Source organism: Streptomyces tyrfis (assembly GCF_037034285.1).
Lineage (GTDB): Bacteria > Actinomycetota > Actinomycetes > Streptomycetales > Streptomycetaceae > Streptomyces.
This window is the reverse complement of sequence record NZ_JBAGJZ010000061.1, coordinates 1-42,989: the sequence shown is the minus strand read 5'-3', so window position 1 is coordinate 42,989 and position 42,989 is coordinate 1. Positions and strand designations below refer to the sequence as shown.

At 68.9% G+C, this 42,989-nt stretch carries 37 protein-coding genes and 8 pseudogenes; 22 read left to right on the top strand and 23 right to left on the bottom strand.

All coding sequences use genetic code 11. The features are described 5' to 3' along the window. Nucleotides 1-251 precede the first annotated feature (251 nt). Entirely contained in the window at nucleotides 252-758 is a 507-nt protein-coding gene (locus tag WA762_RS31955) for a hypothetical protein (protein WP_335940677.1), read from the bottom strand. A gap of 337 nt (nucleotides 759-1,095) precedes the next feature. After that, a pseudogene (locus WA762_RS31950) lies at nucleotides 1,096-1,503 on the bottom strand (IS5 family transposase); the annotation flags it as partial. A 40-nt stretch (nucleotides 1,504-1,543) separates the two neighbouring features. Between WA762_RS31950 and WA762_RS35835 the strand changes: the two are divergent. After that, on the top strand, nucleotides 1,544-1,759 hold the full coding sequence (locus WA762_RS35835) for an LmrA/YxaF family transcription factor (protein ID WP_443080729.1): 216 nt from the start codon (nucleotides 1,544-1,546) through the stop codon (nucleotides 1,757-1,759). A 37-nt stretch (nucleotides 1,760-1,796) separates the two neighbouring features. Here the strand turns inward: WA762_RS35835 and WA762_RS31945 are convergent, their stop codons facing one another. The 3 genes and pseudogenes from WA762_RS31945 to WA762_RS31940 all read right to left on the bottom strand — a co-directional run bounded on the left by WA762_RS31945 (nucleotide 1,797) and on the right by WA762_RS31940 (nucleotide 2,981). Beyond that, nucleotides 1,797-2,345, bottom strand: a complete 549-nt coding sequence (locus WA762_RS31945; protein WP_335940682.1) for an IS3 family transposase — start codon at nucleotides 2,343-2,345, stop codon at nucleotides 1,797-1,799. A gap of 70 nt (nucleotides 2,346-2,415) precedes the next feature. Then, a pseudogene (locus WA762_RS35830) lies at nucleotides 2,416-2,631 on the bottom strand (IS3 family transposase); the annotation flags it as partial. A gap of 47 nt (nucleotides 2,632-2,678) precedes the next feature. Further along, on the bottom strand, nucleotides 2,679-2,981 hold the full coding sequence (locus tag WA762_RS31940) for a transposase (protein WP_335940675.1): 303 nt from the start codon (nucleotides 2,979-2,981) through the stop codon (nucleotides 2,679-2,681). A gap of 460 nt (nucleotides 2,982-3,441) precedes the next feature. Between WA762_RS31940 and WA762_RS31935 the strand changes: the two genes are divergently transcribed. From WA762_RS31935 to WA762_RS31925, 3 genes and pseudogenes are all read left to right on the top strand, one after another. Next, nucleotides 3,442-3,843 (top strand): DUF8189 domain-containing protein, encoded by a 402-nt coding sequence (locus tag WA762_RS31935; protein ID WP_335940673.1) that lies wholly within the window; start codon nucleotides 3,442-3,444, stop codon nucleotides 3,841-3,843. A gap of 399 nt (nucleotides 3,844-4,242) precedes the next feature. Next, nucleotides 4,243-5,016, top strand: coding sequence for a hypothetical protein (locus tag WA762_RS31930; RefSeq protein ID WP_335940671.1), 774 nt, complete (start codon nucleotides 4,243-4,245; stop codon nucleotides 5,014-5,016). Then, nucleotides 5,013-6,524 (top strand): annotated as a pseudogene (locus tag WA762_RS31925) (UDP-N-acetylmuramate--L-alanine ligase); the annotation flags it as partial. The gene WA762_RS31930 and the pseudogene WA762_RS31925, both read left to right, overlap by 4 nt. Before the next feature lie 40 nt (nucleotides 6,525-6,564). Here the strand turns inward: WA762_RS31925 and WA762_RS31920 are convergent. The 3 genes from WA762_RS31920 to WA762_RS31910 are packed head-to-tail and all read right to left on the bottom strand — an operon-like array spanning nucleotide 6,565 to nucleotide 10,029. Further along, complete coding sequence (locus tag WA762_RS31920) at nucleotides 6,565-7,497, bottom strand: NUDIX hydrolase (RefSeq protein ID WP_335940669.1); 933 nt, start codon at nucleotides 7,495-7,497, stop codon at nucleotides 6,565-6,567. Further along, on the bottom strand, nucleotides 7,494-8,891 hold the full coding sequence (locus WA762_RS31915; RefSeq protein ID WP_335940667.1) for a Mur ligase domain-containing protein: 1,398 nt from the start codon (nucleotides 8,889-8,891) through the stop codon (nucleotides 7,494-7,496). Before WA762_RS31915 ends, WA762_RS31920 begins: the two co-directional genes overlap by 4 nt. Continuing rightward, nucleotides 8,884-10,029, bottom strand: a complete 1,146-nt coding sequence (locus WA762_RS31910; RefSeq protein WP_335940665.1) for a phosphocholine cytidylyltransferase family protein — start codon at nucleotides 10,027-10,029, stop codon at nucleotides 8,884-8,886. The genes WA762_RS31915 and WA762_RS31910 overlap by 8 nt, the downstream gene beginning before the upstream one ends. Nucleotides 10,030-10,756: 727 nt before the next feature. Between WA762_RS31910 and WA762_RS31905 the strand changes: the two genes are divergently transcribed. The 3 genes from WA762_RS31905 to WA762_RS31900 all read left to right on the top strand — a co-directional run bounded on the left by WA762_RS31905 (nucleotide 10,757) and on the right by WA762_RS31900 (nucleotide 11,763). Then, nucleotides 10,757-11,149 carry a hypothetical protein gene (locus WA762_RS31905; RefSeq protein ID WP_335940663.1) on the top strand — a complete coding sequence of 131 codons (393 nt, stop codon included), beginning with the start codon at nucleotides 10,757-10,759 and terminating at the stop codon, nucleotides 11,147-11,149. A 180-nt stretch (nucleotides 11,150-11,329) separates the two neighbouring features. Further along, nucleotides 11,330-11,497: a toxin glutamine deamidase domain-containing protein gene (locus tag WA762_RS35825; protein WP_443080728.1), complete on the top strand. Its 168-nt coding sequence runs from the start codon at nucleotides 11,330-11,332 to the stop codon at nucleotides 11,495-11,497. Next, nucleotides 11,497-11,763 (top strand): hypothetical protein, encoded by a 267-nt coding sequence (locus WA762_RS31900; protein WP_335940661.1) that lies wholly within the window; start codon nucleotides 11,497-11,499, stop codon nucleotides 11,761-11,763. Before WA762_RS35825 ends, WA762_RS31900 begins: the two co-directional genes overlap by 1 nt. A 343-nt stretch (nucleotides 11,764-12,106) precedes the next feature. Here WA762_RS31900 and WA762_RS35820 read toward each other — a convergent pair. Further along, nucleotides 12,107-12,384, bottom strand: a pseudogene (locus WA762_RS35820) (transposase); the annotation flags it as partial. Between the two features lie 392 nt (nucleotides 12,385-12,776). Here WA762_RS35820 and WA762_RS31885 point away from each other — a divergent pair. From WA762_RS31885 to WA762_RS35815, 3 genes are all read left to right on the top strand, one after another. Beyond that, the gene (locus WA762_RS31885) at nucleotides 12,777-14,552 is read left to right on the top strand and encodes a DJ-1/PfpI family protein (RefSeq protein WP_335940659.1); all 1,776 of its coding nucleotides are present in this window, start codon (nucleotides 12,777-12,779) and stop codon (nucleotides 14,550-14,552) included. A 157-nt stretch (nucleotides 14,553-14,709) separates the two neighbouring features. After that, entirely contained in the window at nucleotides 14,710-16,104 is a 1,395-nt protein-coding gene (locus WA762_RS31880; protein WP_335940657.1) for a DJ-1/PfpI family protein, read from the top strand. Between the two features lie 329 nt (nucleotides 16,105-16,433). Next, entirely contained in the window at nucleotides 16,434-16,541 is a 108-nt protein-coding gene (locus WA762_RS35815) for a DUF6207 family protein (protein ID WP_443080727.1), read from the top strand. Nucleotides 16,542-16,720: 179 nt separating this feature from the next. Here the strand turns inward: WA762_RS35815 and WA762_RS31875 are convergent. Next, nucleotides 16,721-16,908: pseudogene (locus WA762_RS31875) on the bottom strand (serine/threonine protein phosphatase); the annotation flags it as partial. A 1,021-nt stretch (nucleotides 16,909-17,929) separates the two neighbouring features. Between WA762_RS31875 and WA762_RS31870 the strand changes: the two are divergent. The 3 genes from WA762_RS31870 to WA762_RS31860 all read left to right on the top strand — a co-directional run bounded on the left by WA762_RS31870 (nucleotide 17,930) and on the right by WA762_RS31860 (nucleotide 19,426). Continuing rightward, the gene (locus tag WA762_RS31870) at nucleotides 17,930-18,250 is read left to right on the top strand and encodes a hypothetical protein (protein ID WP_335940656.1); all 321 of its coding nucleotides are present in this window, start codon (nucleotides 17,930-17,932) and stop codon (nucleotides 18,248-18,250) included. Further along, on the top strand, nucleotides 18,205-18,366 hold the full coding sequence (locus WA762_RS31865; protein ID WP_335940655.1) for a NucA/NucB deoxyribonuclease domain-containing protein: 162 nt from the start codon (nucleotides 18,205-18,207) through the stop codon (nucleotides 18,364-18,366). Before WA762_RS31870 ends, WA762_RS31865 begins: the two co-directional genes overlap by 46 nt. A gap of 100 nt (nucleotides 18,367-18,466) precedes the next feature. After that, nucleotides 18,467-19,426: a hypothetical protein gene (locus WA762_RS31860; RefSeq protein WP_335940653.1), complete on the top strand. Its 960-nt coding sequence runs from the start codon at nucleotides 18,467-18,469 to the stop codon at nucleotides 19,424-19,426. A gap of 137 nt (nucleotides 19,427-19,563) precedes the next feature. Here WA762_RS31860 and WA762_RS31855 read toward each other — a convergent pair. Both WA762_RS31855 and WA762_RS31850 read right to left on the bottom strand, forming a co-directional pair. Then, a pseudogene (locus tag WA762_RS31855) lies at nucleotides 19,564-20,224 on the bottom strand (ABC transporter substrate-binding protein); the annotation flags it as partial. 263 nt (nucleotides 20,225-20,487) lie between these two features. Next, on the bottom strand, nucleotides 20,488-21,318 hold the full coding sequence (locus WA762_RS31850) for an alpha/beta fold hydrolase (protein WP_335940680.1): 831 nt from the start codon (nucleotides 21,316-21,318) through the stop codon (nucleotides 20,488-20,490). A 57-nt stretch (nucleotides 21,319-21,375) separates the two neighbouring features. On the opposite strand from WA762_RS31850, the gene WA762_RS31845 reads away from it, so the two are divergent. Both WA762_RS31845 and WA762_RS31840 read left to right on the top strand, forming a co-directional pair. Beyond that, entirely contained in the window at nucleotides 21,376-21,849 is a 474-nt protein-coding gene (locus WA762_RS31845) for a MarR family winged helix-turn-helix transcriptional regulator (protein ID WP_335940651.1), read from the top strand. A 530-nt stretch (nucleotides 21,850-22,379) separates the two neighbouring features. After that, nucleotides 22,380-23,210: an ISAs1 family transposase gene (locus tag WA762_RS31840; protein WP_335940649.1), complete on the top strand. Its 831-nt coding sequence runs from the start codon at nucleotides 22,380-22,382 to the stop codon at nucleotides 23,208-23,210. A gap of 386 nt (nucleotides 23,211-23,596) precedes the next feature. Here the strand turns inward: WA762_RS31840 and WA762_RS31835 are convergent, their stop codons facing one another. Continuing rightward, entirely contained in the window at nucleotides 23,597-24,127 is a 531-nt protein-coding gene (locus WA762_RS31835) for a hypothetical protein (protein ID WP_335940647.1), read from the bottom strand. After that, nucleotides 24,114-24,350 (bottom strand): annotated as a pseudogene (locus WA762_RS35810) (aldo/keto reductase); the annotation flags it as partial. The gene WA762_RS31835 and the pseudogene WA762_RS35810, both read right to left, overlap by 14 nt. A 391-nt stretch (nucleotides 24,351-24,741) precedes the next feature. On the opposite strand from WA762_RS35810, the gene WA762_RS31825 reads away from it, so the two are divergent. From WA762_RS31825 to WA762_RS31810, 4 genes are all read left to right on the top strand, one after another. Further along, on the top strand, nucleotides 24,742-25,617 hold the full coding sequence (locus WA762_RS31825; RefSeq protein WP_335940645.1) for an SDR family oxidoreductase: 876 nt from the start codon (nucleotides 24,742-24,744) through the stop codon (nucleotides 25,615-25,617). Between the two features lie 130 nt (nucleotides 25,618-25,747). Continuing rightward, entirely contained in the window at nucleotides 25,748-27,385 is a 1,638-nt protein-coding gene (locus WA762_RS31820; RefSeq protein ID WP_335940644.1) for an NAD-dependent malic enzyme, read from the top strand. After that, a complete protein-coding gene (gene fumC / locus WA762_RS31815) occupies nucleotides 27,382-28,839 on the top strand; it encodes a class II fumarate hydratase (RefSeq protein ID WP_335940642.1) in 1,458 nt (485 codons plus the stop codon). Before WA762_RS31820 ends, fumC begins: the two co-directional genes overlap by 4 nt. Nucleotides 28,840-28,912: 73 nt before the next feature. Further along, nucleotides 28,913-29,098, top strand: a complete 186-nt coding sequence (locus tag WA762_RS31810) for an alpha/beta fold hydrolase (protein ID WP_335940641.1) — start codon at nucleotides 28,913-28,915, stop codon at nucleotides 29,096-29,098. 290 nt (nucleotides 29,099-29,388) lie between these two features. Here the strand turns inward: WA762_RS31810 and WA762_RS31805 are convergent, their stop codons facing one another. Then, entirely contained in the window at nucleotides 29,389-29,811 is a 423-nt protein-coding gene (locus tag WA762_RS31805) for a zinc-binding dehydrogenase (protein WP_335940639.1), read from the bottom strand. A gap of 305 nt (nucleotides 29,812-30,116) precedes the next feature. Then, entirely contained in the window at nucleotides 30,117-30,380 is a 264-nt protein-coding gene (locus WA762_RS31800) for an alcohol dehydrogenase catalytic domain-containing protein (protein ID WP_335940637.1), read from the bottom strand. On the opposite strand from WA762_RS31800, the gene ku reads away from it, so the two are divergent. Next, nucleotides 30,364-31,302 carry a non-homologous end joining protein Ku gene (ku, locus tag WA762_RS31795; protein ID WP_335940635.1) on the top strand — a complete coding sequence of 313 codons (939 nt, stop codon included), beginning with the start codon at nucleotides 30,364-30,366 and terminating at the stop codon, nucleotides 31,300-31,302. The genes WA762_RS31800 and ku overlap by 17 nt on opposite strands. Before the next feature lie 130 nt (nucleotides 31,303-31,432). Here the strand turns inward: ku and ltrA are convergent, their stop codons facing one another. Beyond that, nucleotides 31,433-32,863, bottom strand: a complete 1,431-nt coding sequence (gene ltrA, locus WA762_RS31790; protein ID WP_335940634.1) for a group II intron reverse transcriptase/maturase — start codon at nucleotides 32,861-32,863, stop codon at nucleotides 31,433-31,435. A gap of 705 nt (nucleotides 32,864-33,568) precedes the next feature. On the opposite strand from ltrA, the gene WA762_RS31785 reads away from it, so the two are divergent. Next, nucleotides 33,569-34,015: a hypothetical protein gene (locus tag WA762_RS31785; protein WP_335940632.1), complete on the top strand. Its 447-nt coding sequence runs from the start codon at nucleotides 33,569-33,571 to the stop codon at nucleotides 34,013-34,015. 20 nt (nucleotides 34,016-34,035) lie between these two features. Here WA762_RS31785 and WA762_RS31780 read toward each other — a convergent pair whose 3' ends face one another. The 6 genes and pseudogenes from WA762_RS31780 to WA762_RS31755 all read right to left on the bottom strand — a co-directional run bounded on the left by WA762_RS31780 (nucleotide 34,036) and on the right by WA762_RS31755 (nucleotide 37,963). Next, on the bottom strand, nucleotides 34,036-34,380 hold the full coding sequence (locus WA762_RS31780; protein ID WP_335940630.1) for a hypothetical protein: 345 nt from the start codon (nucleotides 34,378-34,380) through the stop codon (nucleotides 34,036-34,038). Continuing rightward, nucleotides 34,377-34,991, bottom strand: a complete 615-nt coding sequence (locus WA762_RS31775) for an RNA polymerase sigma factor (protein WP_335940628.1) — start codon at nucleotides 34,989-34,991, stop codon at nucleotides 34,377-34,379. Before WA762_RS31775 ends, WA762_RS31780 begins: the two co-directional genes overlap by 4 nt. Nucleotides 34,992-35,066: 75 nt before the next feature. After that, on the bottom strand, nucleotides 35,067-35,441 hold the full coding sequence (locus WA762_RS31770; RefSeq protein WP_335940627.1) for a hypothetical protein: 375 nt from the start codon (nucleotides 35,439-35,441) through the stop codon (nucleotides 35,067-35,069). An 820-nt stretch (nucleotides 35,442-36,261) separates the two neighbouring features. Beyond that, nucleotides 36,262-36,570: pseudogene (locus WA762_RS31765) on the bottom strand (hemerythrin domain-containing protein); the annotation flags it as partial. Between the two features lie 292 nt (nucleotides 36,571-36,862). Further along, on the bottom strand, nucleotides 36,863-37,300 hold the full coding sequence (locus WA762_RS31760; protein WP_335940679.1) for a DDE-type integrase/transposase/recombinase: 438 nt from the start codon (nucleotides 37,298-37,300) through the stop codon (nucleotides 36,863-36,865). Nucleotides 37,301-37,318: 18 nt separating this feature from the next. Next, nucleotides 37,319-37,963, bottom strand: a complete 645-nt coding sequence (locus WA762_RS31755; RefSeq protein ID WP_335940626.1) for an IS3 family transposase — start codon at nucleotides 37,961-37,963, stop codon at nucleotides 37,319-37,321. Nucleotides 37,964-38,499: 536 nt separating this feature from the next. On the opposite strand from WA762_RS31755, the gene WA762_RS31750 reads away from it, so the two are divergent. Continuing rightward, nucleotides 38,500-42,989 (top strand): DUF7927 domain-containing protein (locus WA762_RS31750; RefSeq protein ID WP_443080726.1); only part of this gene is annotated, 4,490 nt, incomplete at its 3' end.

Here is a 42,989-nt window from a genome sequence, read left to right as displayed (position 1 = left end):
ATTAGCCTCGATCCACCGAGTGCCCCGCATCCTGCGGATGGGCAATCAAGAAGAGGGGCCTGCTGACCTGCGATGATGGGAGTTCTGACGCTTCCAGCACGCACGATCAGCAAGGCACCTCGTAGAGGCAAGTTTCCCACACTCCGGCAGCGGTTTCCGCTGCGTTCGATGACCCGAATCTGATCGCGTATGCCGGGCTGCTGCCGGTGATGCGGCTGAGGGGCGGGGCTCGGCGCGGGCAGGGCCCGGGATCAGCCGGTCGGGGCGAGGGCGTAGCCCCACCACACACCGTGCTCCCTGACCAGTTGGATGTGTACGTGCTTGCCGCCCGTCAGGGTGAGTTCTGCCTCGGACGTGCCGCCCTGAGGTGACCTGAGACGCTGCAGGATCGGCCGGTTGTCGCGTACGGGTTCGGTACGGGCCGTGACCGGACCATCCGCTGCCGCCGCGGCGAGGGGACTCAGGAAGTCCGAGGACTCCCGGGTCACCGCCGTCCCGTCGGGGTAGCCGTCGTGCAGTTCGTCGATGCCCTTCACATCCCCGTTCGCCAGGCGCTGGACGAACACCGTCAGGAATGTACGCACCTCTTCGGGCGGACGCTCGCCCTCGTAGACGACGCTCACCTTCGGCGAGGCGGCGAGTGCGTACGGAGTGTCGTCGGTGCGGTTGAACCACCAGACGGCAGCCACGCACAGCACGACGAGGGCCGCCGCGGCCCCGGCGAGGGCGGTGGTGCGCTTACCAGCGCGGAGTGACATGGGCGATCCAGACTGAGTAGGGGTGGTTACGGCTACGGGCAGCTGCCATGGTCGACGTGCGGTAATTGCTGTTGTGCTGCGCGATGGTGACGCTGCTGCCAGACATGGCGATGACCACGGCCGCGTCCTGGATGGGCTTGTTGCTCTTGAACTTCCAGAAGACCACATCACCCGGGGTGACCTGACTGTCGCACTTGCGCCAGGTCACCTTCGCTTCCTTGTTGCGGGCCGCAGCCTCGGCGATCAACACGTCTATCAGCGGCCAGAAGGTCCCGGCTGCCGCCCAACGCTGGAACACGCCGTAGACAGTCGACCAGGAACCATACTCCGCCAGCTTGATGAGGCAGGTGGCGAGGCCGAGGAAGGCTTCGTGGATGTCGTCGCGTCGTTCCCAGCGGACGCGTAGACGTCGGAATCCGTGCAGCCAGGCGATCGTCCGCTCGACGACCCAGCGGTGAACGCCGAGGCCGGAGCCGTGCGGGACGCCGCGGCGGGCGATTACCGGCTTGATGCCCTGAGCCCGGACGAGGCGGCGGTACTTGTCGTGGTCGTAGCCCCGATCCGCCAGCAGCGTGTCCGGCCGCCGTCTCGGCCTGCCGACCAGGCCGGCCACGGACGGGACCTTCGCCGGCAGCGGCAGCAGCTGGGTGACGTCGTTGCGGTTTCCGCCGGTCAGCGACACCGCGAGCGGGATGCCCCGCCCGTCGACGAGGACGTGATGCTTGCTGCCCGGCCGGGCTCGGTCGATTGTTCGACTTCATGGCTGCGAAGCTGGCCGACTCCGAATGGACCGACGGCTGCCCGGTCGGGACGCCCGCCTTGGACGGCGGCAGCGATGTGGACAGGACGCGACCGCGTTGGCGACGATGGTGGTGGCCGCATATGAAGGCGCGACACTGCTCGCTCGTGTGCGCCGCTCCGTGGCACCACTGCAAACAGTGTCCGCGCAGTTGGAGATCCTGATCCGCGCTGCGCTCAACGAGGCCGCTGCAGCCTACTGAGCTGCCCCGAGTTTCGTAGAGTCCGATCTTGATTGGTTCAGGCGGACTGCGGGGTTTGTTCCTGGCTGCGCCAGAAGGCTTCCTCGTACTCGGTCGGCGGTACGTAGTCGAACGCGGAGTGAAGGCGTTCTTCGTTGTACCAGGTGATCCACTGGAAGATCGCCCGCTCGACCTGGTCGACGCCCTTCCAGGGACCCTGCATCTCGATCAGCTCGGCCTTGAAGGTCCCGTTCAGCGCCTCGGCCATCGCGTTGTCATACGAGTCCGCGACGGAGCCGACGGAGGCGGAGGCGCCGATGTCGGCGAGCCGGTCGGTATACCGAATTGATACGTATTGCGGACCGCGATCGCTGTGCTGTATCAGTCCGGAGTCCTTCTTGATCCGGCGCCGCCAGAGCGCCATCTCCAGGGCGCCCAGAGGGAGTTCGGTCCGCATGTGGTTCGCGAACCGCCAGCCGACGATCATCCGCGAGTACACGTCCAGGACGAACGCCACATACGCCCATCCCGACCAGGTGCGGACATACGTCATGTCCGCGACCCACAGCCGATCGGACCGGGAGGCGGTGAAGTCGCGGTCGACCAGGTCCGGCGGACGCGGCGCCGACGGTTCCGGAATCGTGGTCCGACGCCGCCGTCCACGGATGACGCCCTTTCAGGTCCAGCTCGGCCATCAGCCTCTCGACGGTGCAGCGGGCCACCCCGTGGCCCTTGCGCCGAAGCGCGCGGGTGATCCGGCGGGCGTCATAGGTGCCGCCCGACTCCCCGTGGACCTCCTCGATCAGCGGCATGAGCTGCTCGTCCCGGAGCCGGCGGGCCGACTTCGGCCGCTTCTTGCGGGCGAAGTACGTCGACGGTGACAGCTCCAGCACCCGGCAGACGGGATCGACCCCAAGGCCCCTCTCGCGCAGGTGGTCGATCACCTGCTCGGCCTCGTCCGGGGACGGTCGATCTCCTGGGCGAAAAACACCGAGGCGGCTTTCAGGATCTCGTTCGGCCGCCGCAACTCCGCTACTTCTTCACGGAGTTGCTTGAGCTCGTCCAGCTCGGCGGTGATCAGCTGCTCGCCGCGGTCGGCCTCGGCCTGACGGACCCAGCCGCGCAGGGCCTCCTTGTGGATGCCCAGGTCCTTCGCGACGTGTGCGATCGGGCGGCCGGTGGCGCGGACCTCGCGAATCGCGCGCTCGCGCAGTTCGTCCGGATATTTACGGGGTGCTGCCATGGTGCTGGTGGATCCCCTTCGCCAGGACCGTAACCCTGGCATCAGGGACTCCACAAATCTCAGTACAGCTCAGTTCTCACGGCTTCCCCCAAGGGTGGTTCAGAAAGACAGGACCGTATCCAGCCTCGCGATCCGGCGGGACATGCCCTCCGGAAGTGATGGAATTGTGCTGGAACGAGGAGGAAGTGGAAACACTCAGGGCGTTCATGTCAAGTTTGATCAGGACGCCGAGCCGCCGGACACCACCAGTGAGGCAGCGGACAGTGCGGACGCCGAGGTTCGTGGGCGTCAGTGAAACGTCAGCGGGACATCAGCGGAGAGCTGAAGAGTGGGGGCGCGCCGACAGGCCGGGCCTTCGTGTCACGGCCGCGCCGGGCCCGGTCCGGACCACACCGGGCCCGGCTGCCGGGGCGTGGCACGGCGTGGCGTGGCGTGGCGTTCGAACGAAAAGGGATTCGGGATGAAGAAGTTCAAGGCTGCTCTCCTCGCAGCCGCCGTCGTAGCGGGCGTGGCCGTCTCGGCCGCCCCGGCGCAGGCGCTCAGCCACTGCAACGTGGGCGGCGGGGTCGTCATCTGCGAGTACGGCGTGAGTGTCTACACGTTCTCCAACGGAACGAAGCAGGAATTCGCGATCGGCACCGACCTCGCGGTGTGGACGCGCTGGACGAACACCTCCGGCAACTGGACCTCGTGGACGTCCATGGGCGGCGAGTGGCGCAGCGGCGTCGGTATCCGTACGGAACATGTGAACCCGTACCAGTTCGCCATCGTCCTCAAGGGGACCGACGGCTGGCTGTGGGCCAACTGGCGTGACCACAACGGCAACTGGACCGGCTGGAGCCACCTCCCGGACCCGGCCTGACACCCCTGCCCCGCCCCTGGGCGGGGCCTCCGCGGGGCGGAAGCTTCCCCGGGGTGCAAGTACCTTCTGCGGTAAGGGCATACGAGCCCGGCGCATAGGCCACACGGACGTGCGGGCGCCGACGCGCCACGACCGTTGCCGCCATGAACAGCAACGGATTCTGGACCTCCCCGCGGACCGGACGGTCCGTGGCTCCATGGGGCACTGCAACCTCACCGTCCTCCAGCCCCCGTTCGACGTGGACCCTCGCACCCGCGGCCGGGCCCTGTCTTGCCAACGGCCCGTCGCGGGCCGCCGGGTTCGCGGCCTCCTTCGGTACGGTCGAGGCGGTCCTCGAAGGCGCCGGAGCGGCTGGCCTGGGCGTCGAACTCGTCCAGGGCCAGCGCCCCGGCGCGGGGCGTGGACGGCGAGGGTCAGGGCAGGCCGCAGCGGGAGAGGGTGCCCCTGCCGCCGGAGGATCTGCGGGCCGTCCTGGCACCGGTCGACCTGGCGTGGGCGCGGCTGGAACAGTCGGGCGCCCGGCAGCTGGTGGCCTCCAGCACCCGCACCGAGCCGAAGACCGTGGAGGGCTACGCGGGCCGTGCGGATGCACCGCAGGTCCTCGCCGACCGGCTCGCCCGGCGTCTGGCCGAGCAGCTGCGAGCCGGCGGCCAGATCACCGAGCCGGTGGGCTGGCTGCTGGCCCGTGGCCTGCCGCAGCGCCGGGAGTGCGGCGATGCCCGTTGCGACGACCGGGCGCCGCTCGACTCCGGCCGGGACTGCCCGCGCTGCGCGGAGCGCCAGGAAGACCGCCGGGACCAGCGCCGCGCAGTCGCGGCCGCCGTCGGCGCCGCGATGCCCAGGGCCTCGGAGGCGGAGCGGCGGGCGGCCACCGTCACGCAGCTGCACCAGGACGTGACGGCCAGGACGTGGGCGAAGGCGTACGAGTGGGAGAAGGTCCGTGCCCGGCAGGCCGCCGCAGCTCTGGCCCGTGCCGAAGCCGCGGCCGCGCATGCCGAGGACCAGGTTCCGGTCGCGCCGGCGGCTCCGGCCGTGCTTCCCGCGCCCCTGTCCGGCCGTCGCCGTCCCAGCCCCGGGGTCGCAAACGTCGACGACGACCAGGAGCTGGTCCTTGAGGACCTGACCTGCGAGCAGGTGCTGGACCGGCGCAACCGCGCCGCCGCCGACCGATGAAGGCGGCCGTCGCGCGGGCCATCGACAGCAGGTCGAAGCCGCGCAGCGCGAGTACCGCGTCCAGGCGGGCAGTGGCCTGTTCGAACTCGCCGAGGGAGGCCTGGGCGCCCGCCCTTGGGCAGTTCCAGGGCCGCGGAGAAGTCCATGCGGTTCAGCGTAGGCGCGCCCTGCGGGCCTTCTTGACATCCGCCGGAACAGGGTGGTGCGCCAGTAGACTCCGGGACACGCCAGATGCCCGTAAACCCCTCGCCGGCCGTCGTCTTCACTTCATCGGGATCGGGGGGTGCGGCATGTCCGGTCTGGCCCTCGTGGCCCGGGAGCTGGGTGCCCACGTCACCGGCAGCGACGCCAAGCAGACCATCTACACCGCCTCTCTGGAGCGCAACGGCGTGAGCGGGGTGAGGATCGGCCACGACGTCGCGCACGTGCCGGACGCTCCGGCCGAGGTGGTGTTCTCCAGCGCGATCCGGCCGGAGGACCTCGAGCGGGCCGAGGCCCGCCGCAAGGGCCTGGGAGAGATGCACCGCTCGGGGCTGCTGACCAAGTTCACTGCCCTGCACGAGACGGTCGCGGTCGGCGGCGCGCACGGCAAGTCGTCCACCGCCGCACTCCTCGCGCACGTCCTGACCGTCTGCGGGAAGGACCCGAGTTACGTGGTCGGCGCGCTGCTGCGCCCGCCGGGCGTGCACGCGGCGGCCGGTGCCGGCGGGACGCTGGTGATCGAGGCGGACGAATCCGACAAGAGCCTGCTGAACTACCAGGTTCACACCGCCGTCGTGACGAACGTCGACCTCGACCACGTCGGTGACGGCGGGGCCTACCACGACATCACCGACGTGGCGAAGGTGCTCGGCGAGTTCGCCACCAACGCCAAGAACGCCATCGTCTCCGCGCAGGCCGCCGGACACCTGGCGCAGTTCGTGGCCGAGATGACCATCGTCGAGCCGGAGCTCGTCGACGGTGAGCCGATGCGGTTCCGCCTCCACGGCGAGGACTACGAGGTCAACCAGCCAGGCGTCCACCAGCTCCACAACGCCGCCCTCGTCGTCGAGGTCGCCCTCGCCCGCGGCTGCGCGCCCGAGGGAATCCGAGCGGCGCTGCTGTCGTTCCCGGGCCTGGCGCACCGGTTCGAGCTGCGCGGCCGCGCGCCGGCCGGGGCGCGGGTGTACGACGACTACGCCCACCATCCCGTCGAGGTGGCCGCCGCGCTGGCCGCGGCCCGGCAGGTCGCGAAGGGGAGCAAGGTGCTGGCGGTGTTCCAGCCGCACCTGTTCTCCCGAACCCAGCAGTTCCAGACCGAGTTCCTCGACGCGCTCGCCACGGCGGACCTCGCGTGGGTCGAGCCGGTCTACCCGGCCCGGGAGAATCCCGAGAAGTGGACGCACGTCGCCGAGCAGCTCGCCGCCGACGTCGCCGCCCGGGGCCCGCAGACGCGGGTGTCGCCCGGCCGGACGGACCTCGCCCGGCTGTTGCTGGACGAGGCCGCCGACGGCGACGTGGTCATGCTGATCGGCGCCGGCGATGTCAACGCCCTCGCCGAGCCCCTGGTCAGCCGACCTCATACACCCCGTCCGCGCCCTGCGGCACCCATCCCGTCTCGGGGACGTGCCGCAGGGCGCAGCCATGTCCGCCGGGGAGAGCGGCCCGGACGGCGGCGGCCTGGGCGTCGCCTTCCGGGCCCCAGCCGAGCAGCAGATTGGCGTGCGCTGCGGGGACGAGGACGCGCCGGTAGGTCTCCCCGGTGTCCGGATCAGGCGCGGCCGGCCCGATTTCCAGGAGCGGCGCGGTCATCCGCAGCTGTAGATACGGCGGTCGTCCGGCCTCGGTGACCTGCTGGAATCCGAGCACGGTGGGCCGGCCGTGGCGGGCGGCTGCTTCCTCCATGGACTCGCGGGCGAGCGTCGCTTCGCGGGTCTCGCCGCGCTCCGGCCGTCCGCCGGGAAGACCCGGAGAGCCGTGGTGGTCGACAACGACCAGAACCCGGCCGCGCGGGTCGGTCAGCCATCCCCATACCTGACGCACGGTCTGTTCCTCTGCGGGAGTGGGGGTCCGGGCGTGCCAGGAGAAGCGGGCAGCAGTGCGTTCGGACTTCGAAGGCCGTCCGCCGGGTCGCAGACCGTCGTTCAGGTACGCGGCCGCCTCGCCGAGAAGACCGGTACGGGCCGCCGTACGCACCCTGGCCCGGGCCGCCGGGGGCAGGGCGGTCAGGAGCTGGCCGAAGGGAACCGTGCGCCACCCGTCGGGCAGCGGGCCGGGGTCGGGCAGTGGCCCGCACCAGGCGACGTGGTGCACGGCGCTGCTGCTGGTGGTGTCGGTCACGGTCAGCCGTATGCCGTCGGGGTCGAGGCCGAGGGCTTCGGCCAGGTCGTGCAGCGCCGCCTGGATACCCCCGGCCCGGGACAGGGCGGCGGGCGGGGAGCCGTCGGGGCCGGTGATGAGCCGGCCGTCGGCCCGGGCGGCGAGCAGCGTGACGGTGCTCATGCGACGGCGGTGGCGTCGGCGCCGTATGCGGCGATGGCCTGGTCGTGCAGGGCGGAGAACGCCGCCGGGCTGGCGTCGTACCCGGCGGTGGCGACCAGCAGGCCCTTGCCGTCGCGGTCGGGCGGGAGCGGCAGGTCGCCACCAGCGCTGATCGCGTAGGCGGGGGTGCCCTCCAGACGGATGAGTTCGGTGAGGCGGACGTTCGCGTCGGGGGCTTCGCCGCCGGGGACGGCGGCGTCGCCGACGGGCAGCACCCAGACGGTGTCGGCCTCGGACAGGCCGAGCGCCCAGGCGGGGACGTCGCGCTGGTTCTTGCGGCCCCAGGGGGCGACGGCGATCACGAGGTGGCGGTCGGGGTGGGCTTGGCGCAGGGCTTGGAGGAGGGCGGCGGCCTGGCCGGGCTGGCGGGCGTTGTCGTCGACGAGGACGAGGTGGTCGTCGTGGTGCATCGTGCTCATCCTGCGGCGCGGCAGGCGGAAGCCGGCGAGCGCGTCGGCGCTGTCGGCGGGAGCGATGCCGAGGTGCAGGGAGGTGACCAGGGCGCAGGCGGCGGCGGTGACCAGGTGACGGCCCGCGGCGGGCACGGTCCACGTGCCGGCGTGGGTGCCGTGCTGGGCGAGGCGGAAGGTGGTGCCGGTGGGGTCGGCGGCGGTGACGTCGATGCTCCAGTCGGCGTCCTCGCCGACGGTCTGAAGGGTCAGGGCCCGGTGGCCGGCCAGGCGGGGTGCGAGGAGGGCGGCGACCTCCTCGGGCAGGACGGCCAGGCGCGGTGGGACGGGCGCTTCGGTGAGGAAGCCGGCGAGGCTGCGCTCGAAACCGCTGGTGCCGGGCCCGAAGACGTCCTCGTGGTTCTGGATGAGGTTCAGGGCGATGACGATCTCCGGGGCGAGCGCCCGGTAGGCGCCCTGGTACTCGCACGCCTCGACGACCGCCCACTCGCCGTCCGCGAGCTGCCCGCCGCACAGCAGGCCGGGGACGTCGGCGCCGATATAGGCGGAGGGGTTCAGCGGGGCGAGGACGCGGTGGAGCAGGGCGGCGGCGGTGGATTTGCCGAGCGATCCGGCGACGGCGATCTGCCGCTTGCCGTGGGCGGCCAGGAGGTGCCGGACGAACGCGAGCCGGGCCATCCGCCGCGGACCTGCGCTGTGGTTGTCGCGGGGAAGGGCGCCGGTGGCGACGAGGTACTCGGCGCCGGTGGGGGCGGTGTTGGTGCCGAGGGTGACATCGACGCCTTCGCCGCTGAGGGCATGCGTGCGGTGGTTGGAGTCGAGGTCGTCACCACTCACGCGCATGCCCGCCTGGTGGGCGAGGGCGGCGGCCGGGGCGATGCCCTTGCCGCCCAGGCCGTTGAAGTGGACGTGCCGTCCGGCGAGCGGGCGCGGGGTGTCAGACATCGGTGGCGTCTCCTTCGAGGGCGGGCACGGTGGTGCTCAGGTCGCACAGGCCGGCAAGGCGGCCGTCGGCGTGGAGCTGTTCGTAGACGTCGCGGTCGTGAGGGGTGTCGATCTCCAGCCAGCCGCCGCAGGCCGGCACGGTGGTGGCGCGCCCGCCCGCCGTGAGCCAGGCGGCGAGCAGGGTGGTGGTGTCCCAGCCGGCCGCGGCCGGATCCTTGGCGACGGCGGCCCGGTAGAAGGCGGTCAAGTCGCGGGCGCCGGCGGGGCTCAGCCGCAGGATGCCCATGAACTGGGCGTGCACCTCGCCGAGTCCGGACGGCCTGCCGCCGATGGCGAGCAGGCGTCCGTCTGGGGCGGTCAGGAGCCGCTCGGCGTCGTCGAGTACCTCGCTCATCCGGGCCTGCCACAACGGCAGCCACCGGGTGTTCACCGGCGGGCACACGTCCGCGGGCGGCGCGGCCATCAGCGCGGTGAACACGCGCGGCTCGACGACGATGTCCCCGTAGGTGACGATCGCGCCGTGGTCGAGGGCGCCGGCGTCGGCGGCGGCCAGGAGGCTGGCGGCGATGCTCGCGTGTTCCCAGTCCGGGTTGTGCACGGTACAGGCGTGGGACACGTGCGCGGCGAGTTCGCCGGCCCGATAGCCGGTGACGAGGGTGGCGAGATGGCACCCGGCCATGTTCAGGCTGTGCAGGAGGCGGGTCAGCAGCGGGATGCCCGCGAGTGACAGCAGCGGTTTGGGGCGGGAGTCGCTCAGGGGGCCGAGGCGTGAGCCCCGGCCGGCGGCGAGGATGACGGCACGCATGGAACGTCCCCGGCCCTGCCCGCGGGCGAAGCAGTCGAGTACATCCGGCCCCGTGATCACGTCCGGCAGCTCGACGAGCGCGCGCACTCGGGCATGCGCCCGACGCCGCGCCACCAACCCCGGCCACCGGCCCGGACGTCCGGCCAAGACCTCGTCCACGCGCAGATAGCGGACTTCATCGCCCGAGATGCCTCCGGCCAGCCCCTGGGCGCGTACGGCTTCGAGCGCGGCGCTGACCCATGACGCGTACAGGGCCTTGCCGTGCTCCCGGCCGGTGATCGCGGTGCGGCAGAACGCCTCCAGCCCGGCCGCGTCCAGCCCCAGCGGCGCCACCTCTCCAGGGCATCGAGGACGAAGCCGGGTCCTTCCGGCGGGGAGCTGCCGGGGCAGGCCCATTTCGCTGAGGACCGTGGCAGTTCAGCGCCGCCGGCCGAACGGCCACCAGCCCCGCCGCGCGCGTCGGCGGCGGCGCCGGGCGGGCGGCTGGGGCGGCGTCGAGGGGCGCGGCGGGACCGGTGGACGTGCCGGGGGCGCGGGCTCAACGGGCACCTCGGCCGACTCGACCGGGCCGGGAGGCGCTGACGTTGGCGGTCCGAGGACGGCCGCAGGCGGCGGGCCTCCGCGGAACAGGCGGCATCAGTGGTGCGGGGGGTGAAGCGGGCGGCGGCGCGGCGGGCTGCGGGCTGGCGGTCCGTCGAGGTGCGGCCCGCCGCCGCACGGGCCTGACGAAGGGTGCGCTGGGCGAGGGAGAGCAGCGGCGGGCAGTCGGGCGGGCCGCACCGGCCGGTGGCGGCGGCGTAGGCCCAGTGAGCGAGCTGCCAGTGCTCCTCGGCGAACATCCGCAGCTCGGGCTTGCCCGCGCGACGCTGCGCGAGCGGTGGGCGGCCATCGCCCCCGAGCTCGTCGGGCACGTCGCCGCCGTGGCCTACGACGCCGACTCCGGCCAGCTCACAGCATGCCCGAAGTCGGCGGCCCGGGCGACGAAGACCCGGCTGGAGCAGACCCGCATCATCGCGGCCGCCAACCAGTCGGCGGGCCGGGCCGGACGGTCGCCCGCGCCTTGCGGATCCTGGCGCCCGGCACGGCGCCGGTGCCCGAGCCGGCCGACGTCGCTCCGGAGCCCACGGCCGCGCCCCCCGGGCCGGTGCGCACCCGGGAGACCGCCTCGGACGGCTACCGCCGCGCGCTCGCCGCACACCGCCAGGCCGCACCACCGCACCGGACGGACCCCGATATCCCCGCCGCCGTCGAACGGCAGACCGCCGCGCTGCGTGCACGCAGCGCCCACGCTTTCCCCGACATCTGGACTCCGGACATGGGCACCGCACACATCACCACCGAGACCGCCCGCATCCTGTGCCGCCGCCAGGCGGCGACGACCGGGGCCGCCGCGCTGCGCCGCGCCCGCGCGGAACGTGCCGGCCCGCCGCGGACGGCCGGGCAAGCGGCGTGATCTGGTGGGCGGCGGCCGGTGTCGCCGCCCACCGACGTCACTCGCCGGTCATTCCTCTTTCCGCTGCGGGCCCGTCCGGATCGCCCCCGACGGGGGCGCCGTCGTCGAGCGTGATGCGGACCGTGTGCTGGGTTCCTGGCTGACGGTGTCGAGTTTGTCGGCGAAAATTGAGCAAAGGAGATGAGGGAGATCGGGGGCGGCGCGAGAGGGATTATCTATGGAGTTCGAGGACGCAACGCGCATGTTTTCAACGTCGTAAACATCAAGGGAGATGTGATTTTCTTGGACGGCCAGCAGGGGCAGGCTGAGCTCAACTGGAGAAACTATTCACTCCTAAGGACGAATTAATGCTGAGCATAGAGGAGGCTTCCAGGCTGGCGGCGGATTTCTTGAAAAAGACCGTGCACAGCGAGTCCATGCCGATGGCTCTCATGGAAGGTGAACACGCTCACGTAGGAAGTGAAATTATGTTCGATTGCCAGTCGGTTGCCTTTATCCGTAGCGGCGACCCTCGCGATATGGCAATTGGAATCGGCTACGTGGCTGTAAATGCAGAGACTGGGGAGTGTCGTTTGCTCGGCGCTGTGGAAGCGGCCGACCTCGATCTGTTCTGACGGAACAGAACCCTGCTCCCCATCACCACGCTGGGGAGCAGGGTAACTGTGCGAGCCCCAGAAGCGGACAGTTCAGCTTCACGAGGACTGCCCGGGAGCGCATTGCCGAGTGCCTGTTCACGGCGAGGCTGAAACAGCTGGCGAGCAGCAGGGCTGCATGCACCGAGCAGGCCGCAGCCGTGCCCTGGGGCGAACCGGCTCCCCGAGCAAGCTCGCCGCCCTGCACTCGACGGCGACACAGCTGGGGCGGTGATGCTCGGCGCTGCGGCCCTGCTGGGCGGTCAGCCGCACCTGCGGTTCGTCCACGAGTCGTCAGCGCCGCCGTCGTACAGGGGACACCGGTACCCGGTCGAGGTGATCTCGCGGCGGCGATCATCTGCCCGGCCAGGCGGGGCTTGGTCTGGAACTGCACTTCGTCGGGTATCCCGGCCGCGTGGCGGCGTTCGGGATCAGCGCACCAGGAGTGCTCGGGCAGGTAGAGCCGGCGGTCGATCAGGGCCCGTCCCCGACGGGTGGCCAGGGCGAGGAGGAGGCGTGGCCCTTCTTCACAAAGCCCGTCTCGTCGACGACGAGAACGGCGCCGTCGGTCCCCAGGTGTTCGGCGGCGTAGGCGCGGATGTCGAAGCAGAGTCGATCGCCGCGGCGTCCGCGCTCGCCTACACCGCCCTCCAGGCCGTGGAGCAGGCACTGCCGGAGTACCGCAGCAGCGCCCTGGGACGGCTCGGACGGACCGAGGAAGCCGAGGCGGAGGCCCGGCGCGCGTACAAGACCGAGCGGGGGCGCCGCTGGTTCCAGCACAACCCGAACGGCGCCGACGCCATCGCCGCCGCGACGAAGGCCGCCACCGCGGCCCGGGAGCGCACCGCCGAGCACCTGCTGGCCACACGGCTGGAGCAGCCGCGCGAGCAGGCCGCCGCCCGGACCGCGAAGGCCGCGGCCGCGCCGTGGACGGACCGGCTGCCCGGGCTCGCCGCCCCCCCGCTGGACGACGACTCCACCGGGACGGTGATCGCATGACCACCGAGCTGAGCGGCGTCGACCTCGCCCGCCAGGCCCTGGTCGCGGCCCGGGAGACGGCGAAGAAGAACGGTGCCACCGCCAAGAAGCCGAAGCGACGTACCGGCACCGCCGTGGTGCAGCGAGGCGGACGCGAGCCGCTCGGGCTCGGCGCGGCGATCAGCATGATGATGACCGAGCGCGGCATGGTCGCCCCGGCCGCCGGCGGAAGCGTTCTCGCCGACTTCGACGCCATCCTCGCCGCGGTCGTGCCCGAACTCACCGGCCGCATGAAGGCCGTGGCGTTCGACGCGGACACCGGCCGCCTGGACGTCGTCCCCGACGCCCCGGCAGTCGGCACGAAGCTGCGCTGGAGCGCGCCGAAGCTGATCGCGGCGGCCAACCAGCAGGTGCCGGAGGCGAACGTCCGCGCCCTGCACGTCCTGGCGCCCGCGCCCATGAAGACCGGCCCCGCCGCAGCGGCCGCCGACCCGGTCCCACAGCCGACCACGCCTGCCGCACCGGTGGAACGCCGCATCCCGCCGGACGCCTACCGCCGTGCGATGGAAGCGCACCGCCAGGCTGTCCGGCCCTCCCAGGTGGACCCGGCCGTCGCGGAAGCGGTGGAGCGGCAGATCGCCGCGATGCGTGAGCTGAGCCGCCGGGCCTCCCCCGAATCCGATGTCGTTGCGGACCCCTCGACTATCGGCACCTCAGGGACCAGCCCCGTAGGAGTACCAGTACCAGATCTGTCCACTGTCCGTCCCTGGGAGACCTCGTGCGGGCGGTTCGTGGCGGCCTACTGTGGCGGGGTGAGCGAGGAGATGAACGGGTGTACCGGGCGGGTGCTGGTACTGGTGCTGCCCGAGGTGAATCTGCTGGACCTCGGTGGTCCCGTGCAGGTGTTCGACGCTGCGGCGCATCTCGGCGGCGGCTACCAGCTGGAGTACGTCGCCGAGGCGGACGATCTGCGGTCCGCCCAAGGCCTGCGACTGGCGGGGCTGGCATCGCTGCCGGCGAGCCGGGCAGCAGCCGGTGATCTGGTGCTCGTGCCGGGTCCCCGGCTGACCGGATCCGACCGGCTGGTGGCACCCGCCGTGGTGCGCTGGGTGCGCGAGGCCCACGACGCGGGTGCCCGGGTGGCGTCCGTGTGCAGCGGTGCAGTGGTTCTGGGGGAGGCGGGGCTGCTGGACGGCAGGGCGTGCACGACCCACTGGTCGCTCACCTCAGCGATGCGCGACCGGTACCCGCGGGCCCGGGTGCGTGAAGCCGCGCTCTACGTGCACGACGGGCGGATCAGCACCAGTGCGGGCATCTCGTCGGGGATCGATCTCGCGTTGTCCCTGGTCGAGCGGGAGCGCGGCCCGGAACTGGCCGCGGGAGTCGCACGTGAACTGGTGCTGTATCTGCGGCGGGACGGGGACGCGGCACAGATCAGTCCGTTCCTGCGGCACCGCGACCATGTCCAGCCCGCGGTGCACCGGGTGCAGGACCATCTGGCGCAGCATCTGGACGCCGCCTTCACCCTGCGTGAACTCGCTGGCATCGCCGGGCTGTCCCCGCGCGGTCTGACGCGCGCCTTCACCACGGCCACCGGCATTACCCCGTTCGCCTACCAGCGGCAACTGCGGCTGGAGCGGGCCCGCACCCTGTTGTCCGGTACCGACCTGACGGTGGAGGCGGTCGCGCTCCGGTGCGGATTCCGTGACGCTCGGCAGCTGCGCCGGGTGGTCGCCGACGCCTTCGGAGCCCCGCCCTCGCTGCTGCGCGCACCACTGCGGCCGACTGCCTGACGGGCCCGGCCTCCTCAGCGAAGGGCCTCTTTCCCGACCGCTTTCCCCGCTGCTTCCCCTTTCCCCTTTTCCCGTTTCCCGTTTCCCGTTTCCACGAGGGTCGACGGCACAGTGCTGCCAAAACGTGCCCGGATTGTTGAGGTATGTCTTGTTCGAGATGAGTTCCGGGGCACGCAAGGGGCACCGGGCGCTGCGCCGTATCGGCTGGGTACTGCTGGGCACGGCTCTGGCGGCCGCGTCCTTCGCGGGGATCGCCTTCGCGGGGGTGAGCGCGTCGATGGCCGACAGCTTCGCCGCCGCCCCCCGCAGATCCGATGCCAGGGTGTGGCCGGCCGCCCGGCCGGTGCCGGAGGGCAGGATCACGGTGGCGGTCGCGGTCAGCAACGAGGGCTCCGTGGCCACCGATGTACTCGCGCCCTACCAGGTGTTCGCCGAGTCACGGAAAATGTTCGTCTACACGGTGGCCGCCGAACGCCGTGTCTCCCCGCTGTCCGGCGGCGCCCATCTGCTGCCCGACCACACGCTGGCCGAGGTGGCGGACGGCACTCTGCCGGAACCCGACGTGGTGGTCGTGCCCGCCGTGTCCGACCCCACCGGCGCGGGCGAGGAGCGCTTGCGTCGGTGGATCGTCGAACGCCACCGCAAGGGCGCCCGGATCCTTGGAGTGTGCGCGGGCTCCGAGCTGCTGGCCGCCTCCGGTCTGCTCGACGACCGCGACGCCACGTCGTTCTGGTCCAACATCGACTCCCTGGAAAGCAGTTACCCGAAGGTCGGCTGGAAGCGCGGGCGGCGCTACGTCGAGGACGGGCGGGTGACCACCACCGCGGGCGTCACCTCCGGCACCGTGGGTGCGCTGCGGTCGGTCGAGGAACTGGCCGGCAAGGCGGAGGCGACCCGTATTGGAACCGGCCTGTCCTACCCCGGCTGGACTCCGGACGGACCGACCACGATACCGGCCAACCATCTCGCCCTCGGCGACCTCCCGTACGCTCTCAACGCCGCGTTCCCGTGGCTGCGCCCCACCACGGCCATCGGCCTGGTCGACGGCGTCGAGGAGATCGACGCGGCCGCCGCCTTCGAGGGATATGGCGGAGTCTCTTTCGCCACCCGGACGCTGGTGATCGGCGCCGGTGACACCGTCACCACCCGCCACGGCCTGGTCCTCGTCACCCGGCCGGCGAAGGGAGGCGCCCACGGGGCGGATCGCTTCGTGGTGCCCGGCGTCAAGAACGCCTCCGGCCTCGGCAGTACGCTGGGCGGCTGGGCCCGCCGCAACGGGCTCGCCGCCGAACTGCCCGGCGGAGGACGGCGGTCCGGGGAGTTCGGCTTCGATCCGGTGCTGCGGGACCTTGCCGAGCACAGCGACCGTCGTACGGCGCTGGTCACCGCGAAGTTCTCCGAGTACCCCTCGGCCCACCTGGAACTGACCGGCGCGTCCTGGCCCTGGCGGTCCACTCTGCTGGCCGCGGCGGCGGTCGTTGTGAGCGTGGGGGTGGGGCTGGCACCGACGGCGATCCGACACACGGTTCGACGGCGGCGCCCCACGGCGTAGCCGCAGGATGCGTGCGGATCGATCCTCAGGGCCTGTAGGAATGCCCTGGCCGTTGGAGACGTTCCGTGTGCGTTCCACACGACGTGTTCGACGCGCTGCGGGGCGTCCTGCAACCGGTGTGCTGGCGGCGGCCTCCGGCATCATCCCGATGTCCAGTCCCGCGCGCACCAGCTTCCCCAGGAAGTCGACCGTGGTCACCTCGAAGGCCACGTTGGTCGTCGGACCCGCCGCCGTGAAGACAGCCTCCCGTTGCCGCCGGGCGGCCGAACCCTTCGGTCGCTCCGGCGAGGGCCTGCCGAAGGGCGGACTCGTCCGGCACGCTCGACACGGTGCCACCCCGGTCACCACCGTGGCGCATCTGTGCGGCACGGGATGTGGGCCAGCCCGGCGTACGGCTGCGCTTCGACCTGGATATGCGCCAGCCATTCGACGCGTAGGCGGTGAGACTGCGGCTGCTGAGCACGCCGCCTCGGCGTGGGCGACGAAGGCCCGCCTGGAGCAGACCCGTGTTATCGCGGCCGCCAACAAGGCAGCAGGCCGCACCGTCGTGCGCGCCGTGCGGATCCTGGCGCCGGCACGGTGCCGGTGCCCGAGCTGGCCGACGTCGTTCCGACGCCCGCGAACGTGCCCGCCGGGCCGGCCGGCGCGCCCGGTTCGGCGCGGTGTCCTCCGGCCTCAGACGCCAGTACGCGACGTCGTTGGGCGCGATCCCGTCGAACCGGGCGGCGAGGAGCGCGCGTCGCCGCCCCGGTCGCGGGAGCCGAGCATGTCCAGGACGTCGTCGCAGAGCCCCTCCAGCGGCGGTCAGGTGAGGCCGGGTGCGGTGCTGCCCCCTTCGACTGGAGGGGTGTGGGCGGTGCCTCATACCACCGGAACAGCGATTCGCACTGGCAATTGAGTGTTTCCAGAAGAGGACAGTCTTGATGCATTCGACCCTCGAGGTGTTCGACCAGCCACTCAAATGCCTTCAATTCAGCGGAAATGGGTTATCGTCAGTTCATCGATCACGTGAACCTCCCGCCATCAAGGATGGAAACAAGACATTCGCACTCGCTATTTGACCGTTCGGTTGTGAGGGCTGTGGTGTGGGTGTGGGTTGGGCGTAGTTTCACGTCCGGCGACGCCGCCCGGGCCGCCGTCTCGTAAGCGGGGCGTGCTGCCGGGCGCGTCGTCGGCCTGGTCGTCCCAGGTGCACCGCAGGTCGCCGATTCGGGGTCAGGTCACTGGCCGTCACACTGAAAGGGCTTTGTCTGCGTGTTTTTGAGGACCACGCTTCGCAGGGCACCGTTCATAGCCGTGGCCGGCGCTCTTCTCGTCACGGGGCTGTCCGTCGAGTCCGCTCCCGCCGCCACCGCGCAGGGGGGCGAGGGGCTTCGGTCCGTCGTCTCGTTCGGGATCACCGGCTTCTCCGCCCAGAAGGCGAAGACCAGTTACACCCGGACACGCGGCAGCACCAGTGAGCCCTTCACGCTCACGGTCATCGACACGCGGGGCAAGGTCCGCGGCCGGATGGGCGGAACTGCTACCCAGTCCGAGAAGCTGAACGCGAAGTCGCACGACCGGAGCCGCACTCAAGATCGAGATCACCAGCGCGTCCGGAGTCGCCAAGGGCGGGGCGAGCGTCAACACCAAGATCACGCGCGGGAAGGGGTCCCGGCGCTGCCAGCCTTCCAAGGCGGTCAAGGGCAGTCTGAAGAAGGGCAAGACCTACACCGCGACCTGGAAGATCCACTCGCCGGGCAACAAGACCGTCATCCACAAGCCCGTTCCCGTCGCGACGATCAGCGTCCCCGGCGCGTCCCCGGACAACAGCACACCAGTGACCATGCGCGGCTTGCGCTGCGACCATGTGAAGTACCTGGGCAAGCCCGGCTGCGTCTACTCCTCCTGGCTGCCGAGCTTCACGCTGTCCCGCAAGGACAAGGCAGTCAAGGAAGCCGCCCAGCACGTCTACGACGCCCAGCGCAAGGTCAAGGGCAAGCCGGGCCTGTCCAAGCCCCTGCACCGCCTGACCACGAAGAAGAAGATCGACAAGAACCGGTCGATCGTCTGCAAGAAGAAGTACACCCGGCCCAAGGGGAAGTCCTGCGACGAGTACCCATGGCATCCACCCGTGAGGGCGGCAAGGAAGAGTCCAAGGGCCTGAGCAGCCACCGCATGATCAACGCCAAGCAGAACAGCAAGGCCGGCACCCGGCTCAACCAGTTCTACGGGAACAACCGGATCACGGACGGCGACGGCTTCTTCGTCAAGGTGAAGTAGCCCCACGATCCGGGTGGCCGGCCCCGTGGCAGGAAAGAACGGTCACCCCCACCGCCGCCGCATAGGCTGGCCCGAACAACCGAGTTGAAGGGTGGCCGCGATGCCCCACGCGTCCCAGTCCATGAAACTCTTCGTGGAGAACGGCCGCTTCGAGATCGACCCCACCGAGCCGGACGCGGACGAAAGCCCCGACATCCACCCGCCGCTCGGAGAGCCGGCCAACGGGCTCATCGCGGTCACCCGCAACGCCGCCGGCATCCACACCGGCATCAAGAAGGGCAACGTCCACCTCGAAGCCCAGCTCTTCGACACCGAGCCCGCCCTCGACACCAGCACCTGGGACGAGGTGCTCGACACCACCTTCACCTCCACCACCGGCCACGCCCGCATCGGCTCCTACGAGCACGCCCTCGACCTCAACATCGCCCACCAGGGCCCCGGCTCCTACCGGCTGCGCCTGCACGCCAGAGGCCGCGACTCCCAGCCCGGCACGAGCCGGCGCCGCAACTCCAAACCCACCGACGAGCACTACCTGTTCCACATCTGGCCCGCCCCAGCTGCCCCCGAAACCGTGCACAAAGCCACCGACACCGTCGGCCACGCGCTACGCACCCGGCTCGCGGCGATGAACGAGCGGGGCGCGAAGTGGTCCCTGGACGGCTGGGTCGGCCCGCTCACCGTCACCGTCACCGTCACCGACGGGACGTTCTCCCTGCGAGACCCCGACACGCAGGCCAGGCCACGTCCGGCCGGTCTCCTCTCGGCCGAGAAGGACTGGGCCCTGATCACCACCCAGACGCAGTCCGGCACCGTGACGGTCACCCTGCATCCCACTGACCGGGACCCGCGGCCCGATCCGCTCCAGTGGGACGAGATCGAGCAAGCCGTCGTCCGCTCCACCACCGGCCACCTGGTCCTCTGCTCAGCCGAAGGACCCACGAAAGAGCACGAGGACACAGCCCTGCACGGCCCCCGCCAGTACGGCATCCGCGTCCACGCCCGCCGAACGGCCAACGGCGAGGAGTACCTCGTCCAGACGTGGATGCACGGGAAGAAGTAGACACCCATGACCCACCTGCTCGGCCCCTGGCCCGTCCGCGTCGACGAAGGACAGTTCTACATCGCCCCCACCGACAACATCGCCGAGATCCCGGAAGCCCGACTCGAACGCGCCCTGGACCGCGCCTACGAGAACGCCGGCCTCCTCGGCTCCGGATGGCCGACCAGCAGGAGGAGCGCCGTCGCGCCGTGGTCGACGAGCGCGTCGCACAGGGCCTCGGGGGTGAGCGCGTTCGCGTCGAGTTCGACGACGGTGCCGCCGCGGGGAGCGAGGTGGTCCCGCAGGACGCGGGTCCCGGACGCCCAATAGACGGTCGGCTGGGTCGCCACGGCGATCCGACGCCGGCCCGCGCCGAGCAGGAAGTCCGCGTAGATCCGCCAGCCGTGGGACTGGGCCGGGGCCAGGCGCGCGACCCACTCCGTCGGCTCCTTGGTGAGCGCGTCGAGCACCGCGGACGAGCAGAGGAACGGCACGCCGAGGGCGTCGGCTCGGGCGGCGGCGGCGCGGGCGACGACGCTGTGGTACTCGCCCGCCATGGCGGCCACGCCCAGGGCGGCCAGTTCGTCCACGGCCGCCGCAGCCCGCTCAGGATCGGCCGCGGTGTCCCGGACCACCAGATTCAGTGGTCTGCCGTCGATCCCGCCAGCGTCGTTGACCTCGCTAACGGCCAGCTCGAGTCCTGCGAGCAGGTGTCGGCCCGCCTCGACCCAGCCGGGCCGCGTCAGCGGGACGAGCGCGCAGACGGACGGACGACCCGTCTGCGTGTTCCGCTCCGGACGGCGATGGTGGCGTGTTCATCGGATGGTGTCTCCCCTGGGACGATGCGGTCGCTGTCCGCCCGGAACGCGTGCTGGCCGGGGCCGGCGGTTCGCGTTCATCACGTCTCGCTGCGGCGGGCGCCCCCGGTGATCACGCCGGTCATTGGGTCCACCACCATCGCCAATAGGCAACCGATTATTTGTTCGCTTAGCTGCCAAGCTTCATCGTCATCGGCACGTCCGAGGGCCTGCACCTCAGGAGGTCACTTCTGAAACAGTGGCGAATCACGACCTCGCACAGGCCTAATGCGGAAGAGTTTCGAGGAACCCGGCCAGGAGGGCGTTGAACCCGGCCGGCTCCTCCATGTTGGGGAAGTGTGCGGTGTTCTCCACGGACACTGCGCGGCCGTCGGGTACCGCGTGGACCAGACGCTCGGCCATCGCGATGTGGTCGCTCACGTCGAGGGCACCGTTTATCGCCAGGACGGGAACGTCGATGGACGCTGCACGCCGCCAGGTCTGCGGAACCGGTACGCGATGGTCCGGTTCGCCGACCGTGTGCTTGGAGATCGTCCGGGACGCCATCGCGCGCAGGCGGTTCGCAATGTCCGCATCGACATCACCGAGCGAGCGGTGCGGGCCTGCCGCGAAGCGCACGTGCCCGTTCAGCCAGCCCTCGATGTCGCCGGCGGCCAGCGCACCGTTCTGCTCCCCCAGGACCTCCAGGCTCCAGGGATCCTCGAAGTATGGTTCGCTGGTCCCCACGCCGCTGACGACCGCGGCGCGAACCAGTTCGGGATGCTCGAGCGCAGTGTCGACCGCAGTGCCCCCGCCCATCGAGACCCCGACGAGCACCGCCGGCCCGGCATCGAGATGACGCAGCAGCGCTGCCAGATCGTCGGCCGGACGGAACGGCCGGGTCGCGTTCGAGGAGGCGCCGTGTCCGCGGGCGTCCGGTGCGATGACCCGGTAGTGCGGGGCGAACGCCCGTATCTGTTCGCCCCACATGCCGTGGTCGAAGAACCCGGCATGGAGCAGCACCAGCGGCTGTCCCTCGCCGGCGTCGCGATAGGCGAGGGAGCCGTCAGAGGTCGTGAACGAAAGCATCTCGGAGTTCTCAGCGAAGGCAAACATGACAATCAAGGTGTCATCTTCCTCGAAAGTTGGCAACCGAGGTGTCATTCTTGGGGAATGACAGACACCGACATCCCTCTGCCGACCGACGAGCTCGCCGACCGACTGACGGAGGTGTTCGCCCTGGTGGGGCCGCTGTACCGGCGAGTGCACCGCAAAGTGGAACAGGCCGAGCCGATCGAGGGGCTGTCCGTCGGCGTGCGCGCTGTCCTGGATCTGCTGCGCCAGCACGGACCCATGACCGTCCCTCAACTGGGCCGCGCCCAGACACTCAGTCGGCAGTTCGTGCAGCGCATGGTCAACGATGCCGCCGCGCAGCACCTGGTCGAGGCCATCCCCAACCCCGCCCACCAGCGGTCCTCACTGATCCGGCTGACCGCCGACGGCACGGCGGCCATCACCGCGGTGCACGCCCGCGAACACGCGACCCTGCGGCAAGTGAGCGGCAACCTCACCGGTGCCGACGTGGATGCGTGCGTGCACGTCCTGACCCAGATGCTCGCGCTCTTCGACGATGTCGACGTGCCCTAAGGGGTCCCGTAATCCCCGGTGGATCAGCGTGCGGCGTCGGATGCGGTGCATCGCAAGGCGGAGGGACGTTCGCATACTGGGTGTATGCGGATGTTCCGACAACGCGGCGAGGGGCCGTAGCTGTCGTCGCGCGCCCGCCGGGGATTACGGGACAGCCCTTAGGTGTATTGCCCTGCGAGGTCGTGATCATCCTCGGGTTCTGTTCCGTTCGGGAGCCGAACCTGGTACGACGTCGGGCGTATTGCGCAGGCAACTCGCCGAAGACCAATGGGAGTTCATCGAGCCGTATCTGCCGATAGGCGAGTACGGTACCCGCAGCGGCTGCGGGACCAGGTCGAGGGGGTGATCTGGCGGCAGGGGCCGTTGCAAGATCGCGGCACGTCCGGAACATCAGGTTGATCCGGGCTTGGGGTGGGCGTCCAGGTTCGGGCAGAGTGGAGACGCAGTGCAGGCACGGTCTCGGTGATCACGTGAGTGTCGAAGTCCCATCAACACTTGGCGAACCCGTGCCTGCTCCTGCATCTTCTCTCATGCCCGCCGCGCTGGACCAACTGGCCCAGGTTTCCGCACCTGCCCCGCTGGCGGACGCAGTGCGCCTGTTCAGTTTTCTGGACCTGCTCCCCGACCCAAGAGGCGTCCGCGGCCGGCGTTATCCGCTGTCCGCCCTGGTCACCGCTGCCGCGGCGAGTGTCCTGGCCGGCGCCCGCTCGCTCACCGCGATCACGGAATGGATCGGCGATGCGCCCGGATGGGCCTGCCGAGCTCTCGGCTTCCCCGTCGACCCGCTGACCGGCACGGTGTCCGTCCCGCATCCCCATACCCTGCGCCGTCTCTGCGTACGGCTCGGCGGTGACGCTCTGGACCGGGCGATCGGGGCCTTCCTCGCCGCCCGTGCGGCCCCGGCCGACCCCGGACTGCGGGCGATTGCCGTCGACGGCAAGGCCCTACGCGGATCGCGCACCGCCACCACCCCGTACATCACACTCCTGGCTGCGATGGACCACAACGGCCATGTCCTGACCCAGCGTCAGGTCGCCGACAAAAGCAACGAGATCCCCGCCTTCCAGCCCCTGCTGTCCACCATCGACCTGACCGGCACGGTCATCACGGCCGACGCGCTGCACACCCAGCACGCCCACGGCACCTACCTCCGTGAACGCGGCGCCCACTACATCGCCCAGGTCAAGGCCAACCACCCCAGCCTGTTTGACCGTACCCGCCGTCTGCCCTGGTGCGAGATCACGCTCGACCACTACGACCGCCCCCGCGCCCACCACCGTCTGGAGATCCAGCGGCTGAAGACCGCCGCCTTCGCCCACCTCGACTGCCCCGATGCCCGTCAGGCTCAGGACGTGCGGTGATGCCGATCCCGCACCGCAAACACAACGCGGGTTCTTTGCTCACCTCCGACTCGTCTGGAAGTATGCATGCCATGATAAAAAGGCCAAAGAGACGCTATGACGAAGTTGACTTAACAGTAGCCTCGCTGACCGGCATTGCAATACTCTTCATATTCGCGTGCGTCGGTTACGGTACTGCTGAATTATGGTTTCCGGACTCTCCGGCTGGTCGCCTGTGTCAGATTTCAGGGCTCACCATGGGTGCCTGCTGTGGTGGCTCGTGGGCCTACAGGAGGCTTTCGAGGTGAACTCTCGGAGTATTTGCAGGATCAGGCATCCTGCAGCGCCATACAGGCCGCGATGTCGCCCGGCCCAAAATTGCCCGGACGACATCGCGGTTCAGTTCACTAGCACTTCAGGCTGGCCTTAGAGGTCAAAATCGGCATTCCCGTTGCCGCCCATGTGCCACCGATGGCGCGCAGCACGGCATTGGTAATCTTGCCACGGTAGTCACGAGTGCCCGTGCCAGCACAATTCCAAGAAGGAGTGAGGCCCAGAGCCGAACCCTTGCAAATTGTATGGTTCTTGCTGGCCTTATTTTCCCAGAGGCCAAGCCCTCGGTATTGCTGAATCCCTACAGAGAATGAAATCAGGCCCGAGGTGTTGCAGTTCAGCGTCGCGTCGTAGGCGACGCAGGAACCGCCGTGCTTATATGGTCTCGCTGCCTTGATTATCTGACACGACGGCTTGGCCAACTGATCAGGGTGGGATGCGGCTTCGGCTTCCTCACCGCAGCGCTTGGCCTCTATGGCGCGTTTGCCGGCCTCGTCAACGGGACCTGGGGCCGACACCTGATCCCCACCTACCCCGACCCCGGCAAACGGCTTGAGCGCCTTGCCCGCGACAAGCCACGCCCCACCTCGGTCACCGCGGAGCACGTTGAGCCCTTCGGTTGAGCTGCGTCGGATCCGCCGAGACGTTGGTCGCACGGGGCGGAGGTGCCGAGCCCTGGGGGGAGGGCGTTCGATGGTGGGCTAGCGAGAACTGAAGGGCTGCGGCCTTGATGCTCACCAAGATGGCCGGGGGCGCTTCCTGGTACTCGAAGTGAGTTCCGCCCGCGAGGATGCCGGAACTGTAGGGGCCCCCGACGACCATACCGACGCGGTATCGCGCGTCTTGCTGGCCAGCAGGCCACCGAGCCGGATTTCCGCGAGGTCCGCTCGGTAAAGCGGGGCCGTGTCGTAGTAGCTGATGCCATGGTCGAGTGTGGCGGCGGGGGCTGCGTACGTTTTTGAGGCCAGTAGCGCTTGGTCGCAGAATTTTGGAACTCGAATTCAATTATGGACAGATCCAGGTTTCCGAGTTGCCGGCAGTTGCTTGGGGGGCCAGACTGGTTCTTGGGCCGGAGGTGGGCTCGCCATGCACCTATAGATCGACGTCGCCGCTGTGTGCGGCGGGCAGCTTCGAAGATCGGTCGCAGTCGTCCCGCACAGACTCAGACTCAGACTCAGTACTTGGTGTGGGACGAGAAACTTGAGAGGAATCACTCGACATGGCGAATGCGGCACTGAAGAAGGTCCTCATCACGGGAGCGGGCACCGGCTTCGGGTTCGAAGCCGCCATGCGCCTCGCCGAGAAGGGCTTCGACGTGATCGCCGGGGTGGAGATCTACGCCCAGGTGCAGACGCTGAAATGGCAGGCGGCTGAGCGCGGTGTCAGGCTTCGGGTCGAGAAGCTCGACGTGACCAACGACGGAGACCGCCGCAAGGCCCTCGACTGGGGTGTGGAGATTCTGGTGAACAATGCCGGTGTCGGTGAGGGAGGCTCCACAGTCGACATTCCCGAGTCGAACATTCGGCACCAGTTCGAGGTCAACGTCACGGGGCCGCTCGTCCTCACTCAGGGCATCGCCAAGCAGATGATCAACCGCGGGGCCGGCCGCATCGTCTGGGTGTCCTCGCGGGAAGGCTTGAACGTCAACCCGTTCACCGGCATCTACTCTGCCTCGAAGCACGCGATTGAGGCGATCGCCGAGACCATGGCCTACGAGCTGCAGGAATACAACATCGAAGTCGCCACGGTCAACCCGGGGCCCTTCCTGACGGGCTTCAACGACCGCATGTTCCAGACTTGGGAAAGCTGGGAGGACGACCCGTCGCAACGGCTCTTCGACTATTCCAAACTCGCCTTCCCCCGCCCGCAGTTCGATCCCGAAGCGGTCTTCGCCACGCTGACGGCCGTCGCCGCCGGAGAAGTCGACAGCTACCGCAACCTGGAGCCCAAGTCGATGCTTGAGGAGACAAAGCGCCTCCAGGAGGTTCCGTGGGAGCGCAAGGTCACGGACGGCCTCGGGACCCGCCACCCGGCCATCCAGCACTCCTACGAGATGCAGCCCGAGACTCCTGTCGGGTCATCGCCTCGCACGTGACAGCAATAAGTTTGGTGAGAGCCGACCGGTGGGCTTGGTGACACGCTCTCGCGCCGGCGGAGCCACACGCGTGTACGAGCGCACGGCGCTCACAACAGCCGGAGGTACATCAATGCCTGTCAGGCCAACTGTGCTGCAGGATCGCTACCGCAACCGTGGCACGGCTTTCACGCTGGGGGAGCGAGCGAAGCTCGGGATCACGGGGCGGCTGCCAGCGGCCGTCGAGACTCTGGACGAGCAGGCCGCCCGGGCTTACGCGCAGCTGCAGCAGCAGCCCTCCAACCTGCAGAAATACATCTATCTCAACGAGGTCCACGATCGCAATCAGGTGCTGTACTTCAAGCTGCTCGCCGACCACCTCGATGAGTTGATGCCTGTCGTCTACGACCCCACAGTCGGCGAGGCCATCGAGAAGTGGTCCGTCGACTACCGTGACTCGCGAGCGTTGTACCTGTCGATCGACCGTCCCGAGGACGTGAAGCCCTCTTTCGAGTCGCTGGGTCTTGGCGCAGGGGACGTCGACCTGATCGTCGTATCCGATGCCCAGGAAATTCTGGGCATCGGTGACTGGGGCGTCAACGGGACCGACATCTCCATCGGGAAGCTCGCCGTCTATACGGCGGCCGCCGGCATCGATCCCAACCGTGTCATCGCCGTGAACCTCGATGTCGGGACAGACAACGAGCAGCTTCTCAACAGTCCGTCGTACCTGGGCAACCGGCACGCACGGGTCACCGGAAAGCGGTACGACGACTTCATCTCTCTCTACCTCCAGACCGCGTCCGAACTGTTCCCGAGTGCGCTTCTGCACTTCGAGGACTTCGGACCGTCGAACGCCCGGCGGATCCTGGTGGAGAACGCCGACAAATACCGGATCTTCAACGACGACATGCAGGGCACCGGTGCCATTGTCATGGCCTCGGTGTTTTCGGCCCTGAAGGTGACCCGGGGACGTTGGTCCGAGCAGCGGCTCGTGGTCTTCGGCGCGGGAACCGCCGGCACCGGCATGGCCGACCAGATCCACGCGGCGATGCTCCGTGACGGCGCGACCCCCGACGAGGCGAAGAAGAACATCTGGCTCGTCGATGTCCACGGCCTGGTCACCGATGACATGCGAGACCTGCCGGACTACCAGCGGGTCTATGCGCGGCCGAAGTCGGAGGTGAGTGACTGGTCCGATGGTGAGATCGATCTGCTCAGCACCGTCGATCACGTCAAGCCCACCATCCTCATCGGCACTTCCACCACCCACAATGCGTTCACCGAGGACGTCGTGCGCACGCTGGCCGAGGGTGTCGAGCGTCCGATCCTCCTGCCGCTGTCGAACCCGACGAGCCGTATCGAAGTCATGCCGTCGGATGCAGTGCCGTGGTCCGAGGGCAGAGCACTGATGGCAGTCGGCATCCCGGTCGAGCCGGTCCGGTACAACGGGGTCACCTACGAGATCGGGCAGGCCAACAACGCCCTCCTCTACCCGGGGCTCGGACTCGGAACGATCGTCTCGGGCGCCCCGCACGTAACGGACAACATGCTGCTCGCCGCCGCCGAGGCGGTGGCAAGCCAGGTCGACGTGTCGCTGCCAGGAGCATCACTCCTGCCACCGGTCGCGAACCTGAGGGCTTCCTCCGCAACGGTCGCAGTCGCCGTCGCCCGTGCCGCGGCAGAGGACGGTGTCGCAACCAAATCCCACGACGACCTCATTCAGGCCGTCCAAGACTCGATGTGGCAGCCGACCTACCCCACGGACGACTTGGAGGGCGGGCAATGAACGACAACCAGTTGCCCCCCAAGGTGCAGAACACGGCGATCGGGATCCAAGCCAGTGGAAACCGGCAGGAATTCGACAGCATGGGCACCGTCGAGGTGCCGGCAGACCGGTATTGGGGCGCGCAGACACAGCGCTCGCTCCTCCACTTCTCCATCGGCGACGACCGGATGCCGAAGGAGGTCTACCACGCCTACGGCTACGTGAAGAAGGCGGCAGCGCTGGTGAACGCTGCCGCCGGACGGCTGCCCGAGTGGAAGAAGCAGGCCGTCGTACGGGCAGCCGAGGAGACGATCGCTGGGGAGCTCGACGACCACTTCCCGCTCTTCGTCTGGCAGACGGGGTCGGGCACCCAGAGCAACATGAACGTCAACGAGGTCATATCCAACCGTGCATCACAACTGCTCGGCGGCACGCTCGGGACACAGCAGCCCATCGCCCCGAACGACGACGTCAACATGGGACAGTCCAGCAACGACAGCTTCCCCACCGCTATGCACATTGCCGCCGTGCAACAGATCGACGAGCAACTCCTGCCTCAGGCCCGGGAACTCGCCGCGTCCATCGAGGCAAAGGCCACGGAATGGGCCGAGGTCGTCAAGATCGGCCGCACGCACCTCGAGGACGCCGTACCACTCACCGTCGGACAGGAGTGGTCCGGCTATGCGGCGCAACTGCACGCCTGCATCCAGGAAATCGAGCACAGCCGCCACTGCCTGCTCGAACTTGCCCTGGGCGGCACCGCCGTCGGCACGGGGCTGAACGCACCTACGGGCTTCAGCCGGGACGTCGCGAACAAGATCGCCGAATTGACCGGCAAGCCCTTTGTCACGGCCGAGAACAAGTTCATGGCCCAGGGATCCCTGGATCCCATGGTGCGGGCGCACGGGGCGCTGCGCGGACTGGCCGTGGCCTTGATGAAGATCGCCAACGACATGCGATGGCTGGCCTCGGGCCCGCGCACCGGATTCGCCGAGCTGCTGCTTCCACAGAATGAACCCGGCTCCTCGATCATGCCCGGCAAAGTCAATCCGACCCAGTGCGAAGCCATCGTCATGATCGCAATTCAAGTGCTCGGCAACGACTCAGCAGTTGCCTTCGCCGGCAGTCAGGGCAATTTCGAGCTGAACGCTATGCGCCCGATCATTATTAACAACTTCATTCATTCCGCGCGCATCCTCGCCGACGGGATGGAGAAGTTCCGGAAATTCTCCGTCAGCGGCACGGAGCTCAACCGGGTAAGGATTGCCCAGTACGTTGACGAGAGCCTGATGCTGGTCACGGCGCTCAGCCCCGTCATCGGGTATCAGAACGCCGCACACATCGCCGAATCCGCCCTGGCCAATGGCCAGACACTCAAAGAGGCAGCCCTGGCCAGCGGCCACGTCGACGAGAAGACATTCGACTCCGTTGTCGATCCGCTCTCCATGGTCGGCCACGGTGCTTCCGGCGCCTGACGCAGAGGCTCTGACACGGGATCCCGCCTGACTTGCCGACAGAACTCGTGCGCTGCCGGCGGCGGGACGCCGGGTGATCGCGTACGACCGGCGGGGGTTCGGGCGCTCAAATCACATCCTGCCGATCGAGGCCACCGGTGCCCGCACCCACGAAATGATCAAAGGAGCCCATTACGTCACCATTGAAGGCGCGGGACACGGCCTGTGCTGGACGCACGCCGAGGAAGTCATCGAGCATCTGCTCAAGTTCCTGGCCTGAAGACTTCATGTCGCTGCCAGTGCCTCGGTGGGGGGCAGCCGGGCGGCTCGTACTGACGGGTAGACGCCCGCGACGAGCGCGCCCGCGAGGCCGCCGAGACCTGACAGGACGGGGCTGTGTCGGTCGCGACCGTCGCGATCGCCGCGGGTCTCGTGCCCTCTGCCGGAGCGTGAACTCGGGAAGTCGGGCGACTGGCCCGGCAGGCTTGTGAAGCGCCGAGACCGGGCCGCCGCGCGTACCTCGTCCTACGCCCCCGGAAGACGCGACGGCCGGGTCTGCCCGACGGAATTTCATCCGAAGACGATGACCTGGCGTCCGACGACGTCTCCGCGCCCCAGAGCGTCAAGGTTCTCGTTGATGTCCTCCAGCGCGACCTTGGTCACGTTGTGTTTGACACGGCCGGCTTCGGCGAGCGAGAGGACCTCGACGAGGTCCAGGTGGTTGCCCCAGAAGGAACCGAGGTAGGAGAACTCGGTGCCCACGAAGGGGAACTGCCGGTGCTCGACACGCTGGCTCATGAGGCCGACGGCCGCGAGCGCGCCCTCGGGGCCCAGCAGGTCGAAGCCCATGGAGATGGAGGACTCGCTGCCGACGCAGTCCAGGATGGCGTGGATCGTCCGGCGGCCGGTGAGCCTCTCCAGTTCGTCCTGGATGGCCCCCGTGGACTTGTTCCTGACGTTGATCCCGTGGTCCGCGCCGTTCTCTTTCGCCACGTCCAGCTTGCTGTCGGTGCGCGCGAGCCACCACGGTCGCACCGCCGCCGAGCAGTTTCGCGTACTGGATCGCGTAGCTGCCGAGACCGCCGATGCCCGTGACCGCGACGGTCCGTCCGGGGCCGAGCTTGCCCGCGTCCCGGAGCTTGCGCATCCCCCGGTACGGGGTCATGCCCGCGTCGGTCATCGGGGCCAGGAGCTCCGGCGCCCGCGCCGCCTCCTCCGAGACCGGGATCGCGTGGCGGCACTCCACGGCCATGTACTCGGCGAAACCGCCCGGCGGGCCGAACCCCACCCACCGGCCGTCACCGCTGCACAGCTGTTCGTTGCCCTCCCGGCACTGCCGGCACGTGCCGTCCCCCCCAGCTGGGGTTCACCACGACCATGTCGCCCTCCGAGTAGCCCACCGTCGCGGGCACCTCGGCGCCGAGTCCCGCCACCCGGCCCGTGACCTCGTGACCGGGGATGTAGGGCAGATCCACCGGGAACGGACCCTCGAAGTAGCCGTTCAGGAGCTGGTAGTCGCTTCGGCACATGCCGGTCGCGGTGGCCTTGGACGAGATCGTCAAGGGCTACGACACCGGCAGCGAATACGTGATCGTCGAACCGGGCGAACTCGACGACATCGCGCCGGGGTGGTCCAGGGCCCTGGAGGTGTCCGGATTCGTCGATCTCGACACGGTGGATCCGATCTTCTTCGACAAGACGTACTACCTCGGGCCGCGGGGCGAGCAGTACGACAAGGTGTACGCCCTGCTCCAGCGAGCCCTGGCGGAGTCGAACAAGGCAGGCATCGCGACCTTCGTGATGCGCGGGCGCGAGTACCTCGTCGCGCTGAAGGCCGAGGACGACCTGCTGACCCTCCACACCCTGCACTGGGCCGACGAGATCCGCGATCCCCACCAGGAGGTCCCCGGCCTGCCGGGCGAGACGGAGCCGACCGCGGCCGAGGTGAAGATGGCCCACCAGCTCATCGACGCCCTCACCGCCGACTGGGACCCGGAAAGCTTCCACGACACCTTCCGGGAGAAGGTCAAGGCACTGGTCGAGGCCAAGGCCGCCGGTGAGACGGTGGGGAAGGCCGAGCCGGCCGCGAAGCCCACCGGCGTCGTCGACCTCGTGGAAGCCCTGCGCGCCAGCTTCGAGCGGGCCCGCTCCTCCAAGGACACGGGCGAGAAGGCTGGCACATCTCACGCGGCCCGCGGCAAAAAAGCCCGCCCCGAAGAAGCGCGCCACCAGCACACCGAAGAGCGGGTCGCTCCGGTCTCTGACGAAGGCCGAGCTGTACGAGAAGGCCGCCGAGGCCGGCATCCGCGGGCGCTCCGCCATGACCCACGACCAGCTCGCCGACGCCCTCGACCACGCCAAGGGCACATGAGGGGTCTCGGACGCCATGCCATCGTTCGCGGGCGGGCTCCGGCGCTTCGGCCTCGGGCAGCACGACCGGAACGACGTCCTCGTCTCTCAACGCAACTCCCTCTCGGTTGGTGAAGTCGGCCCGGGGCGCGGTGCTGGTCTTTCGACCGGCCCGTTTCCCCGGAGCCGCTTCCCGAACCGGGCATGCGACTTGGCACCGCACCCGGCTCTCCACAAGCCCCGGAGGGGTTCGTGGTGGTTGTTCTCATCCCGTGGCGTCCCAGGGAGTGGGAATCGTCAGGCCCCGGTAGCGGTAGCGAGTGGTGCCTACCGTGATCGGGTTGAACAGTTCCCGGGTCTCCCCGGTCCACCATGATCTGCGGCCGCAGTAGCGGCTGAAGATCTTCCTCCGGCCTGTCTTGGGGTGCTTGCGCTGTACCCATCTCCAGACCATGTGCCACATGTAGTTGCGCAGGTAGGAGAAGGTTGCGAAGGACACCCCGGGCCGGAAGTAGGCGCACCAGCCCCGCACTGCCGGATTGATCCGGACGAGCAGAGCATCGAGCGGCTGGTTCGTGCCGACCTCTCGGCAGAGCGTCTTGACCTTGACCATGATGGCCCGCAGGGCCTTCTTGGCAGGGTAGGTGTAGACGTAGTGCCGGTCGGTGCCTGGTTTCCGGTGGCGCTGGATGTGCCAGCCGAGGAAGTCCAGACCCTGCTCGATGTGGGTGATCAGAGTCTTCTCCGGTGACAGGCGAAGGCCCATCGTGGTGAGGACTTCTGCGATCTCGTCGCGTAGCGTTTCGGCGTCTGCCTTGGTGCCGTGAACCATCAGGCACCAGTCGTCCGCGTACCGGACCAGCCGGTAGTTGGGCAGACCTCGGCGTCGACGCCTTCGGCGCTCGTTGAGATCAGTTCCGGCGCCTCCCGGCGCCTGGGCGATGTGCTCGTCCAGGACCGAGAGCGCGACGTTGCTGAGCAACGGCGAGAGGATCGAACCCTGCGGGGTGCCAGTGTCGTTGTCCCGCAGCAGGCCATCCTCACTGAGGATGCCCGCCTTGAGGAACGCCTTCACCAGGGCCAGGACGCGTTTGTCCCCGACGCGTGCCCGCACCCGCTCCATGAGAGCGGTATGCGAGATCTCGTCGAAGCAGGCTTTGATGTCGCCTTCCACGATCCACTCGTACTTCTTGGACGTGAGCAGACGCACCTCGGCCACCGCGTCGTGGGCCCGGCGGTTCGGGCGGAACCCGTAGGAACACGGGAGGAAATCCGCCTCGAAGATCGGCTCCAGCACCAGCTTCAAGGATGCCTGCACCACCCGGTCGTTGATCGTCGCGATCCCCAGGCGGCGCAGCTTGCCGCCCGCTTTGGGGATCATCCGCTCCCGCACCGGCATGGGCTGGAAACTGCGGTCCTTGATCTGCGACCGCAGCACGTCAAGGAACTCCTCGACACCGACCCACAGCGCGATGGACGACGCCGTGCGTCCGTCCACCCCGGCCGTGCGTGCACCCTTGTTGCCCCGCACCCGATCCCAGGCCACCAGCAGGAAGCCCGGGTCGGCAACGAGATTGAACAGGTCATCGAACCTGCGATGAGGATCATCACGAGCCCAACGGTGCAGCTTGGTCTGGATCTTCAGTACCCGGCGCTCCGCCTCATACAAGGCGCGCTCCAGCTCGTCGGTATTCACCGGCGACCCTCCCGACATTCCAGTACTTCGGCCACTGACTTGCTGGCCCCCTTTGCCCTGCGACCGGCTTTCCCGGTCTCCACGACGGGTCGTTACTCCCGCGACTACTACGGGGCCTCCGCCCCATCCACGGCCATCAGTCGGCAACGGACCTGCCCACCACCGAACTGGCTGTCCGGCGGCTCGGGCGACCGCGGATGGTTCCCACGTTCACCGCACAATCGATCGGTCAGGGAGACGCCCAGCTCTACTCCGGCAGCCTCGCCACGCCTACGCCGCAGGCTTTCAACGTGGCCTCCCCACCGGAACAGGAAATCCGGTTTCGGAGTTGGCCCGCTCGTCCGAGGACGATCAGGTCACGCGCTGCATACCGGCCCGTATCCACCAGGTTTGAGCCGGCTCGATGCTTACGGAGCTTCAACCACTGGTTCGCTTTCGCTACACCTTCTGACCTCGCTAGACGGGCCCGCACTGTCCGGTAGTCCCGGCACGTCCCGCCGTTGTCGGAGCTGCTTGCCGCCCTCCCCGGCGTTCCCCGGATCAGGCTGCCCCCAGCTTCACCGGGCCGCTGCGACGGCCCGGAGGTGGTGGTCTTTCACCTCCACTCGATTGCGTAGCGCCTCGTGGCGCACTCCTGTGCCACCGAACCTTGAGCGTGTGCCATCGAAGTTTGAGTGGCGTGAGTCACTGGAGATCAGGGGCGTTGTGCGAGGAAGACGAGACTACGGCCTGTCCCCGCGCGCCCTGATCGCCGTCTCCAGCCGTACGGACATCGTCGCGGAACTGATCACCCACCGACTCGCCGCACTCGCCCACAGCGGCCTCCAGGCCCTCGACACCGCCACGGTGCGCGCCGTGGTCCACCAGGCCGTCCGCGACGTCCGCACCGCACCGCCACCACCAGCCGCCGATCCGCCTGCGGACCCGACCGTCGCTGCGGCGCGCGCCATCGTCGACGACCTTGTCGCCATCAACCACGAGATCGGCGAGCTGATGTTCGAAGTCGCCCCGGCCTACCTCTCCGACACCGACGCCGCCGACGTCCTGGCGCTGCTGTGCGACCAGATCGGCGAGCCCCTCGAGCACGGGCTCGCCGCCCGCCGCTACGCGATGTCCAGCGACCGCCGCGCCCTGCACGGCACCGTGCTGTAGACCGCCGATCGGCGGGCTGATCAACGGGAGTCCGCACCGGACGGGCCGGACTGGTCGGCCGGGCGCGCAGGTATGGCCGGCACCGGTTCGCTGATGCCCGGGGCGCGGGCGGGTGGCGCCGGAGCCGGAGCCGGGGCCGGCGGGCTGCCGGGCAGCAGCACCAGCAGCCACACGGCCGCCACGGCAGCAGCTGTGCCGAGCGCGGCAAAGGCAACCCTGCGCACCCGGCGCATTCCCCAACTGTGTCCCTGCGGGGGTGCGCCGCGGCGCAGGTCGCGGTGCGTGACGAGCGCGGCGCGGGCGGCCAGCGCGGCGCGCAGCCGGTCCTCGGTCGCAAGTCGGCGGTCTTCGGCGCTCGGCTTCATCGGCCCGCCTTCAGCTTCTTTTCCAGGACATCCAGCGCGCGGCTCGCAGTGGACTTCACCGTGCCGCGGGACAGCCCGAGCGTCTGCGCGATCTGCGCCTCGGTGAGCTCCGACCAGTAGCGCAGCACCAAAACCTCGCGCTGACGTCTCGTCAATTGCGCTAGTGCGCCGAGAACTTGGCGGTGCTCTTCGGCGAGCAGCAGCCCCTCGTCGACGGGCGGCCCATAACCCTGGTGGGGCGGGTTGTAGGCACGGGCGGTGCGACGTCTGCGCAGCACGGAGCGGGCCGCGTTGACCACGGCGGTGTAGAGGTAGGCCCCGGGGTCCTGGAGCCCGTCCAGCGAGGTGCCGTACATACGGCAGACAGCGGCGAAGGCGTCCTGGACGACATCCTCGGCGGTGTGCAGATCGTCCACCAGGAAGAGCGCGAGCCGCACCATGTCGAGTCGCCGCGCCTGGTACAGCTCGGTCAGCGTGGGCGGCGGCTCGTCGTCGTACGGCGTACCGAGTGACCGCAGATGATGTCCCTGCTTCGGCACATCCCCGGTCCGGGGCATGCGGGAGAGCAGGCGGGACCACCAGGGCGGCGCTGCGGGAATGGCGTACTGCATGGGCCTCGATCCGTCGCGGGAGGGGCGGGCGGGCCTGCGGAAAGGCCGGCCCGCCCCGTGGTGCTGCCGCTGCTTCTACTTCTGAACCCCGCTGCCCGGCTGGATCACCAGGGACGGGACGGACGGGATGGACGGGACGGACGGGATGGACGGGACGGACGGGATGGACGGGACGGACGGGACAGGCGCGGTGCCGGGCTTGCCCTCGTCGGCCGATTTGCCCGCCCCGACGGCCTTCGGGGTACCAGCGGGCTTCGAGGCGACGGGCTTCGACGCGGTCAGCGGGGCTGCGTACCCGGTCGTGGCGACCCTCGGCGCGGCGGGGGCCGGCTTCACGCCGGAGTCGGCAACGGCCTGCACGGCGAAGCCGCCGCCCAGCAGCAGCGCGGCACCGGTGACGGCACCCAGGGCCCGGGGGCTGAGACGGCGGTTCCACTTGGTGTGCGACATGAGATTCTCCCGAGGAAGTGACGGAAACACGGTCTGGAACAACAGCTGAAGGGCGCCTTCAATCCACCAGACGTGCGACACCCCCCGAGGTTGCGGCCACATCCGAGAAACTTCACCACGGCCTGCTCTTCGGGGAGAGAGCCTGCCCGGCCCCCGCAGGCCAGCCCTGCTCTGGCGCGCAGAACAGCAACCTGCGCACACGGGCTCAGCTGCGGCGGAAGACCAGCCGTCCGCCTGGCACCCTCGCCGTGCGGCTCACGGCGCCCGCGGTGCGCAGCGCCGCCAGGTCCCGTACACCGAACACCGCTGCCCGGTCGGCGCCACCTCGCGCCGGTCGTGCGCGGTCGCGGACCATTCCGGAACTCGGCTTCAACCTTTTGGCCACGGCATTACATCCCGGTGGACCAGGACACTCTGATCCACCGCTGGTACGTACACCGCATCCGCCTGGACAGCGAAGGCACCACCCGCCGGCCCCAAAGTCGTCGGCGCACGCGGTGGTGCCGACCGGCCGCACTGCGGCAGATTTCTCCGGCGGGAGCACAGGGCCATCCGTGCCGGTACGCACTGCCACCCGTTCGGCGGCGAATCCTCGACAGTCGGGTTTCGTTCATATCGGTGGAGAACCGGTGCCCCGGTCAGCTCCCCGTGACGGTGCCCAGGGCTCGGGGTGCCGGACACCGTCACGGCTCTGCGGGCCCCGCCTCAGGCCAGGCGAAGCCAGCGCCCTCCGTTCGCATCGTGGCCGCGGAAGGATCCAACAGCACCGGCCCAGCGACGCTCCCGGCGCCGCCCTGCCGACATGCGCGGAAGAACGGGCTCAGTCGCCGCGGTTACGGTGGGCAAGGAGGTCGCGGGCTCGGTCGACCAGCCTTGCGCCGGGGGCGAGGAGTTTGTTGGCAGGCGGTGTGGTGGGCGCGGAGGGATGCGGTCGGGTGGGAGCCGTCTTCTTCGCGTGGCGGATCTTGTCTCCCAGGTCGTCCAGGGCATCGGAGGTACAGACGGCGGCCAGCAGAGGGAAGAGGTTTCCTTCCTCGTCGCGGACATGACGAGTGACTTCGAGTTTCACCTTCGCGACAAGGTGGTTGAATTCCTCTTCTTCCGGCTGTCGGCCCTCCAGGGACTTCAGGAGTTCGCCGCCACACCTTCCGCCCTCGGTCTGCAAGAGCTGATGTACCGCGCCCGGGCGGGGGCTCTCGCACATCACGTCCCTCCCACCGCGACAGCTCAGGAAAAGGCACCGCTCAGCCCACAGGCTCTGCTCAGGAATGGCGTGGGGAAAAGTCTGATCAGGAAGGCAACTTTGAGCGGCGCCGGACAGACAGGGCGATGACGTGGGCGCAGAGCACCAGCCCGCCTCCGCTCGGGAGGGGGAGATCTTGATCTCACCGTCGAGGAAGCGGAGCAGGTCTCCTCGGTGATCACCGTATCGGTCTTGCCGAGGTGCGCGACACCCAGGGCAGAGCTTCTGTCAGGCGACCCTGGCGGCAGCCGTAGACCTTGTGCCTGCGCAGACGGCGGCGGTTGTAGAAGGTCTCGATGAAGGCGAAGACCTCGGCGCGGGCGGTGGCCCGGTCGGGCCGGACGCGATTGCCGATCTCCTCTTTGAGCAGGGCACAGAAACTCTCCGCGGCGGCGTTGTCGAAGCAAGACCCGGTGCGTCCACAGCTCTGCCGCAGCCCCGACTCGCGCATCTCGCGTCGGACTTCAGTGGATGTGTACTCGCTGCCGCGATCTGAGCGTGCGATGCATCCAGGTTGTAGAGAGCCCCGGCCGTGGGCCGTCTTCAGCGCGTCGATGACCAGGGAGGCGCGGTGGTAGTCGGCCATGGCGTAGCCGACGACCTCGCGGGTGGCCAGGTCCAGCCGGCAGGCGAGCTAGAGCCGGCCCTCGCCGGTGGGCAGGTAGGTGATGTCCCCGACCAGCTTCGTGCCGGGTGTCTCGGCGTGGAAGTCGCGGCCGATCAGGTCCGGGGCCAGCCTCGCCTTCTTGTCCGGCCGGGTCAGCGACCGGCGTCCGCGGCGGTGGGCGCCCTGGATGCCGTGGTCGCGCATCAGGCGGGCGATCCGTTCGCGGTTCACGCGCCGTCCCGGACGCCGCAGTTCGGCGTGGACGCGCGGGACACCGCAGGTGCCCCGGGAGGCGACGTGGATGACGGTGATCTCGTGGGCCAGGGCCTCGTCGGCCGCCTTGCGGACAGTCCGGGCTTTCGCCGCGGTGAGCCAGGCGTAGAAGGAAGAGCGGGCCGCCTTGCGCAGGATCTCCCGTTCCTTCTTCAGCTCGGCGTCCTCCCGCCTCAAGGCGGCGACCTCGGCCTCCAGAGCCGACGGCGCCACCGGAACCGTCGGCGGCTTGGCCGCCCGACGGCCGCGCGGACGACCGGCTCCGGCCGCCCGGATCCCGTTGCGCAGCGTCTCCGGGTCCACCCCCAGGTCAGCGGCGATCTGCTTGATCGTCGCCTCGGGCCGCGACTCGTACAGCGCGACCGCGTCCGCCTTGAACCCCGGCCGATAGTGCTTCATGACCACGACACATCCATCTCTCAGATCCTCAAGATCCACTATCTCGAGTGTCCAAGATCAGGGGTGAAGGCCCAACTGCCCGGCGCTGGGTGAAGGCCCACCGTCGGAGCGAAACGGCAAGGCTGACCAGCGCAATCTGACAAAGCACGCGCTGGGAGCGCCGGTACTCATCCATGGAGCCCGGCGGACGCCGTACGTCCGTGTGCGGTACGTGGTGCCCCTCCGGGACCTCTGGGGCAGGTAAAACACGAACTCAAACTATCCTAAATTCTTTTAAATCACCCATACGAGTGCTTAACTCTCGCTCGGACGCCGGTGTTCGCCGGTCGATCCAGGCGTGCATGTGGGCTCGACGTCATGTCATCTGCGGTTGCAGGTCACCGCTCGTGGCCGTACTGGCGTGTGTGCCCGTGCCACGAGAGCTGAAGAGGTGATCCGAGGTGAGTTCGCAGAGATGGCGGCCGCAGGCTGCCGGTTCCGCGTACGGCGGAGGGGGGCGCGGGTTCCTGATATCGGGCCCGGGATGGACCGGCTGGTTGTCACTTTCCTTGGCACTGGCGTTGGTTCTGACGATGTTCAGCCAGGTGACCGGTGCCTGGGCGAAGCCGGTGCACCAGATCACCGGCAGGTGGGTCGGCGACGTGCCGGCCCAGTTGGCTTCCGGGGAGATCGTCACCTCCGAGTGGCGGGTGAACGTCAACGACGACGCCGAGGCCCCGTCGAATGAGCCGGTGGACAACGTCACCCTCAGAGTGGCACTGGACAACGGGGTGTTCGACGCGCTGCCAGATTCGTGCTTGACGGCCGGGGTCAATCCGGTATCAGCCCTCTCGGCTGACAAGAAGACCCTTACCTGCAATCTCGGCACGCACGATCAGGGCACCGCGGTGGTGCTGCAGGCACCTGTTGTGGTCGACGGGCCGACGGGTAGCCAGGTGACCGCAGAAGGAACCATCGGCGACCAGAGCGCCGCACTGCCGCCGCTGAACATTGTCAACCGCTTCGCCATGGACATGCGCTGGGACGTCGGCGCAGCCAACTACTCCAGTGGGAAGGGTTACTTCGAGCTCGATTACGAGTGGACGTTGAGCAAGGGGAGAGGCAGCGACCCCGGACCGCAGACGATCACGTACGACCTGACGATCAGCTCGCAGCAGGGGAGCCAGGTCCAGCTCGCACCCCAGGCGTGCACGCCGTACTCGATCGCTGCGCCGGCCAACGGCCATCCGTGGTCTGGCGGCTCTCATCCGGCGAAGCAGATGGCGTCCTTCGTGGACAGCTGCCAGATCACGCAGACCGGCCCGAACACGTTCCGGCTCACGATCTCCGGGATCGACTACGACCCGGCCGCCCCGCCGACCCTCGACTCGGCCGGTGGCAGGCTACCGTCCGACCAGGTGGCGCTGGCCTCCGGTTCGATCTGGGTACGCGTGCTCACCTCGTCCGGTGGTTCCGCCGAACTGAAGGCGAGCGCCCCCACCTACACCTCGACCACGGGGCAGACGGCGCAGGACGACCCCGCGAACAACACCGAGTCCAAGTCGTGGACGACTCCCGGTACGTACTCCTCGGGCTGGGGGCGGGGTTACACCAGTAGCGGCGGCACGACGTGGGACGACACCTACCGGGTCTCGGCGGGCACGACCATCGGGCAGTACATGGACACCGCCATGCAACTGCACACCGACCGCCCCGACGACCGCCTGGTGGGGATGTGCTCGGCCCTGGACACCAAGTACGTCACCTTCAGCGGATTCAAGTGGACCACCCCCGCCGGCGGGGTCGACGGCGCCGTGGTCGAGTACTACACCGGCAACGACGCCCACCTGGACCCTGCCAGCGGCTCGTACGACCCGAACGGTTTCGACTGCGGCGTGACGGACGGATGGAGCACCACACCACCCGGCGATCAGGCAGAGGTAAAGGCGGTCCGGGTCACGGCGACCCAGGGCCAGATGGAGGCGTACGGGGGGTACACCAACATCAATCAGAACGTGTTCCAGACCATCAAGCCGGGCACCCCGCCCGGTACGGACGTGTGGAGCTTCTTCTCGGGCGTCATGGACGACCCGCTCAACAACTGGTGGAACAAGGCCGGGTGCATCCTGGACACGCCCGGTCTCCGCTACCCGTGCACCACCGGCTTCCGGGACCTGGTCCGCGTGACGACGGCGTCACCGGCGATCAGCAAGTCCGTCGACCGGGCTGTCGTCACACCGGGCGTTCCCGCGACCTACACGCTGAACTACTCGGCGAACGGAGCCGGGGCGATCCCTGAGACGGTGGACGGGTTCAAGATCGTCGACACCCTCCCCGCGGGCGTGACGTACGTTCCGGGGACCGCCACCCCGGAGCCTGCGGTGACGGCCAACGGATCGGGCCAGCAGGTACTGACCTGGACCCTCGACGGCGTCACCACCAACACGGACCACGCACTGACCTACCAGGCGGTGGCGGACGACAAGGTGAAGCCCGGGCAGGCGCTGACCAACTCGGCGACGGCCGCATACGACGGGATCACCACCGCGCCGGCAAAAGCACAGGTCACGGTCGCGGCAGGCGGATACACCACGATCGGGAAGAGCGCGGATGCCGCGTTCATCCCGAACGTGAAGGGTGACGGGAAGGGTTCGGGTTCGTGGACGGTGACGCTGCGGTCGTACGACCCGGCACCGCAGGAGTTCACGGACACGATCGACATCCTGCCCTACAAGGGCGACAAGCGCGGGACGTCGTACTCCGGCTCCTACAAGCTGGAGTCGGTGACCCCCGAGGCGGGCGCGAAGGTGTACTACACCACCGCCGACCCGAAGTCCCTGTCGGACGACCCGGACGACAAGTCGAACGGCAAGGCCGGCGATGCCACCGGGAACACGGTCGGCTGGACGCAGACGTTCACGCCGGACGCGACAGCCGTGCGTGTCATCGGCCCGGTGCTGGACCCGGGTGCGCGCCAGCAGTTCAAGGTCGCCGTGGCCACCGACGGCGCCAAGGGCGGCGACAAGCTGGTGAACCGCGCGCAGGCGCGTGACGGGCACACCGAGCTGGTGATGCGCACGTCGGCGCCGATCACCGTGGCGAACTACTACTCCGCCTCGCTGAAGAAGTTCGTCCAGGGCAAGGACGGGCAGTGGCACGACGCCAACGAAGCGGCCGACTACCCGACCTTCAAGTACGGCGACACGGTCCGCTACCGGATCGTGGTCACCAACACCGGCCAGGGCACGCTCAAGAACGTGAAGGTCTCGGACGACAAGTTCCCCGAGCTCGGCGCGTTCACGATCGCTTCCCTGGAACCGGGCAAGAGCCAGTCGCACGAGTTCAGCACCGTGCTGGACAAGTCCGTGTCGGGCACGTTCGTCAACACCGCCTCCGCGACGGCGGACACCCCGCCCGACTCCGAGGTCCCGCCAACTATCCCGCCGGACCCGGCCGGGATCGAGGTGACCAACTACAAGGTCGAGAAGACCGCCGACCCGGCCTCCGGCCAGACCGTGGCCCCCGGTGACAAGGTCACCTACACGATCAAGGTCACCCAGCAGGGTTCGGCCCCGGCCGACGCGTCGTTCTCGGACGACTTGTCGAAGGTGCTGGACGACGCCACCTACAACGACGACGTCAAGGCCTCGACCGGTTCGGCTGAGGTCAAGGACGGCGTGCTGACGTGGAACGGCACCGTCCCGGTCGGCGGCGAAGCCACGATCACCTACTCCGTGACCGTCAAGGCCGGCGGGGACGCCCAACTCGTCAACACCGTGCTGTCACCCGGCTGCGAGGCCGCCGAGGACGGCAGCACCCCCAGCTGCACCACCCACCACGAGCTGGGCTCGTACACCTTCTCCAAGTCCTCCGACCCGAAGTCCGGCTCCACCGTCCAGGTCGGCGACAAGATCACCTACACCGTCACCGTGAACCAGCACGGCAAGGCCGCCATCAAGGACGCCACCATCACCGACGACCTGACCAAGGTCCTGGACGACGCCGCCTACAACGACGATATGAAGGCGTCGGCCGGTTCGGCTGAGGTCAAGGAGGGCAAGCTCGTCTGGAAGGGCAACCTGCCGGTGGATGGGAAGGTCACGATCACGTACTCCGTGACCGTGACCGGCGGTGGCGACACCAAGCTGCACAACGTCGTCACCACCCCCGACGACAAGCGCGGCCACTGCGACACGGAGAAGGGTTGCGAGACCGACCACGTCTACGGCTCGTACACCTTCTCCAAGTCCTCCGATCCGAAGTCCGGCTCCACCGTCCAGGTCGGCGACAAGGTCACTTACACCGTCACCGTGGCCCAGAAGGGCAGCGGCGAGGTCAAGGACGCGACGGTCACCGATGACCTGTCCAAGGTCCTGGACGACGCCACCTACAACAACGACGTCAAAACCTTGACCGGTTCGGCTGAGGTCAAGGACGGCAAGCTGGTCTGGAAGGGCGACCTCCCGGTCGGCGGAAAGGTCACGATCACGTACTCCGTGACCGTGACCGGCGGTGGCGACACCAAGCTGCACAACGTCGTCACCACCCCCGACGACAAGCGCGGCCACTGCGACACGGAGAAGGGCTGCGAGACCGACCACGTCTACGGCTCGTACGTCTTCTCCAAGTCGTCCGATCCGAAGTCGGGTACGGCGGTGAAGAAGGGCGACAAGGTCACCTACACCGTCACCGTCGCCCAGAAGGGCAGCGGCGAGGTCAAGGACGCCACCATCACTGACGACCTGTCCAAGGTCCTGGACGACGCCACCTACAACGGTGACGCCAAGGCATCGTCGGGCGACGTCTCTGTGTCCGACGGCAAGCTCGTCTGGAAGGGCAACCTCCCGGTCAACGGCAAGGCCACCATCACCTACTCCGTGACCGTCACCGGCAGTGGCGACACCAAGCTGCACAACGTCGTCACCACCCCCGACGACAAGCGCGGCCACTGCGAAACCGAGAAGGGCTGCGAAACCGACCACACGGTGCCGCCGGGGAAGACTCCTCCCCCGTCCACCAACGTCCCCCCGTCCGGCAACATCCCGCC

Excerpts from the sequence above, each read along its gene's own strand:
- WA762_RS31955 (WP_335940677.1), bottom strand. The coding sequence starts at position 758 with ATGTCACTCCGCGCTGGTAAGCGCACCACCGCCCTCGCCGGGGCCGCG.
- WA762_RS35835 (WP_443080729.1), top strand. The coding sequence starts at position 1,544 with ATGGACCGACGGCTGCCCGGTCGGGACGCCCGCCTTGGACGGCGGCAG.
- WA762_RS31940 (WP_335940675.1), bottom strand. The coding sequence starts at position 2,981 with ATGGCAGCACCCCGTAAATATCCGGACGAACTGCGCGAGCGCGCGATT.
- WA762_RS31935 (WP_335940673.1), top strand. The coding sequence starts at position 3,442 with ATGAAGAAGTTCAAGGCTGCTCTCCTCGCAGCCGCCGTCGTAGCGGGC.
- WA762_RS31920 (WP_335940669.1), bottom strand. The coding sequence starts at position 7,497 with ATGAGCACCGTCACGCTGCTCGCCGCCCGGGCCGACGGCCGGCTCATC.
- WA762_RS31915 (WP_335940667.1), bottom strand. The coding sequence starts at position 8,891 with ATGTCTGACACCCCGCGCCCGCTCGCCGGACGGCACGTCCACTTCAAC.
- WA762_RS35825 (WP_443080728.1), top strand. The coding sequence starts at position 11,330 with ATGAGGGAGATCGGGGGCGGCGCGAGAGGGATTATCTATGGAGTTCGA.
- WA762_RS31900 (WP_335940661.1), top strand. The coding sequence starts at position 11,497 with ATGCTGAGCATAGAGGAGGCTTCCAGGCTGGCGGCGGATTTCTTGAAA.
- WA762_RS31885 (WP_335940659.1), top strand. The coding sequence starts at position 12,777 with ATGACCACCGAGCTGAGCGGCGTCGACCTCGCCCGCCAGGCCCTGGTC.
- WA762_RS31880 (WP_335940657.1), top strand. The coding sequence starts at position 14,710 with ATGAGTTCCGGGGCACGCAAGGGGCACCGGGCGCTGCGCCGTATCGGC.
- WA762_RS31870 (WP_335940656.1), top strand. The coding sequence starts at position 17,930 with ATGCGCGGCTTGCGCTGCGACCATGTGAAGTACCTGGGCAAGCCCGGC.
- WA762_RS31865 (WP_335940655.1), top strand. The coding sequence starts at position 18,205 with ATGGCATCCACCCGTGAGGGCGGCAAGGAAGAGTCCAAGGGCCTGAGC.
- WA762_RS31860 (WP_335940653.1), top strand. The coding sequence starts at position 18,467 with ATGCCCCACGCGTCCCAGTCCATGAAACTCTTCGTGGAGAACGGCCGC.
- WA762_RS31850 (WP_335940680.1), bottom strand. The coding sequence starts at position 21,318 with ATGTTTGCCTTCGCTGAGAACTCCGAGATGCTTTCGTTCACGACCTCT.
- WA762_RS31845 (WP_335940651.1), top strand. The coding sequence starts at position 21,376 with ATGACAGACACCGACATCCCTCTGCCGACCGACGAGCTCGCCGACCGA.
- WA762_RS31840 (WP_335940649.1), top strand. The coding sequence starts at position 22,380 with ATGCCCGCCGCGCTGGACCAACTGGCCCAGGTTTCCGCACCTGCCCCG.
- WA762_RS31825 (WP_335940645.1), top strand. The coding sequence starts at position 24,742 with ATGGCGAATGCGGCACTGAAGAAGGTCCTCATCACGGGAGCGGGCACC.
- fumC (WP_335940642.1), top strand. The coding sequence starts at position 27,382 with ATGAACGACAACCAGTTGCCCCCCAAGGTGCAGAACACGGCGATCGGG.
- WA762_RS31780 (WP_335940630.1), bottom strand. The coding sequence starts at position 34,380 with ATGAAGCCGAGCGCCGAAGACCGCCGACTTGCGACCGAGGACCGGCTG.
- WA762_RS31775 (WP_335940628.1), bottom strand. The coding sequence starts at position 34,991 with ATGCAGTACGCCATTCCCGCAGCGCCGCCCTGGTGGTCCCGCCTGCTC.
- WA762_RS31770 (WP_335940627.1), bottom strand. The coding sequence starts at position 35,441 with ATGTCGCACACCAAGTGGAACCGCCGTCTCAGCCCCCGGGCCCTGGGT.
- WA762_RS31755 (WP_335940626.1), bottom strand. The coding sequence starts at position 37,963 with ATGAAGCACTATCGGCCGGGGTTCAAGGCGGACGCGGTCGCGCTGTAC.